General features: G+C 50.4%; 55 protein-coding genes (1 of these 55 running past the window's edge). 22 read left to right on the top strand and 33 right to left on the bottom strand.

Annotated elements, in window-relative coordinates; translation table 11 throughout:
- The 12 genes from P304_RS0100285 to P304_RS0100230 form a co-directional block, all read right to left on the bottom strand.
- Window positions 1-245 carry the 5' portion of a KpsF/GutQ family sugar-phosphate isomerase gene (locus tag P304_RS0100285; RefSeq protein WP_027388914.1) on the bottom strand. Its footprint begins 724 nt before the window's first position, so the window shows 245 of its 969 coding nt (coding positions 1-245); the start codon lies at window positions 243-245; the stop codon falls past the left edge of the window.
- Window positions 246-1,070 carry a 3-deoxy-8-phosphooctulonate synthase gene (gene kdsA, locus P304_RS0100280; RefSeq protein WP_027388913.1) on the bottom strand — a complete coding sequence of 275 codons (825 nt, stop codon included), beginning with the start codon at window positions 1,068-1,070 and terminating at the stop codon, window positions 246-248.
- Window positions 1,067-2,701: a CTP synthase gene (gene pyrG, locus P304_RS0100275; RefSeq protein WP_027388912.1), complete on the bottom strand. Its 1,635-nt coding sequence runs from the start codon at window positions 2,699-2,701 to the stop codon at window positions 1,067-1,069. Before pyrG ends, kdsA begins: the two co-directional genes overlap by 4 nt.
- A gap of 151 nt (window positions 2,702-2,852) precedes the next feature.
- Window positions 2,853-3,095: a HypC/HybG/HupF family hydrogenase formation chaperone gene (locus tag P304_RS0100270; RefSeq protein WP_027388911.1), complete on the bottom strand. Its 243-nt coding sequence runs from the start codon at window positions 3,093-3,095 to the stop codon at window positions 2,853-2,855.
- Between the two features lie 3 nt (window positions 3,096-3,098).
- On the bottom strand, window positions 3,099-3,929 hold the full coding sequence (hypB, locus tag P304_RS0100265) for a hydrogenase nickel incorporation protein HypB (protein WP_027388910.1): 831 nt from the start codon (window positions 3,927-3,929) through the stop codon (window positions 3,099-3,101).
- 54 nt (window positions 3,930-3,983) lie between these two features.
- Window positions 3,984-5,420 carry an adenylosuccinate lyase gene (gene purB / locus P304_RS0100260; protein WP_027388909.1) on the bottom strand — a complete coding sequence of 479 codons (1,437 nt, stop codon included), beginning with the start codon at window positions 5,418-5,420 and terminating at the stop codon, window positions 3,984-3,986.
- Between the two features lie 260 nt (window positions 5,421-5,680).
- Window positions 5,681-7,513: a UbiD family decarboxylase gene (locus tag P304_RS0100255; RefSeq protein WP_027388908.1), complete on the bottom strand. Its 1,833-nt coding sequence runs from the start codon at window positions 7,511-7,513 to the stop codon at window positions 5,681-5,683.
- 21 nt (window positions 7,514-7,534) lie between these two features.
- Complete coding sequence (locus tag P304_RS0100250; protein ID WP_027388907.1) at window positions 7,535-8,815, bottom strand: ATP-binding protein; 1,281 nt, start codon at window positions 8,813-8,815, stop codon at window positions 7,535-7,537.
- Window positions 8,816-9,094: 279 nt separating this feature from the next.
- Window positions 9,095-9,349, bottom strand: a complete 255-nt coding sequence (locus tag P304_RS0100245; protein ID WP_027388906.1) for a hypothetical protein — start codon at window positions 9,347-9,349, stop codon at window positions 9,095-9,097.
- Between the two features lie 81 nt (window positions 9,350-9,430).
- Entirely contained in the window at window positions 9,431-9,697 is a 267-nt protein-coding gene (locus P304_RS0100240; RefSeq protein WP_027388905.1) for a hypothetical protein, read from the bottom strand.
- Between the two features lie 44 nt (window positions 9,698-9,741).
- Window positions 9,742-11,925, bottom strand: coding sequence for an adenosylcobalamin-dependent ribonucleoside-diphosphate reductase (locus P304_RS0100235; protein WP_027388904.1), 2,184 nt, complete (start codon window positions 11,923-11,925; stop codon window positions 9,742-9,744).
- 232 nt (window positions 11,926-12,157) lie between these two features.
- Complete coding sequence (locus P304_RS0100230; protein WP_027388903.1) at window positions 12,158-13,165, bottom strand: 4Fe-4S binding protein; 1,008 nt, start codon at window positions 13,163-13,165, stop codon at window positions 12,158-12,160.
- Window positions 13,166-13,467: 302 nt separating this feature from the next.
- On the opposite strand from P304_RS0100230, the gene P304_RS0100220 reads away from it, so the two are divergent.
- From P304_RS0100220 to P304_RS0100200, 4 genes are all read left to right on the top strand, one after another.
- Entirely contained in the window at window positions 13,468-14,415 is a 948-nt protein-coding gene (locus tag P304_RS0100220; RefSeq protein ID WP_027388902.1) for a phosphate/phosphite/phosphonate ABC transporter substrate-binding protein, read from the top strand.
- Entirely contained in the window at window positions 14,412-16,013 is a 1,602-nt protein-coding gene (locus tag P304_RS0100215) for a sensor histidine kinase (protein ID WP_027388901.1), read from the top strand. The genes P304_RS0100220 and P304_RS0100215 overlap by 4 nt, the downstream gene beginning before the upstream one ends.
- Window positions 15,995-17,371, top strand: a complete 1,377-nt coding sequence (locus P304_RS0100210; protein WP_034763434.1) for a sigma-54-dependent transcriptional regulator — start codon at window positions 15,995-15,997, stop codon at window positions 17,369-17,371. Before P304_RS0100215 ends, P304_RS0100210 begins: the two co-directional genes overlap by 19 nt.
- Before the next feature lie 375 nt (window positions 17,372-17,746).
- Entirely contained in the window at window positions 17,747-19,207 is a 1,461-nt protein-coding gene (locus P304_RS0100200) for a multiheme c-type cytochrome (RefSeq protein WP_027388899.1), read from the top strand.
- Window positions 19,208-19,293: 86 nt separating this feature from the next.
- On the opposite strand, the gene P304_RS15750 is transcribed toward P304_RS0100200, so the two are convergent.
- From P304_RS15750 to P304_RS0100140, 11 genes are all read right to left on the bottom strand, one after another.
- Complete coding sequence (locus P304_RS15750) at window positions 19,294-20,601, bottom strand: sensor domain-containing diguanylate cyclase (RefSeq protein ID WP_051321260.1); 1,308 nt, start codon at window positions 20,599-20,601, stop codon at window positions 19,294-19,296.
- A gap of 3 nt (window positions 20,602-20,604) precedes the next feature.
- A complete protein-coding gene (locus P304_RS0100190; RefSeq protein WP_027388898.1) occupies window positions 20,605-21,126 on the bottom strand; it encodes a V4R domain-containing protein in 522 nt (173 codons plus the stop codon).
- An 85-nt stretch (window positions 21,127-21,211) separates the two neighbouring features.
- Complete coding sequence (locus P304_RS13170; protein ID WP_034763432.1) at window positions 21,212-21,658, bottom strand: hydrogenase maturation protease; 447 nt, start codon at window positions 21,656-21,658, stop codon at window positions 21,212-21,214.
- Window positions 21,659-21,661: 3 nt separating this feature from the next.
- On the bottom strand, window positions 21,662-23,089 hold the full coding sequence (locus tag P304_RS0100180) for a Ni/Fe hydrogenase subunit alpha (protein WP_027388897.1): 1,428 nt from the start codon (window positions 23,087-23,089) through the stop codon (window positions 21,662-21,664).
- A 10-nt stretch (window positions 23,090-23,099) separates the two neighbouring features.
- Window positions 23,100-23,651, bottom strand: coding sequence for an NADH-quinone oxidoreductase subunit B family protein (locus P304_RS0100175; protein WP_027388896.1), 552 nt, complete (start codon window positions 23,649-23,651; stop codon window positions 23,100-23,102).
- Between the two features lie 276 nt (window positions 23,652-23,927).
- Window positions 23,928-24,647, bottom strand: coding sequence for a bidirectional hydrogenase complex protein HoxU (gene hoxU / locus P304_RS0100165; RefSeq protein WP_027388894.1), 720 nt, complete (start codon window positions 24,645-24,647; stop codon window positions 23,928-23,930).
- Entirely contained in the window at window positions 24,638-26,362 is a 1,725-nt protein-coding gene (locus P304_RS0100160) for a NuoF family protein (protein ID WP_027388893.1), read from the bottom strand. Before P304_RS0100160 ends, hoxU begins: the two co-directional genes overlap by 10 nt.
- A complete protein-coding gene (gene hoxE, locus P304_RS0100155; RefSeq protein WP_027388892.1) occupies window positions 26,359-26,889 on the bottom strand; it encodes a bidirectional hydrogenase complex protein HoxE in 531 nt (176 codons plus the stop codon). The genes P304_RS0100160 and hoxE overlap by 4 nt, the downstream gene beginning before the upstream one ends.
- A 275-nt stretch (window positions 26,890-27,164) precedes the next feature.
- Window positions 27,165-27,830, bottom strand: coding sequence for a hypothetical protein (locus tag P304_RS0100150; RefSeq protein WP_027388891.1), 666 nt, complete (start codon window positions 27,828-27,830; stop codon window positions 27,165-27,167).
- An 18-nt stretch (window positions 27,831-27,848) separates the two neighbouring features.
- A complete protein-coding gene (locus tag P304_RS0100145; protein WP_027388890.1) occupies window positions 27,849-28,577 on the bottom strand; it encodes a HupE/UreJ family protein in 729 nt (242 codons plus the stop codon).
- Between the two features lie 77 nt (window positions 28,578-28,654).
- Window positions 28,655-28,948, bottom strand: coding sequence for a hypothetical protein (locus P304_RS0100140; RefSeq protein WP_160164983.1), 294 nt, complete (start codon window positions 28,946-28,948; stop codon window positions 28,655-28,657).
- A gap of 290 nt (window positions 28,949-29,238) precedes the next feature.
- On the opposite strand from P304_RS0100140, the gene P304_RS0100135 reads away from it, so the two are divergent.
- The 7 genes from P304_RS0100135 (at window position 29,239) to P304_RS0100105 (ending at window position 35,611) form a co-directional block, all read left to right on the top strand.
- Entirely contained in the window at window positions 29,239-29,850 is a 612-nt protein-coding gene (locus P304_RS0100135; RefSeq protein WP_084417438.1) for a TVP38/TMEM64 family protein, read from the top strand.
- 2 nt (window positions 29,851-29,852) lie between these two features.
- Window positions 29,853-30,047: a hypothetical protein gene (locus P304_RS16860; RefSeq protein WP_027388887.1), complete on the top strand. Its 195-nt coding sequence runs from the start codon at window positions 29,853-29,855 to the stop codon at window positions 30,045-30,047.
- Entirely contained in the window at window positions 30,040-31,368 is a 1,329-nt protein-coding gene (locus P304_RS16450) for a TIGR04283 family arsenosugar biosynthesis glycosyltransferase (protein WP_152514451.1), read from the top strand. The genes P304_RS16860 and P304_RS16450 overlap by 8 nt, the downstream gene beginning before the upstream one ends.
- A gap of 212 nt (window positions 31,369-31,580) precedes the next feature.
- Window positions 31,581-33,074 carry a SulP family inorganic anion transporter gene (locus P304_RS0100120; protein WP_027388885.1) on the top strand — a complete coding sequence of 498 codons (1,494 nt, stop codon included), beginning with the start codon at window positions 31,581-31,583 and terminating at the stop codon, window positions 33,072-33,074.
- Window positions 33,074-33,934 carry a universal stress protein gene (locus P304_RS0100115; protein ID WP_027388884.1) on the top strand — a complete coding sequence of 287 codons (861 nt, stop codon included), beginning with the start codon at window positions 33,074-33,076 and terminating at the stop codon, window positions 33,932-33,934. Before P304_RS0100120 ends, P304_RS0100115 begins: the two co-directional genes overlap by 1 nt.
- Window positions 33,935-33,952: 18 nt before the next feature.
- The gene (gene hypD / locus P304_RS0100110; protein WP_027388883.1) at window positions 33,953-35,077 is read left to right on the top strand and encodes a hydrogenase formation protein HypD; all 1,125 of its coding nucleotides are present in this window, start codon (window positions 33,953-33,955) and stop codon (window positions 35,075-35,077) included.
- A gap of 93 nt (window positions 35,078-35,170) precedes the next feature.
- The gene (locus P304_RS0100105; protein ID WP_027388882.1) at window positions 35,171-35,611 is read left to right on the top strand and encodes an SH3 domain-containing protein; all 441 of its coding nucleotides are present in this window, start codon (window positions 35,171-35,173) and stop codon (window positions 35,609-35,611) included.
- Window positions 35,612-35,625: 14 nt separating this feature from the next.
- Here P304_RS0100105 and P304_RS0100100 read toward each other — a convergent pair whose 3' ends face one another.
- The 5 genes from P304_RS0100100 to P304_RS16990 all read right to left on the bottom strand — a co-directional run bounded on the left by P304_RS0100100 (window position 35,626) and on the right by P304_RS16990 (window position 41,361).
- Window positions 35,626-36,540 carry a FapA family protein gene (locus P304_RS0100100; protein ID WP_027388881.1) on the bottom strand — a complete coding sequence of 305 codons (915 nt, stop codon included), beginning with the start codon at window positions 36,538-36,540 and terminating at the stop codon, window positions 35,626-35,628.
- Window positions 36,537-37,862, bottom strand: a complete 1,326-nt coding sequence (locus tag P304_RS0100095; protein ID WP_027388880.1) for a FapA family protein — start codon at window positions 37,860-37,862, stop codon at window positions 36,537-36,539. Before P304_RS0100095 ends, P304_RS0100100 begins: the two co-directional genes overlap by 4 nt.
- Complete coding sequence (locus tag P304_RS0100090) at window positions 37,859-39,064, bottom strand: ATP-binding protein (RefSeq protein ID WP_027388879.1); 1,206 nt, start codon at window positions 39,062-39,064, stop codon at window positions 37,859-37,861. The genes P304_RS0100095 and P304_RS0100090 overlap by 4 nt, the downstream gene beginning before the upstream one ends.
- A 145-nt stretch (window positions 39,065-39,209) precedes the next feature.
- A complete protein-coding gene (typA, locus tag P304_RS0100085; protein ID WP_027388878.1) occupies window positions 39,210-41,045 on the bottom strand; it encodes a translational GTPase TypA in 1,836 nt (611 codons plus the stop codon).
- Window positions 41,046-41,190: 145 nt separating this feature from the next.
- A complete protein-coding gene (locus tag P304_RS16990; RefSeq protein ID WP_160164982.1) occupies window positions 41,191-41,361 on the bottom strand; it encodes a hypothetical protein in 171 nt (56 codons plus the stop codon).
- 30 nt (window positions 41,362-41,391) lie between these two features.
- On the opposite strand from P304_RS16990, the gene P304_RS13165 reads away from it, so the two are divergent.
- Both P304_RS13165 and P304_RS0100075 read left to right on the top strand, forming a co-directional pair.
- Window positions 41,392-42,852 (top strand): anthranilate synthase component I family protein, encoded by a 1,461-nt coding sequence (locus tag P304_RS13165; protein ID WP_034763427.1) that lies wholly within the window; start codon window positions 41,392-41,394, stop codon window positions 42,850-42,852.
- Window positions 42,833-43,426: an anthranilate synthase component II gene (locus tag P304_RS0100075; protein WP_027388877.1), complete on the top strand. Its 594-nt coding sequence runs from the start codon at window positions 42,833-42,835 to the stop codon at window positions 43,424-43,426. Before P304_RS13165 ends, P304_RS0100075 begins: the two co-directional genes overlap by 20 nt.
- A 13-nt stretch (window positions 43,427-43,439) precedes the next feature.
- Here P304_RS0100075 and P304_RS0100070 read toward each other — a convergent pair whose 3' ends face one another.
- Complete coding sequence (locus P304_RS0100070) at window positions 43,440-44,120, bottom strand: response regulator transcription factor (RefSeq protein WP_027388876.1); 681 nt, start codon at window positions 44,118-44,120, stop codon at window positions 43,440-43,442.
- 293 nt (window positions 44,121-44,413) lie between these two features.
- Between P304_RS0100070 and P304_RS0100065 the strand changes: the two genes are divergently transcribed.
- The 6 genes from P304_RS0100065 (at window position 44,414) to elbB (ending at window position 48,495) form a co-directional block, all read left to right on the top strand.
- Complete coding sequence (locus P304_RS0100065; RefSeq protein ID WP_027388875.1) at window positions 44,414-45,163, top strand: hypothetical protein; 750 nt, start codon at window positions 44,414-44,416, stop codon at window positions 45,161-45,163.
- On the top strand, window positions 45,156-46,016 hold the full coding sequence (locus P304_RS0100060) for an HDOD domain-containing protein (RefSeq protein ID WP_027388874.1): 861 nt from the start codon (window positions 45,156-45,158) through the stop codon (window positions 46,014-46,016). Before P304_RS0100065 ends, P304_RS0100060 begins: the two co-directional genes overlap by 8 nt.
- Window positions 46,016-46,912: a GAF domain-containing protein gene (locus P304_RS0100055; RefSeq protein WP_027388873.1), complete on the top strand. Its 897-nt coding sequence runs from the start codon at window positions 46,016-46,018 to the stop codon at window positions 46,910-46,912. The genes P304_RS0100060 and P304_RS0100055 overlap by 1 nt, the downstream gene beginning before the upstream one ends.
- Window positions 46,913-46,946: 34 nt before the next feature.
- On the top strand, window positions 46,947-47,249 hold the full coding sequence (locus P304_RS0100050; protein WP_027388872.1) for an ArsR/SmtB family transcription factor: 303 nt from the start codon (window positions 46,947-46,949) through the stop codon (window positions 47,247-47,249).
- 65 nt (window positions 47,250-47,314) lie between these two features.
- Complete coding sequence (locus P304_RS0100045; protein ID WP_027388871.1) at window positions 47,315-47,782, top strand: protein-export chaperone SecB; 468 nt, start codon at window positions 47,315-47,317, stop codon at window positions 47,780-47,782.
- A gap of 53 nt (window positions 47,783-47,835) precedes the next feature.
- On the top strand, window positions 47,836-48,495 hold the full coding sequence (gene elbB, locus P304_RS0100040) for an isoprenoid biosynthesis glyoxalase ElbB (protein ID WP_027388870.1): 660 nt from the start codon (window positions 47,836-47,838) through the stop codon (window positions 48,493-48,495).
- Between the two features lie 47 nt (window positions 48,496-48,542).
- Here elbB and ruvB read toward each other — a convergent pair whose 3' ends face one another.
- Together ruvB and ettA are read right to left on the bottom strand one after the other, a co-directional pair.
- The gene (gene ruvB / locus P304_RS0100035) at window positions 48,543-49,586 is read right to left on the bottom strand and encodes a Holliday junction branch migration DNA helicase RuvB (protein ID WP_027388869.1); all 1,044 of its coding nucleotides are present in this window, start codon (window positions 49,584-49,586) and stop codon (window positions 48,543-48,545) included.
- 121 nt (window positions 49,587-49,707) lie between these two features.
- Entirely contained in the window at window positions 49,708-51,381 is a 1,674-nt protein-coding gene (ettA, locus tag P304_RS0100030; protein WP_027388868.1) for an energy-dependent translational throttle protein EttA, read from the bottom strand.
- Between the two features lie 347 nt (window positions 51,382-51,728).
- Between ettA and P304_RS15745 the strand changes: the two genes are divergently transcribed.
- The 3 genes from P304_RS15745 (at window position 51,729) to fumC (ending at window position 54,312) form a co-directional block, all read left to right on the top strand.
- Window positions 51,729-52,394, top strand: a complete 666-nt coding sequence (locus P304_RS15745) for a helix-turn-helix domain-containing protein (RefSeq protein ID WP_051321259.1) — start codon at window positions 51,729-51,731, stop codon at window positions 52,392-52,394.
- Window positions 52,395-52,493: 99 nt separating this feature from the next.
- Complete coding sequence (locus P304_RS0100020; protein ID WP_027388867.1) at window positions 52,494-52,793, top strand: ComEA family DNA-binding protein; 300 nt, start codon at window positions 52,494-52,496, stop codon at window positions 52,791-52,793.
- 121 nt (window positions 52,794-52,914) lie between these two features.
- Window positions 52,915-54,312, top strand: a complete 1,398-nt coding sequence (fumC, locus tag P304_RS0100015; protein ID WP_027388866.1) for a class II fumarate hydratase — start codon at window positions 52,915-52,917, stop codon at window positions 54,310-54,312.
- Window positions 54,313-54,322: 10 nt separating this feature from the next.
- Here the strand turns inward: fumC and mutS are convergent, their stop codons facing one another.
- Both mutS and P304_RS13155 read right to left on the bottom strand, forming a co-directional pair.
- On the bottom strand, window positions 54,323-56,836 hold the full coding sequence (mutS, locus tag P304_RS0100010; RefSeq protein ID WP_027388865.1) for a DNA mismatch repair protein MutS: 2,514 nt from the start codon (window positions 56,834-56,836) through the stop codon (window positions 54,323-54,325).
- Between the two features lie 146 nt (window positions 56,837-56,982).
- A complete protein-coding gene (locus P304_RS13155; RefSeq protein WP_051321258.1) occupies window positions 56,983-57,411 on the bottom strand; it encodes a thioredoxin family protein in 429 nt (142 codons plus the stop codon).
- Between the last annotated feature and the right edge of the window lie 260 nt (window positions 57,412-57,671).

Genomic DNA, 57,671 nt, shown 5'->3' with positions numbered 1-57,671 from the left:
TCTCCGTGCAGCCCTTCAGAAGGGTGCATGAAAAAAGCGCTGGTGCCGGTGGAGGCCATCGTAGCAGCAATTTTTTTCGCAATAATGCCGCTTTTTCCCATACCGGTAACGACGACTTTGCCGCGCGTCGCTGCCAGAATATCAACGGCGCGCTCAAATGCTGTATCGAGTCCTTGACGGAGGTTCTGCAACTGGGCAATTTCGATATCTATCGTGCGCTGCGCCGATGCAAGTGAGGATGGCATTTACGTCCCCTTGATCGTTGCGTCAAGTGCCAGCAATTGCGGCAACAGTCTATCAAGCTGCTCGATGGAAAGCATATTTGGGCCATCACACAGCGCTTGCGATGGATCAGTGTGTACTTCCATAAACAGCGCTGCCACACCAGCGGCGACGGCGCATCTGGAGAGCAAAGGGACAAATTCCGACTGCCCGCCGCTGCGGTCGCCCATGCCACCGGGGAGCTGCACGGCGTGTGTGGCGTCAAAGACGACCGGGCATCCGGTATTGGCCATGATCGCCAACGAACGGAAATCTACTACAAGGTTGTTATACCCAAAACTGACGCCACGTTCGGTCAGTGTTACGTGCGAATTGCCCGTCGCGGTAATTTTTCCAATGCTGTTCCCCATATCCCAAGGAGCCATAAACTGCCCTTTTTTGATATTGATCGGCTTGCCTGTTTGGCCAGCGGCGACTAAGAGATCGGTCTGACGGCACAAGAAGGCGGGAATTTGCAGCAAATCAACCACTTCTGCGGCGGGTGCTGCTTGATTCGATTCGTGAATATCGGTGACAAGCGGGAAGTTGTACGTCTGCTTGACTTCTTGCAAGACGCGCAATCCCTCTTCCATGCCAATGCCACGGAAGCTGGCGGACGAACTGCGATTGGCTTTATCGTACGAGGACTTGAAAACGACCGGAATGGCATATTTCTCCCGCAATGCCGCGATCTTTTCGGCACAGCGCAGCACGACATCGCGCGATTCAATAGCGCATGGGCCGAGCAAAAACGCCAGCGGCTGTGTATTGCCAAGCGTCACCGATCCAACGTTGACAAGCTGGCTCATGATTCACCTACTTCGCGGAACAACGTGCCGCTCGCCATGCTGGCGCGAATAAAGTCGCGGAATAATGGATGCGCTTTGGTAGGTCGAGATTTGAACTCAGGGTGGAACTGGCATCCCACAAACCACGGATGATTGGCGATTTCGACAATCTCAACCAATGTGCCGCTTGGTGATGTTCCGGCGATCACTAACCCCGCCTGCTCTAATTCTTGCCGGTATTTATTGTTAAACTCCAAACGGTGGCGGTGTCGTTCGCTGATCATTTCTTTCCCGTACGCTTGCATGGAGAACGTATCGGGAGCGACCAGACAATCGTATTTCCCAAGTCGCATAGTGCCGCCAAGGTTTTCAATATTTTTTTGCTCGGCCATAAAGTGAATGACCGGATTGCGTGCTGCGGCATCAAATTCAATCGATGTCGCATCGGCGATACCAAGCACATTGCGGGCATACTCGATAACCGCACACTGCATCCCAAGGCAAATTCCAAAGAAAGGAACTTTCTTTTCACGCGCATAGCGAATAGCTTGGATTTTCCCTTCCACGCCACGGTCGCCAAAACCGCCAGGAACCAAGATGCCATCAACATCGTGCAGCATTTCTGCCGCCCCTTTTTGCATCACTTCTTCGGCATCTACCCATTTTATCTTTACGCGGACGTCGTTTTCGATACCACCATGGACGATACTTTCGGCCAGTGATTTGTACGCTTCCTTGAGCTTGGCATATTTGCCAACAATCGCGATCGACACTTTTTCGCTGGGGTTGACGCAACGATCCACAATCCGTTTCCACTGCGTCAGGTCTATTTCCCGTTTCTCCAGCCCGAGCACGTCAAGGATCGCCTCGTCCGCTTTTTCGGCATAAAACTGGAGTGGTACGCGATAGATCACATCAACATCAATAGCTTCGATCACGTTCTGTGTGGCAACATTGCAGAAAAGAGCGATTTTTTCGCGGATATCGTAGGAAAGTGGACGTTCCGTGCGGCAGAAAAGAACATCCGGCTGAATACCGATTTTGCGCAGTTCCTGGACGCTGTGTTGCGTCGGCTTGGTTTTTACTTCACCGGCGGTACTGATGTACGGCACAAGAGTTAAGTGCATGTAGCAAACGTTGCGCCGTCCAACGTCGTACGCAAATTGCCGAATAGATTCAAGAAAAGGGAGACTTTCGATGTCGCCGACCGTTCCGCCGATTTCGGTAATGATGATATCGGCATCTTCGTTGCCGATATAAATATTACGTTTAATTTCATCGGTGATGTGCGGGATCACTTGAACGGTGCCGCCGAGATAATCGCCGCGCCGCTCTTTTTCGATGACCGAGTGGTAGACTTTCCCCGTCGTAATGTTGGAGTATTTATTGGCGCGCATATCAACAAATCGCTCATAGTGGCCGAGGTCAAGGTCAGTTTCAGCGCCGTCATCGGTGACGAACACTTCGCCGTGTTGATAGGGGCTCATCGTACCTGGGTCGATGTTGATATACGGATCAAATTTCTGAAGCTTTACTCGGTAGCCTCGCGCTTCGAGCAGTGCGCCAATACTGGCGGCGGCGAGCCCTTTGCCGAGCGAGCTCAGGACGCCACCCGTGACAAAGATGTATTTTTTTCCACTAAAGTCAGGCATTCGTTCACCTTTCACAAGTATAGCTCCCAATGGGTTTGCGATTGAACCATGGGAGCCACTGACAAATGTATCAAATAACGGGCGCTCTGCACAGCAAGAATTCGGGATGAGTTGCGCTGCTCTGCAAAGCGCTTCTCTGCCGCGTACTTCGTCAGCGCTCTTCGGCCGCTTCGGCCAAACGAATCATTTCCTGATACGTGGCCAGCGATTGTTCCGCCGCGTCGGTATCGATTTTTCCAATAGCAAACCCCACATGCAGCAGAATATAGTCGCCAACTGCTACCGGTTCGCCCATCAGATCCAGACTGACTTTACGCTGCACGCCCATCGTGTCGACCGTAGCAATATTATGTTCGTCGATTGACTCAACGCGTGACGGAATGGAAAGACACATGCCCTATCCTCGCAACTGTTTTTTGAGAAGGAGATAGTCGCACACTTTTTTCAAGGCCGCGTCGTCCTGTAGGTTCAGGCTCAGATAGTCCGCTTTTGGGTTGAGTTGTCGCAGATCCTCTTTGACCCGCTCTTCGCGGAAAGGGATATACGGCAGCAGATCATTTTTCGTGAGAATCACCAGATCGGCAATACGGAACATGACGGGATACTTCGCTACTTTATCATCCCCTTCGGGGACGCTCAGTAAAACGATATTCAAATGCGCGCCAAGGTCAAACGCTGCTGGACACACAAGGTTGCCAACATTTTCAATAAACACGACCTCCAGCTCGTTAAGCGGTAAATCGTGCAAGGCGCGGTGCACCATGTCGGCATCCAAATGGCACGCCGTGCCCGTGGTAATTTGCACCGCTGGAACCCCTTTGGCTTGCAAGCGCGCTGCGTCGCGATTCGTCTCCAAGTCGCCTTCGATGACACCAAAACGGAAGTTGGCTATCGCTGACAGTTTTTCAAGGAGCGACGTTTTGCCACTCCCTGGACTGCTCATCAGATTGATGGCAAGAATGTTGTGTTCGGCAAAGTGGGCGCGATTGGCCACCGCTTGTTGCACATTTTTTTCCAGTAAACGGCTGACCACTTCGACGGTCTGCCGCTTCTGTAAATGCGGATTGGCAGCAGCCGTGTCATCGTGGTGATGATGGTGTGGATCGTGACCATGATCGTGCGTGTGGTCATGATGATGCTCGTGCGCATGATGAGTGTCACCATGCTGATGCGAGTGAGAATGACGGAAATTCCCGCCGGGAGCGGCACAGCCGCAATCAGTACACATAGGAAAGCTCCTGTTCTTTATTTCCCTCGGTAAGCTTTTGCTACTTGGGCGCAACTAGACCTTTAACTCTACCGCCACCCCAAGCTGATCTTTGTACCGCTCCAGAATGGGGACAATTTCATCCGCAACAAATTCTGCTGTCTGCTCTGGTGCGCGGCCAACATAGAGCGAAGGTTTGAGTGCTGCTTTTAGCTCTTCAAGGTTCAGGTCAAAATCAGGATCGGCTGCCAGACGCTCCAAAAGGTCGTTGTCGCCCCCTTCGTGCTTTACGTTATGCCCTGCCGCAATCGAATGTTGACGGATTTTTTCGTGCAACTCCTGACGGTCGCCCCCTTTTTTCACCGCGGCCATCATAATGTTTTCCGAAGCGATAAACGGCAGTTCGGCCATCAGGTGGCGCTCGATCATTTTGGGGTAGACCACCATGCCGCTGGTGACATTAATCAGGATATCCAGCGCACTGTCCATCGCCAGAAATGCTTCCGGCACGGCAAGGCGCTTGTTGGCCGAGTCGTCAAGCGTCCGCTCAAACCACTGTACCGATTGTGTTTGCAGGGGATTCATGACGTTACTGATGACAAAGCGCGACAGCGCGCAGACCCGTTCGCTGCGCATCGGATTACGCTTGTAGGCCATCGCCGAAGAGCCGATCTGGTGCTTCTCAAATGGCTCTTCTACCTCTTTGAGGTTCGCCAGCAGACGCAGATCGGTTGCCATCTTGTGGGCAGAGCTTGCCAGATTGGCGAGATCGCTCAGAATCATGGCATCTATTTTGCGAGTATAGGTTTGTCCCGTAATGGTCAGGTGACGCTCAAAGCCCATCTGTTTGGTGACAAAAGCGTCGAGCGCCTTGATTTTTTCGTGATCCCCCTCAAAAAGCTCCATAAATGAGGCCTGTGTGCCAGTCGTCCCCTTTACGCCACGGAATGGAATCGTGGTAATGCGATGTTCCAGTTCCGCAAAATCGAGCACAAAATCCTGCATCCACAGCGCCGCGCGTTTACCAACCGTTGTGAGCTGAGCCGGTTGAAAGTGCGTGTAGCCAAGTGTTGGTAAATCTTTATACTTCATGGCAAAGTCGGCCAGATTTTGCAGCAGATTGACCATTTTTTTACGCAGCAGTACCAGCGCTTCTTTCATCTGAATCAGGTCGGTGTTATCGCCCACGTACGCACTGGTAGCGCCGAGGTGGATGATCGGCATCGCTTCGGGAACAAGGTCACCAAAGGTGTGTACGTGCGCCATGACGTCATGACGCAGCTTTTTTTCGTACTCTGCGGCTTTGGTGTAGTCAATGTTGTTGATGTTGGCCTTCATGGCGTCAATCTGCGATTGCGTGATTGGCAAACCAAGTGCGCGCTCCCCTTCGGCCAGCGCTACCCAGAGTTTGCGCCAGGTGGAAAACTTAAAGTCGTTGCTGAAAATGTATGACATTTCCGGCGAAGCATAGCGTTGTGAAAATGGAGAAACGAACGTGTTGGACTGTGACATGGAAACCTCTATTGCGTTAATTTTTAGGGATCGGTATGCGTTTTTGCCTTGCTGGTAACTTGATGCGGCTAGAAGTCGTTGTAGTAACCACCGGTCATCTCGAACGGAGTGAGAGATCTAGATTTCTCGCTTCGCTCGAAATGACACATATTCGATGCTCACGAAAGTCAGATTTCTCCTCGCTGTGCTCGTCGAAATGACAAGAGTCAGTACATGGTTTTTGCTGGCCACTGGCGACATGGCTCTTCATTCAGAGTACTTCAACTGCCAACCAGCCGCAATGCCTTCATCTTCGCCTCTACTTTTTTCACCAAATCGGGGTCTTCTTCTAGCGGTGGTGCGTGGTGCGTTTTAATGCGCGCGTCAATGATAAGTGGTCCAGCGCAGCCCCAATGTTTGCCAGCGGTGGCGGCATCAACGCCGTCGATATCCCACGCAGGATCAGAACGGGTAAAGACCGCCCAGAGGAAGTTATCCAGCGAACGGGCGACAAAGCGGGCATCGTCGACCAGTACAATCAGCGGCACCTCTTGCCACTGCGCGGCGTTAAGCTCACGTGCCAGTTGGCGGAGCTGACGACGGCCACTGCGTTCATTTGTCCATGCTGGTCCTTGTACGGCGACGACTCCCGGCAAGCACAGATGCGGTTCGCTGAAGCCATCGGGGAGGGTAATTTCTGCGGGAACAGCGCGCGCCAAGGTGCGAACCGGCGCTCCGGCTGCGGCGATTACGACTTTAGAGCCTTTATTCAGGCCGCTCCCGCTGTAATCAAGGGTGTCAATCGTCGTACGGGTTTGGAAATGGAGGTCGCGCTTCCAGTCAACGCGGCACAGCATATGTTCCAGAAAGGCACCGATATCGTGGATATCTGGAACATGTTCGTCTTCACGGGCGGCAATCATCAGGTATTTGGCCAGCGACAGTTGCCCCTGGCCGAGAATGGCGTTGGCTTGAGTGAGAATCTCCTGCGGTTCGTGCAGCGGATTGTATGGGGTGTACCGCTCAGAGCCGACGGCAAGCAGCAGTGGATGCACGCCGGCCGCATCTACGGCATGCACGGCACATACGCCCGGAAGCACGGTGGGAATCAGCGCGCCGGTCAGTTCATGGATAAACGCACCGAATGACGTATCTTCTTGCGGTGGACGACCGACAGAGGTAAATGGCCAGATGGCATCGCGCCGATGGTAGACTTTTTCCACTTTCATCACCGGGAAATCGTGCACCAGACTGTAATATCCCAGATGGTCGCCAAACGGCCCTTCCGGTTTGACATCCTGCGGGTAAATCTTTCCGGTAATCACAAAGTCGGCTTCGGCTGGCATAATCAGCGACTCCGAAGCGCCCTTGACCATCTGAATGCGATGGCCGCCCAGCACTCCGGCAAACGCCAGTTCTGGCATCCCTTCGGGCAGTGGCATCACGGCGGCAATGCTCATGGATGGCGCTCCCCCAACAAACACGCTGACAGGTAACGCTTTCCCCCGCGCTGCGGCCTGCTGGTGGTGCACGCCAATGCCGCGGTGGATTTGATAGTGAATGCCGACCTCACGGTTGCGCTCATAGTCGTTGCCATCAAGCTGCACGCGGTACATGCCGAGATTCGACTTTTTCCAGCCGGGCGTGAGTGGACTTTCGGAATAGACTTGCGGCAACGTGACGAACGCACCGCCATCTTTTGGCCAAGAAACCAGCCGTGGTAGGTCGTGAATGTGGCATTGCCCGCCAAGGATTGGCCCGTTTTTGACGTTGCGCGGCAGCAGATGCGTCGCTGCCGGAAGCGTTCTGGCGTACGCCAACGGATTTTTCAGCCACGCCATGGGGTTCAGTTTCAAATCAACGAGCCGCTCGATTGAGGCTAAGGTATCGCGGAAAAGAAAGCGCGTGCGTGGCAGCGTACCAAACAGATTGCCCAGCATGGGGAACCGGCTCCCGGTGACTTTGGTAAAGAAAAGGGCTGGGCCACCAGCCGCGTAGACACGGCGTTGCATCATCCCCATTTCCAAATGCGGGTCAACTTCCACGTCGATGCGGCGCAGATGCCCGTGCCGCTCTAAATCAGCAACACAGTGCTGGAGATTACGATAGCCCATGCGTTTTCCTTTCACTGAAATTCATGTGACACCAGAAAGAAGAAAGTTCTCTATACTCACAAACTCAACTGTTTTATCTTCAATATGCCTAGTTTCGTTACGATCATAAGTCACAATCGTTCCTGACTCCAGCCCGAATTCGCACATAAAGTGGTGAAGCCCCTGCAGTTCTCGGCGCAACGTCGCCTCGTCATCGACGTGATACGCAACTTGATATAAGCTGCCATTGGCATAAAAGTCGCATTCCTTATTTTCCAGCAGATAGACATGCTGATATTCCTGCAGGGCAACATTCACGGCATTTTCCAGCATTGCCCCCAAGTTGCGCTCCGCCGAAACTCCAAGGTTTAAAAAACCATTGTCTGACAGGTAAACTTTACGTGCTGAGTTGATTTGTGCCGTGAGTTTGGTGTGATACCTTGGCACACGTTGCAGCAGGAAATTATCCTCAAGATGGTCGACATATTCTTTGATTGTCTTCGGATCCATCGAAAGCTTATTACCCAATGACGTGTAATTCAGCGTTGTCGCAGTATTTGAAACAATGTACGCAAAAAGATCGCGAAGAGCGCCCCCATGTTTAATGCTCAACCGCGGCACAATATCTTTGAAAATAATATCTTCCGCAATGTTTTTAATCAGTTCACGCTTGATTACCACTTCAGATGCGGTAAAAACAGAGTGATACCCGCCCCAGCGCAGATATTCATCTACAGCTCGCTTTATTGCTATTTTGTTTCTGACCTGTTCGAGTTTCGTGCGATGAGCGACTTGTTTCCACGTCAAATACTCGCGAAAGTTAAATGGCGATAAATACAGCTTCAAAACTCTCCCCGTCAATGCCGTGGCATAGCTTGATTGCAACAGTGACGAGTTTGATCCAGTAATGACGAACTTAATAAAAGAACTTTCATACCTGGACTTTACAAAAATTTCCCAGCCAGCAAACACCTGAATCTCGTCAAGAAAAACGTAAATGCGTTGGCTCAGGTCAGGTTCCGCTATCTTCAGGTAAGCTTCGTAGATCGTATCGAGATAGGCGGGATTTGTCTTGTGCGGTATGAAGAGCGGTTTTTCCAGATTGATGAAAAAAATATTACGTGGCGGAACCGCTGGCAACAACTCACGGATCAGCAGGCGTGCCAATGAGCTTTTGCCGACACGACGCGCCCCGAGGATAGCAAGCACTTCCCGTGGCTCTAGGCATTGCAGAGCTAAATCGAGCTTTTCGCGACGAATATAGCGGTCGTACGCAGCGCTGTTTTCCCAATGTGGATTATCTTCAAGGAGTACAGATTCCATATTTTCACCAATAATCAGGAGTGTATTCCTGATTATGCTCCATATTTCCGGAATAGCAACCACTATTTATCAAAAATCTATTGTGACCCTTCCGTGTTTTCGCCCGTCATGTATCCATAAAAACTCTCCCCCCGATCGGAGTAACTTCTCGCAATCAGGGGGAAAAAGGGTTCATCAGGCTTAAGAGTAACATTGACAAAAAAGCGGGCATGATGCTTTTCTTTGGGATTGTCACCAAACAACACACCCAGTCGGAGGTGATGCTCGGCTCTGAATCGCTTAGTCGGTCGATCCATCGCCGACATACTTCCCGTTTGGGGCAAGAATCGGTTTCCCTCCAACATAGGTGCCATCAGGAGCAAGGTGTGGCTTGCCCCCAACATAGGTTCCATCGGGAGCGAGTCGGGGATTTCCTCCGACGAACTGCCCATTAGGTGCAAGCTGGGGCTTGCCGCCAACGAACTTCCCGTTAGGCGCAAGGTGCGGTTCGCCTCCGACATATGTGCCATCTGGTGCTAGCTGTGCTCTTCCCATATAGTTCTCCTTTCTGCTGTTGAACGTCCAAGCTAAGCGAGCTGCGCGTTAGCGCAGTCCGATTGAGTGCTTTGTTATGCACTACTCAGCCAGCATCTCATCCCACCTATGTTGGCAATAAGAACATTCACCGTTAAAAATAGCTGATTGCATATCTTCATAGTTGATTTCTTCTCCACAAACTGGGCATTCCTTCATAATAAAATCTGATATACCTTGCTCGAGAGCATATTTTTGTGGAGCTGTTAAGTTTTTAAAGCCAATATCAATAGCTTTTTTTGCGATACCTTTAGTTTTTTGGTCATCAATATCGTCAACTATCTGCTTTACATAATCTTCAAAGTTCACAGTTAATATCCTTTTTTAATTTTAGCTTGCCTATTTTCACCATACTACGAACATTTACTGTAGCCGCAACTGCGGCAGGTTTCGCATCCTTCTTCGTACACCAGCTGGCCATTACAGTCGGGGCAAGTGCCGGAAAATCCGTTCTGCGTCCCTGCCATAAACGATTTCAGCAGTTTCCCCATCTGCGAGGGCAAATCAAGCATGTGCCCAGCCGAGCGATCAAGTTGTTTGATGATCTCTTCCATCGGGATATCATAGCGCAACGCCAGCGATACCAAACGGCAGAGCGTCGTCCACATGGTGGATTTGTCTTTCAGGTCGATACGGTTGTCGTACGGGAACTTGGCAAAGACTTCCATCGGCTTTTCGTTATCATCAAAGCAGACGATGATGTAGATGTTGTTCTGGTCTTTATCCTTCAAACGGTACCGTTTGGCGCTCATGACGTCGGGGAGGTTTTGTTTGACGACTTGCCCGCTGACACCAACGGTCGCCGTCTGTGCGCCGCTCTGGGCATCGGAAGCTGATTTCGTGTTCAACACCTGCCCATCGCGCGAGCCATCACGGTAGACGGTAAGCCCTTTGCAGCCAAGCTTATATCCCATAAGGTACGACAGGCGCACTTCATCTTTCGTAGCGGAATTCGGCAGGTTGATGGTTTTACTGATAGAGCTGTCAACCCCATTATTTTGCAGGATCGCCTGCATTTGGATATGGTCGGCAGGGGTGATGTCCTGCGCTGTTTTGAACACTTCCTGCCACTGAGCGGGGATTTCTGGCAATCCGACTACGGTTCCCTTATCGGCCACCCGCGCCATCAGGTCGTCGGAGTAAAAGTTTTCTTCACGGGCGACTTTTTCGAACCACCGGTTCACCATTAAAAGACGGTCGCCGTCCATGACGTGTTTTACCATTACAACAGAGAAATACGGCTCACACCCACTGGCGCAATCGGCAATCATCGAAACGGTTCCGGTCGGCTGAATGGACGTCAGTGCAGCGTTGCGACGTGCCGGATAGTGATTGTGCTCGGGATTGTACGCGGGGAATGCTCCTTTGGTAACGGCCAGCTCGATCGACTTTTCTTCCGCGATTTTGCGGATGAACGCCATCACTTCGGCAGCGCACATCCGGCCTGCTTCTGACCCATAGGGAATGCCGAGTTGAATCAACATGTCGTGCATCCCCATAATCCCAAGGCCGATTTTGCGGGTCTGCATTGTCATCGCTTCAATTTCAGGAATTGGGTAGCGGTTGCAGTCGATCACGTTATCGAGGAAACGCACTGCAATGCGGGTGATCGCTTCAATCCGGCTATAGTCAATCTGGCCGTTTTTCACGAAACGCGCCAAATTAATGGAGCCAAGGTTGCAGCTCTCAAAGGGAAGTAACCATTGTTCGCCGCAGGGGTTGGTCGCTTCAAATTCGCCAAGCTGTGGCGTAGGGTTCGCTTTATTGGCAGCGTCTATGAAGAGTACGCCAGGTTCGCCATTGTGCCATGCCAGATCGACGATGGTGTCGAAAACGTAACGGGCGTTCATAGAACCAACCGCTTTTTTATTCGAGGGGTCAATCAGTTCGTAATCTTTTTCTGCCTGCAAGGCTTCCATAAAGGCATCGGTGATCGCGACGGAGAAGTTGAAATTATTGAATTTCGTTTGATCTTGCTTGGCGGTGATGAAATCCATGATATCTGGATGGTCGACTCGCAATACGCCCATGTTGGCGCCGCGTCGCTTGCCACCTTGTTTAATGGTTTCGGTGGCGGCATCAAACACCGCGGCAAAGCTCAGTGGGCCGCTGGCGACCCCTTGAGTCGAGCGTACCGACGCATTTCTGGCGCGTAAGCGGGAAAATGAATATCCAGTCCCGCCACCGGTTTTATGTACCAGCGCACCGTTGCGGATGGCGGCAAAAATCCCTTCCATTGTATCCTCGATTGGCAATACAAAACACGCGGAGAGTTGGCCGATGTCGGTTCCTGCGTTCATAAGACATGGAGAGTTCGGGAGGAAATCGAGATGGTAGATCATCTGGAAAAACTCATCCTTGAGCGTCTCAAAATCCGGAAGTTCACGATCTGGTTCCGCGATCGCATTGGCGACGCGGCGGGCGAGTTTTTCCCAGTTTTCTACCAGTTCGCCATTCGCATCTTTGATATAGTACCGACGTTTGAGTACCGTCTCAGCCGTTTCTGTGAGTACGACTTTTTGAGTTTTTACCGTCATTTTTCTGTGTCCTCCCAAATCAAATTCCCGTAGTGGGGACTGCGGAAGGTAACACTTTTCGGACGGGGTGACAAGCCAGCCAGAGAGTGATTAAATACCGTGCAAAGCCTGTATTGATAGGGATTGGGAAAACTGATGCAAGCTATGAAGGCTGGTAATTCAACGAGTTAGAAAAGCGAAAATTTTTGAAATTTTTTTCGTGCTCTGCGCGCCTTCTGGGTTCGTTTGGGTTTTACTCCTCTTCGCGTTTCAAGATTGATATTTCAAAAACAGTGGCAGGGGCGTCACCCGCGAGATGACTGCACACGCCAATCGCTTTCTTGGGGCAGAATTCGGCGCACAGTCCACAGCCGGTGCAGAGCGAGCGGTCAAATTTCAGCACCTTCCCTTCTTCCTGAGTATCATGCAGCACCAGCGCACCTGTCGGACAAATAGCACTGCACGCTGGGCAAAGAACACAGGTATTGCTGACGGCAACGAAGGGATAGCCAAACCGTGTAAGCTCTGGGACAGGGAAATCGCGTGTTACATGGTTGAGTAACTGACGACGACTTGGCAATGCCTTCACTCCGTACGAAGTGGACTTTGACTCTTCGGCTGAGACAAGATGAAACACTCGTGCTGCTTCTTCGGTCGCCTTTTCACGGAGAAACCCAAACATAGCGCGACGCCCCATCATTTTTGGTGCAAATTGCAAAGCATGCGTCTCGGTTACGAGCACTACTTTTTTAGCCACTGGCGGATAGATGTGGATCGCTTCGGCGAACCGTTGTTGAAGAGCCGATACCATCGAACCGTTACGACAATTGTGGCAGCGAGTGAGGTTGATCTGAATGACACCGCGTACCAACACACTAAAGGCAATAAAGTGTTCCGCCGAAAAAATTCCAAGGCATGGCACATCGGCATGCCACCGCTTTTCATCGGCAATTGCCGAACACCCCAATACTGGCGTAGGAACATCGTTGAGTTTTTTTACCAGCAGATGGAATGGCGCAAATTTTGATTCAATCGCTCCATTAGGACACGCGCCAACACAGAGCATGCACTGCGTGCAGCGGTCGTAATCAATCGATACTGAGGATTGCAGTGTAACCGCATCTACCGGACAAACATCTTTACAAAGTTGACAGTTATTTTTGAAAAAACGCGAGCGCAAGCACCGAGACGTGTGGCAGCGCAATGTTTCACTTATCCGCGCCACCGTCTGTACAATAACCATTTCTTTAGGGTTAAACACAGGAAAAAGGCTCCTTTATCCAAATGTGCCAGAACGGAGTATCCGGCAGGCACCACGCGAAGCGTTATAAAATGCCAAGAAATTTTCCTAATAAAGCAGGAACGGAAAGGATAATCGCCAGCACCGCTAATGCTCCGACAAGTATACTTTTACGCATAATGCACCTCCCGATACAATTTTTTGTATGATAGCGAAAGTGTTGAGTATTATCAACTGCAGAGAATTCTCGACAACTCTCTAGGATAACGATTATAACGCATGCACGTTCATTAACGCATCGCGCTCAAGCAATGGAAGTGACCATGTCTTTGAAAAAAAGCTTACTGGTACTATTCGCAGTATTCCTTCTCGCAGGCTGCGAACAACAGCCTGCGCTGCCAGAACCACCACCAATTCAGACGCTTTATGCTGGGAAGCCATTCACAATCGGTATTCTGCCAGAACAAAACGTTTTCGAGCAGCGCAAGCGTTATCATCAGCTTGGCGAATACCTGACACAAGCTTTGCGCCGACCGGTAAAAATAAAACTTCTCGACAGTTACAGTCACGTCGGGATTGCCAAAGAGTTGGAAGAAGACATTATTGACGCGGCATTTTTCGGCAGCTACATCTATGCGCTGACCTATCAGCAAGGGCTTATAGAGCCAATAGCGCGCCCAGTAGATACCGAATATGGCGCAGAATACCGTGGTGTGATCTTTACGCGCCCTGAAACAGGTGTGACGAGCGATGTCACCACGTGGGTTGGAAAGCGTATTGCGTTAGTGCATCATGCGAACACTGCTGGCTATCTCTTTCCGCGTTGGTACCTGCATCAGAGCTATAGTGGCGATTACCACGCCTATTTTGAACGGATTCTTTTCCTTGGCAGCCATGACGCGACGGTGCTAGCCGTCCATTCCAAACATGCTGATATCGGTGCCGCCAAAGAGTCAATTGTCAATCGCATGATGCAGCAGAATGCCGATATTGCCGCTTCTCTTACGATCATAGCCTCTGGGGAAATATCGGTGCCAACCAACACCCTCGCCGTTCGCAACGATCTTGACACCGCACTGAAGCAACAAATCGAGACGGCACTTTTGGACATGCACCTCTCAGATGCTGGACAACAAGCCTTAAAAGCACTTGGAGCAGAGCGCTTTATCCGCACCGAAGATCACGAATATGACGCTCTGCGCTATATTATGCGCGAGATGGAACTTTTTAATGAACCGCTCACACGCATTGATTCCATAGCGAAACCATGAGAAAAAAACTTTTTACTGCGCTTGGCATAACCATGATGCTCTTTTTATTTGCTGCATTTATCGTGCTTCGCAGTCTTGATACCCTGTTTGTCAATCAGCAGATTACCAATGAGCAGAACGCTATCATTAGCCGATATACGGAGATGCTGTATCTTCTGCGTAGTGCCCAGGCAGAAATGTACCGCCATCAGGCCGGGTATTCGCACAGTATCAATGATCTTGTGGCCTACGTCGAAGCATTCGAAAAACATCACGAATTTATCGAGAAGCAATACAAAAGCCATTCAGGCGACATTACCTGCATGCAATGTCATGCTGAAGTCAACCAGCGGATCGTCTCCGTGGAGGGGATTTTAGGCGACATGGTACGCACGATTGAGCTGTACAAACAGGATATCAGCACGATCATAACTGCCATTGACGAAGAGCAACGACACCTCCACGAACAGCTTGCCAGCGAACGCTCGCAAACCCTCATAGAGCACTTGCAGACCGCTCATCATGCCGCTGACGCCATGCGCGTGGAGATAAACCGTACCAGCCGCAGCGAAGTAACCCGTTCGCGCATCACGATCTGGAGTGTTGTTGTGGTGACATTTTTCCTTTCTGTTGCCATATTTGTCCTCGTCATTCGCAGCATCAGTCGCCCAATAGAAGCATTCACCCGTGCCACGCAAACTATAAGCCGTGGCGACTTTACCCAGCGGGTTCACGTACAAGCCAGTGATGAAATAGCATTCTTGGCCGAATCGTTTAATCTTATGGCGTCGCGTCTGGAAACCATTCATGCTGAAAAAGATCAACTGCTTGGTTCGTTGCAAGAGCTGAACGAGAGCCTTGAACGACGGATTGAAGACGCCACACGCGCCCTGAAAGAAGCGCAAACGCTTATGGTACGCGCAGAAACACTGGCCGCCGTTGGCACTCTCGCCGCGGGGGTTTCCCATGAAATCAGCACCCCGCTCAACACTATTGGCGGATTTTGTCGCGTTATACTTGATGAAATGACGCCCGATCATCCATTCTATAATGATATGGCTATTATTGAGCAAGAATCCCAGCGATGTCGTCGCATCGTGCAAGGCCTTTTGCAATTTTCACGCACGCCGTCGAATGCGGTTGCTGTTGTGAGCGTCAACGCCCTGCTGCAGGAAACACTGGTGTTGGTAGGGTATCAGACGGCAACGAAACACATTCGCATCCAGACAGAGTATGCAACAGACGTGCCAGAGGTATCGGCCGATGCGATGCAAATCAAACAAGTGTTGCTCAATATCATCTTGAACGCGATTGACGCCATTCATGGCCAAGGCGAATTGGCATTATCAACCAGATGCGAAGATGATACCGTTGTCATTTGTATTGCCGATAATGGGTTGGGCATTGCGCCAGAAGTCCTAGAAAAAGTTTTTCAACCATTTTTTACCACGAAAAAAGAGGGAACTGGATTAGGGCTAGCGATCTCGTACGGTATCATTCGTGAACATGGTGGCGATATTCAGATAGAGAGCGAACATGGCAAAGGCACCACGGTGTGTATCACCCTTCCGTGTTACCCCTCTTGCAGAAAGGAATCAGAATGGCACGTATTTTCGTAATTGATGATGATGCCGCAATGTGCCGTTTGTTGGAGCGGTTACTTGTGCGAGAAAACCATGATGTGCGCACCTGTAGTCGATCGATAGAGGCGTTGGCGATTTTAGAAACCGATATATTTGATGTCGTGCTGTCTGATTTTTACATGCCCGAAGCGACGGGCAGCGATATCTTACAGCAGGTTCGTAGCGTACAACCGCAAGCGGACGTGATTATCATGACGGCATTTGCCACCATTGAACACGCGGTAGATGCTATGCGCAACGGCGCGTACGACTATATTGTTAAGCCATTTGAAAACGATACCGTTATCCATGCCATCCGCCGCGTTATCGAAAAACGGGTATTACGTGCCGAGAATCAGCAACTGCGGCAGGAGTTGATCCGTCGCTATTCCTTTCAAAGCATTGTTGGGCAATCACCGGCCATGCAAGGGCTTTTTGGGCTTATTGAAAAAATCGCCGATAGTCACGCTACTGTTTCTATCCAAGGGGAAAGCGGCACGGGGAAAGAGCTGGTGGCGCGAGCGATCCATTATAGCAGCCATCGGGCGCGGAAGAATTTTGTGGCCGTTAATTGTAGTGCACTCCCTGATACACTGCTGGAAAGCGAACTTTTTGGACATGCCAAAGGTTCATTTACTGGCGCCACTGAGTCGCGCCAAGGGCTCATTCAACATGCGGAAGGGGGAACGCTTTTTCTGGATGAAATTGCCGATACTTCGGCTGCCGTGCAGGCGAAGCTTCTCCGTGTGTTGCAGGAGAAAAAAATCCGCCGCCTTGGAGATACAGCGGAAATAGAGGTCAATGTCCGCGTTATTACCGCTACCAGTAGAGTTCTTTCAACGCTGGTACAGGACAACCTCTTTCGCGAAGATCTTTTCTACCGTATTAATGTTTTCCCCCTCTCAATCCCGCCATTGCGCGAACGTCGTGATGACATTCCGCTGCTTTTGGAGCACTTTCTGCGAGGACGGAAAACCATCGAAAGTCCAGCGTTGGATGCACTGATGGGCTATGACTGGCCGGGCAATATTCGTGAATTAGAAAATCTGGTTGAGCGTCTTTGTGTCTTTGTTGGGTCTCCTCTCATCACCTACGAAACACTGCCGCAAGAGATTACTTGTCGTCCAGCCTCATCATCGTCCAATCATGATTGTGGCGCTTTTCAGGCCACCTCGACCTATCAGGAAGCGAAAGAGTATGCGCTCAACTCGTTCCACTCTCACTACCTCAATGCTCTTTTTCGCGACTCGGGCGGGAATGTCACGCGCGCTGCAGTGCGCGCGGGGCTTGACCGTGCGAATCTGCAACGCCTTGTGCGGCGCTACGATTTCGACACAGCGCGTTTTCGCGAATAGCTGCTTACGGCATGCGTCATCATTGACACATGCCGTAATTTCCTTTGCCATAACAAGATAGTCGTTTGTGCTGTTCAGTGTGGTAGTCGCTCTCTGCGTCATGAATGACGCACATTCTCGTCAGCGATTCGCATAAGTAGTTGTCCCACAAACCATTATAGTGAAAAAAGCTGTTGGCATCCTCCTTGCTCTTCTGGTTCGCTAGGAAGGAGGTAGTATCGGCATGCTGCAGCAAAAAAAGGCTACTGTTCGGGGTCAGTTAATATTTGGCATCACCACTGGAGTCATTATTTGGTATGCACTTGCCATGGGAATTATGGCCTGCTTTCTATCCCCGTCTTGACGGTTTTCAAGAAAAGATTTTTGGAGGAAAAGATGAAAAAAGGATTACTGAGCATTGTACTCGCCTTGTTCTGGCTCACGTCAGTCTCAATGGCAAAAGATTTTATGACGCATCCTACTGAAGGGTTCGTTGGCCCAGACACCTGTAAATTGTGCCACACGGATATTCACAAGCAGTGGTCATCAAGCTGGCACACCAAGAAAACTGAGTGGGGTCCGGCGTACCCTGAGCAGTACCTCAAAGGGCGCGACTACCCATGGGGAAGTGAAAAAATCTATCCGTGGGTGAAACGCGATTGGGATACGTTGGACACGTACATGATTCTTGATCGCAAAGATGCCACCACAAATTATGTTGCTATCGATAAAATTAAGTTTGAAGAAGTAGAATTGGTTGTCGGTTCACAGCGTAAGCAGCGTTACGCGGTTTACTATGATGGCAGCCCGCGCAAAGCGTGGTTAGCAACCACTGAAACTGGTGGTATAAGCTGGAAACTTGACAAGTCAACTGTTGTTGACTATCCCGGCAATAAAGAGCGGGCTGGGTACAAGTTCCTCTTTATTGAAGTGAACCCGACCGATGGGAAGATGAACAAGAATAATTACGGTGAATTCTACTCTTGGCAGGAACGTTGTATTGCCTGCCACAGCACAGGATTTGATGCCGACGCGTGGTACAAAGCAAAAGATGAGTTTGTTGCTGGAAAACGTGACCACTTACGCGATACTTTCGTGTCTTCTATCGAAGTTTCGTGTGAAGCATGTCACGGTGGTGGAGCCGCTCATGCCAAAATGCCTTCCAAGACCAATATTATTAACCCTGCGAAGCTGACCGACCCAACTGAGCGTCAAGTTGTCTGCTCGCGTTGTCACACCCGTACTGCTATGAACACTAAATACGGCAAAGGGTCAAACGACAACCGCGGCTTTATCGTTGGGCAAAGCAAGTATGAAGATGTGATGCAGTACACCCGTCCAAACTGGGGCAAAGGGAACCGTCAGGTTTCTATCGATGGCAAAGGGCGTCGTGACCACCAGCAGGATATGGACATTAAACTTGGCTACACCATCAAAGGAGAAAACAGCGTTCATGCCAAAATGGCCTGCTTCGACTGTCACACCTCACACAATGTTGGTAATAATCCGAAAAGCCCATGGCTCTTTGACAAAACTGCAGTTGAAACTTGCGCCAAGTGCCACGGTGATAAAGCCGAGTCATTGGTAAAAGTTTTAAGTGGTGCTGATGGCTGGCCGAAATATGGCTATGGTAACTGGAATAACGAGGGTGGACGCAGCAAGAATAAGCAGCACATCTTCAATGTGGACAGTGAAGGCCGTTCGTTCGGTCTGACTCCTGAGCAGTACCATTGGGCGCTGAAAAAAGATGGCGATGCGAAGAAAGCGGAAGATTGGCAGTCAATCTGGCCGTGGGAAAAAGAGCAGATGGAAAAAGCTGGACGGAAAGTATTCGTCGGCGCTGATCCACTCAAATAAGACCCTCAGTCCTCCTTGCCTCCGTTCGATACGAATACCTCTCTACTTTTCGTTTGTGCGGGTCGCTTTACGCGACCCGCATTTTTTTATGCGCGCTGTTGGCGTCGTGACAGTTTATCGGCGTACATGAGCGTATCCGCTTCTTTCAATGCGGTAGCAACTTCTTCTGCATTCTGTGCGGTAGCGCATCCAAGTGACATGCTCACAGGGATACGATTTTGCTCTTCACGATTATATTCGACAATTTCCTGTTGTATTCTTTGTAGCGAACGACGTGCCGCGTTCAAATCACTGTGTGGCAGCAGTACAGCAAACTCATCGCCACCCATCCGCGCAACGATATCGTTACCGCGAAATGTCCTGCGAAGTACCTCGGCGGCTCCGCGAATAAGCTGATCGCCCGCATCGTGACCGTAAGTATCATTGACGCGTTTGAGTCCATCAAGATCAGCAGCAATGATTCCCAATGGAAACTCGCCGTCCGTGGTGAATTTCTCTAACGACAGATCAAAATAGGCGCGGTTGTAGAGTCCCGTAAGGGCGTCGTGTGAGCTTTGGTAACGTAATACCTCCTCCGCTTTTTTCCGCTCGGAGATATCCCGTGAAATCCCAACAAATTCTTTGAGAACACCGCCGCTATCGATAATGGCGGAAAGAACCACTTCAACATGGATGATGATGCCGCTCTGGCACCGTTGCTCAATTTCAACGGCATTGGAAATTAACCCTGCGCCAGCAGGATTGTGCAGGCAGCGTTCGGTCATCGCGCTCAACGTTGTGCGCAGTTGCCGAGCCGACTCCTCTGTCATCAGTTCGTCCATTGGCTTATGGAGCGCGTCGTCGGCTTTGACACCGAGCAAATGCGCGATAGATGGGCTGATATACGTAAAAAATGTCATTGATGGGTCAAGTGTCCAGATAACGTCATTGACATTTTCCGCAATCAGACGAAAGCGTTCTTCGCTTTCGCGCAGTGCTTCTGTCAAGGCATGCAGTTTCATGTTTTCTTCTTGTAGCAGACGGTTCATCGCTTCCATCGCGGTACGTGAAAGCGCTAAGCGGTCAACCATGGCATTGAACGCCACAGAAAACTCGCCCATAAAATCAACACGCTGCGTAAAGTCACCCGCGGCAATTTGTTGCGCTTGCCACGTCAAATGGCGCAAACCGGCATGAAGAGCTTTCATACTGCCCGCTACTGACCCTTTGACGCCGCTCAGCGATGCCGAAAGATCACCATTCGCCAAAGCAATAGAAAACTGCTGCAACTGCTCCAGATAGCCAATTAGGGCGCGTAATTCTTCTGCACAAGGTGCAGTCTCAGAGAGAGGCTGACGCGGGATCTTGCCCGAAGCAAGCTCCCGCAGTAACGAGGCAATGTAGTGTTCATCCATGTGTTACGACACTACCTGTGCCGAAAAACGGCAGGTTCTGTCCCCCGTACACCAACAATCAACTTCTTTGACACTGAATTTCTTCCCCGTAAAGCTTTCGAGCAGCGCGGCAATAAACCCTTCATCATATGTGCAGAGTTCGTCGCCGCTTTCTGGAAGTCCGGAGCAATCGAGATCCTCCGAAACCGTCAACGTCAACTTTCCCTGCTCGAGATCGGCTTCTTCGACCCGTAAAATGCCGATACCTAATTCTTTCAGGAGCGACTGCAGCGTTTTGACAAACTCGTTCAAGTCTTCTTGGTACCCTATCAGATTCGTGTAGAACGCTTTGCCAGCTGTGTACCCAGCGTCATAAAAAATTTTGTCTGTTTCATCGGCACCATACCGTTTTTCCAGAACATCACGGAAGCAAAACTGCATCAACCGATACACTTCTAAACGGGTGGAATTGCCTAAATTCGGGCGCCCTTGCTCAATGTCACCCAATAATTCCCACGAAAACTCATACTTCAGATCCGTTGCCATAGAATCACCTCCTCAGAGTATGAAGAGCAGTATAGTGGAATTTTATGCGAAACGTAACCGACATTTTTAATGACAATTATCGTTACTATGGAACGTTTGCAAATTCCAAATATTCTGTCACATTCTGCACTACAGTTGACATTTCCAGCTCGCACGGTGCGCTGAGTCCTTCGCCACAATCAAGGTCGAATGCTGGAATCTCTATAAGCCAAGCGGGCACCGCAACCTGATACAGCACATATGACAAATCAAGTAATAATGATGGCGTCAAGTGATGTCCGGTGCTTGGTGGCAAGGATGCTCGTTCTATCGTGCGGATTCTCCCCTGCATAGTCGCGACCGAAGCATCAACAAAGTAGACTGCTGTGATATCAGGCGATGCAATGTCCAGCGCAAGCTCCGGCATCAACTGGTGACATTCCAGCACGCGCACCATATTTTGCGGGAAGCGTGCCGCAATGCGGCTTACAAACTCCCGCCCGGCACCATCGTCGCGCCGCAACGTATTTCCGTAGCCAATAAATAAAATCACGACTTAGCGCTCGCACCGATCGAGTAACACACCATCTGGACTATACAGCTCGACCAACAGCGGCATTTGACCCGCCGCGTGAGTCGAGCACGACAAGCATGGATCGTAAATGCGGATGCCATGTTCGATGCGGTTCAAAAGCCCTTCCGTGATCGTCGTTCCGTTAAGATAGGCACTGGCAATCTGCTTTACCGTCCGGTTCATTGCCAGATTATTCTGCCCCGTTGCAATAACAAGGTTTACCTTGGTCAAAATGCCGTCATCGGTGACTTCGTAGTGGTGAAACAGTGTGCCGCGCGGTGCTTCGGTGACGCCCACCCCGGTGAGCTGATTGACCCGCGCGCGGCTGCGCACATGGGTATCGCAAATATGTGGGCTGGCCAGCGCCTGTTCGATAGACTCTAGGGCGTGTAAAATTTCGATTAAACGTGCCTGATGATACAGGAACCCCGCCACAACGGGCTGCCCCCATTCGCCCCACTGCCGGAAGCGGCGCAACTCGCGGTCGGCAAGTGGCGTAGACGAGAAATCGGCAATGTTCAGACGCGCGAGCGGCCCCACGCGGTACATCCCCTTCTCCTGAAAGCCCCCTTCACGGTAGAAAGGAAATTTGAGATAGGTCCATTCCGCTTCCCCTTCGCTGATGATATCGCCAAAGCGGGCAGGGTCAATTTTTTCAAGCTGCCGCCCTTGCGCGTCAATCAGGCGCAAATCGCCATCATAATGTTCCAGTGCATTCTCTTTTCCGACAAGGCCAAGGAAAAGGCTGGGGAAATTTCCGTACACGTGTTGCTCTTTCGCATGACGCTCCAGCGCCTCTTCACCGAGGTTGAGTGCTTGGCGGGCAATGGTGAAGGCTTCGGGAAGCATCTGTGCGATCTGCTCGCGCCCCGCAGCACTGAGCGGTTCACGCACACCACCCGGTACCGACCATGTCGGGTGGACACTCCGTTCGCCGAGAATGCGGATCACCTCTTGCCCAAACTTTCGCAGCGTAATGCCATTACGGGCAATCTCTGGATGCGATTGCATCAAACCAAAGATGTTGCGCTTCGCGGGGTCGCTTTCCATACCCAAAATCAAATCGGGACCACTGAGATGAAAGAAGCTCAGGGCATGACTTTGCACTATCTGTGCCCAATTCATCACACGGCGTAGCAGTGCCGCGGCTGGTGGAATCTGGACGCCAAAGATAGCATCGCCCGCTTTTGACGAAGCCAGCGCGTGACTGACCGGACAAATTCCGCAAATGCGGGCGGTTATTCCTGGCATTTCGCGGAAACTGCGCCCAATACAAAATTTTTCAAAGCCGCGAAATTCGGTAACGTGGAAGCGAGCGTCGCTTACTGTACCGGCATCATCCAGCAAAATAGTTATTTTGGCATGACCTTCAATGCGAGTTACTGGCTCAATCGTAATTTTCTGACTCATACCGCCCCCCTTACCCGAATGTCCGTTGTGATGGTGTGAGCTCGACGGGATTCCCCTGAAGAAGCGCACTGACAGCACTCCATATCCGTTCGGGATCAGGCGGACAGCCGGGCAAAAAAACATCGACATCGGTAATATGATGAATCGGCAGCACCTTAGGCAGCAGTGCCGGAAGCTCTTTGACCGCTTCGGCGCCATGGGGCGCTTTGCCGGGGCCGGCGTGATAGACGGCGTTGAGCAGTTCCGTGACAGGGAAAAAATTCCGCAGGCTTGTGACGTTGCCTGTAATCGCACAGTCGCCGAAGCTCACCAACGTTTTTGTCCGTTCGCGCACTTGCTTGAGTAATTCCAGATTTTCAACATTGGTAATCGCCCCTTCCGCCAGCGTAATATCGACATCGTGCGGGAACTCCTTGGTATCCGCGAGTGGGCTGTAGACGACATCAACCTGCTCGGCAAGGTCTATCAGTTTTTCATGGATATCGAGAAAACTCATGTGGCAGCCGGAACATCCGCCAAACCAAATGGTTGCCAGTCGGAGTTTTGGTGAATTGGTACTCATCGCATCACCCGCGCGACGCGATAGTTCGCATTAAGAAAAATACGTTTTATTCTTCTTTCTTTTGACACCAAAAGAAAGAAGCAAAGTAAAGTGCCCTCGCGCTTTTGCTCTCCCTTTGGCTTACTCGCCTGCCTCGGAGATCCGGCATAATGCCCATCCATGGACATACTGCCGGACTTTGGCACCTCCTGTGGCCGCCCCGTGCGGGGTCTTGCCGAGCAGGCTTCGCGCCAATGGGGCAAAAGCTTACCGAGGGAAAAACATAGAAAAGTATTCTTATTCATCTCGTCCTCCACTATGAGCACGATTCGCCAGAATCCGCTTCAGAAACGATTTTTCTTTGACCATTTCCGCCACCGTCGCTCCACGTCGGAAAAGCGCCCCCGTTGGGCAAAGCTGGACACACTTGCCGCAATCGGTACACGAGGTACTTTTGCCCCACGGACGATCAAGATCGGCAATCAGGCGGCTAGTAAAGCCACGTCCGCCGATATCCCACGTGCAGGCTCCTTCTACCGAGCGGCAGACGCGCACACAACGGGTGCAGAGGATGCAGCGGTTTTGATCCAGACCATAGCGGTCGTGCGTGGTATCCATCGCGAGTTTCGGGAAAAGATAATCAAAGCGGACGTGATCAATCCCCAATTGCGCCGCCACACTCTGGAGTTCGCAGTTGCCACTCGAAACACATACGGCACAGGTGTGATTGCGCTCTGCCAAGAGCAGTTCGACGATCATGCGCCGATAGGTATGCAACTTCTCGCTGTCCGTCGTCACCACCATTCCCTCCTGCACATACGTGGTGCAGGCCGGTTGCGGGCGAGGATTCGTGCTGAGTTCGATAACGCACAGGCGACATCCGCCCCACGCCTCGATCCCATCCAGTTGACACAAGGTCGGCAATACAATGGCATGCTCGCGGATCACCGCCAGCAGGGTTTGTCCAGCACGGGCGCTACAGAGTTCGCCGTTGATGGTCAGCGTAATTACGGACATGAGAGCGCCTCCCCATCGAGTCTGCCAGCCGCGATACGGCGCAGTAATTCATCTGCCATATCCAGACGCGGCACTTCGCTGATGCGACAAACGCCCGCCAGACAATGACGATCACGGATATGTGCCAGGTATTCATCTCGGAAGTAATGGAGTGTACTTAACACCGGATTGGGCGCGCTCATTCCCAGACCGCAGAGCGAGGTATCGCGCACCATGACGCACAGCTCTTCGAGCTGAAGCAGCTCTTTTTCGGTGGCGCTGCCATTCGAAATCAAATTCAGCAGACGGTAGAGTTGTGCCGTTCCGGCTCGGCATGGGGTGCATTTGCCGCAACTTTCATCAAGGCAAAACTCCATAAAGAATTTTGCCACATCGACCATGCACGTTTTATCGCCCATGACAATGAGGCCGCCGGAACCCATAATCGAACCAAGTGCTTGGAGACTTTCATAATCCACTGGTGTATCAAGATGCTCTTGCGGGATGCAGCCACCGCTGGGGCCGCCGGTTTGTGCGGCCTTGAACTGCTGATTATTGGACACACCGCCGCCGATATCGTACACGATTTCGCGGAGCGAAATTCCCATTGGCACTTCGATAAGGCCATTGTTTTCGACTTCGCCGCACAGGGCAAAAATCTTGGTGCCGCGCGACTTCGGTGTACCAATGGCCGCGTAGGCCTCAGCACCATCGCGAATAATCGGGGCGATATTGCCAAAGGTTTCGACGTTATTCAGGAGCGTTGGCAAGCCCCACAATCCTTTTTGCGCCGGATACGGTGGGCGTGGCATAGGTTGGCCACGTAATCCCATGATCGATGCCATGAGCGCCGTTTCTTCGCCGCACACAAAGGCGCCGGCGCCGATACGGACATCGACACGAAAGCTAAAACTTCCGTCCAGTACGCGGCCACCAAGCAGACCGGCACGTTCGGCATCCTTGATAGCTTTTTGCAGCCGCTTGGCGGCAATCGGATATTCGCCGCGCACGTAGACATAGCCCTGTTCGGCACCAACGGCATATCCGGCCAGCGCCATCCCTTCCAGGATACGATGCGGGTCAGATTCCATCAGCGTGCGATCCATGTAGGCGCCGGGGTCGCCCTCGTCACCATTCGCAACGATAAACTTTTTATTGCCCGGAGCTTTGCGGACGAGTTGCCATTTGAGGCCGGTCGAATAGCCTCCGCCACCACGCCCGCGCAGGCCGCTTTTCACAATTTCTTCACACACTTCGTCTGGCGTCATTTCGGCAATCGCTTTGGCAAGTGCGCTATAAGCACCGGCAGCGATAGCTTGTTCGATATTTTCTGGATCAATCTTGCCGCTATTTTCGAGCACAATCCGTTTCTGTTTTTGAAAAAAGGGGAGATCGGCGGGGACTTGCTGTGCTGTTGGTAGCTGAGTCTGACTGAGTGCATCGACAATCTGGGTCACAAATTCTGGCGTTACTTTTTCGTACAGCACATCGGCACGCCCACGCTGTTTCACCGTCACGAGCGGCCCACGGCTGCACGGGCCGACACATCCCGTGGCGGTTACGGCGACGGTTGCGGGAAGTCCCGCTGTTTGCAAGGCGGCGTCCAGCGCCTCTTTGATGGCAGCGGCACCAGAAGCTAAACACGGGGTGCTAAAACAGACGAGAATATGCCAGTCAAGCGCGGCCAGTTGTTCCTGAACCGTTTCGGCGAGTTGCTGTAAGTCGGCGCGATTCATGTGTGCACCTCGTTTACCGCTGATGAGTTCGCTTCACTGAGCCGTGCGTCTATCCGCTCCAGTACATGCGCGGCGCTTTCGCGGCCAATGACGGCATCGTCAAGCGTAAGCATCGGTGCCATACTGCAATTGCCCAGACAGCGCGCTGTACCGAGGCTCAGCTTGCCATCCGCCGACGTTTGCCCCGGCGCGACCTGGTACTGCTCCTCAATGGCGCTCACGATTTCACCCGCCCCTTTGACGTAACACGCCGTGCCCGTACAAACGATGCAACTGCGCTCCCCTTTGGGTTTGAGAGAAAAAAAATGGTAAAACGTTGCCACGCCAAGGACGTGGCTTTCGGGGAGCTTGAGCTGCTCGGCAACGTACGCCAGCAACGCTTCAGACAGGAATCCGTACGCCTCCTGCGCGGTATGGAGTACTTCGATCAGAGCATCAGGCTGGTGAGAGAATTTTTTGATAGTGCGCTCGACGATTTTCAGGCGCGGATCATCCGAAGCTAAAGCCGATGGTTCAGGAGTCGCCATAAGACACCTCGTGACGCAAATACATCATGGTTCGCTGGTTGATAAGATGAGAAAGAAATCACGAGAATGTTTACTGATTTTTTGCAGGACGGGCAAGGGAAATCGGGAACCCTACAAAGAATTGACAATTACGGAGAGTGAGCGATTTCTTCGAAGAACCCCCTGAGTCTTGATGTGCCCCTCTGGGTTTATCTCTCATCCATACTTCCTGAAAATATTCTGTGGCGAGCGCAGACCCGCTCTGCTTACAGCCCGCCACAGAGGATGAGAGTAGTTTAGATGACGCGTTTAATTGTTTCGTATTCTCCACGTGTTTTCAACGTGATGGTTACGACACCTTGCGACCGATTACGCCAAAACCATCCATGGGTACCGTCAAAAGCCGCGTGCAGTTCGCCTGACTGGCGGACTTCGTTTCGCCCTTTGCCATAGCCATGATAGAAATCTTTCGCGGCGCCAAAAGGTTCCCCGTGAGCATCGTAGTTTACGGGATTGCCGTCGGTGAACCACTCATACGCCACCTTCACATCTTTGCGGATGGTGAGCTTAATCTCAGCGCCTTGACCGGGTTTCAGTGTAATGGTCTTCACGTGCTCTTGTTGAACAGGTGTGGTTTCTACGGCGACTGATACGTGCTCTGCAGGTGTGGGCGGTTCCGCTTCTCCTAATTGCACTTGAACTTGAATTGGCTGTTCATTGGAGATTGCGACCGGTGCGACAATCAACTCTTGTGCCGCTTCTTCGGCGAGAGACGTCTTGATTTCGCCCATTTGGACGAGGCCAAGTGTGTGGCCAATCCCTGTTGGGTCAATACCATACTCTGCCGGCAGTACAGCGGTAATGAGGATGATTCCGGCAATCAAAGCGGCAACCGCTGTAGATGTCAATAGCTTTCCAGTGGAGGGAAGCTCTGCTTTTGTGGGAACTTTCGCGTTATACATATTCAATACTCCATAATTTTAGGATACAAAAAAACCAGTGAGTTGGTAGCCAATCAAAAGAAAACCCGCACACATCAGCGCCACGTTGGCAGTGTAGGCGTGCTTGAGGAAAGCATCGGCTCTGCGCCAAAATCCCATGACGATGAGAATGGTGCCAAGCGCCAGCAACTGGCCAATTTCGACCCCGACGTTAAATGCCAGCAGATTGGGCAAAAGGCCATCGCTGGCCAGCTCATATTCTTGAATCTTCGTCGCAAGGCCAAAGCCATGAAAGAGACCGAATACCAGAGTGGCAATTTTCGTATTCGGCTGAAAGCCGAACCAGCGTTGGTACGCTCCCAAATTATCGAGGGCTTTATACACGACGGAAAATCCGATAATAGCGTCGATAATGTACGCATTGACATTGGCCGCCGCATAGACCCCGTACAGCATGGTAACAGAATGACCAAACGCAAAAAGGCTGACATAGAGCGCAATATCTTTCGAGCGATACAGGAAAAATATGACACCAGCCAAAAAGAGTAGGTGATCGTAGCCTGTCACCATGTGTTTGGCGCCAAGGTACACGAAGGGGAGCAAGTGAACACCACTGATCTCTTGGATGTAGCCCTTGTCTCCTTCGGCTACACCATGCGCATACGCGGTAACCGTAAAAAAAATCGCAAGCAAAAGGCAAAACAACACGCGTGGCTCGACGAGGCGCGGCACGCGCGAACCGAGCTTTGTGTAACGGTGAAACGACATTCCTGCTGACCTCACAGTGTTAGAAAATGAAAAACAGATCGGTCACTCATGCTCCAACGAGAGAGCTTCAAGCAACCTCACGTGAATGTTTCGACAGGGAGAAGTCGTCGTGTTTTCGGGGGATCAAACAGTTCATGCACAACATCAGGAGCGACAATACCGACGACAGGAAAAACACCTTCCACAGAAAACATCTCCATAAAGTCCGTCTCTAAAAACTCGGCTCTGAAGTCATGACTGTGATAGGCGTGATCATCGCTACCACACTCCGAGTTGGTATGAAACGAGTGACTATGCCCATGATGGAAACCGACGGTGTCGGTGCTTTGTGACTCGCAGAGAGAGTCAACACTCCAGATTTGTTGCGACAAATTGAGGTGGTTGCCAAAAAAAATTCCGTTGGGAGAAAAAATTATGACGATGAACGCTATGCTGCTTATGATGAATCTATTGCAGAGCTGTCTTGGCATGCACCTGCACTCCTAATGAATTTTGTTAACTGCGCCATATGTGATCAAGCGGGAACGTAACAAACTTTCCTCATGAAAATCAACGGGAAAAGTTCACCACCTCATCATGCCAAAACATCTGCGCCGCAATCACAAGCTGTAATCCTATTGAGCAAACCCATGCACCTGCGCTAGACTGCCATACAGAGTAGATGTTAACTAATGGAAAGGCACAATTTCCCAACATGCACGAATATCTTGATACGTTTGTCATTTTTCTCCGTTCCTGGGGGTACTGGGCTATCGCCATCAGCATCGCCTGCAATGTTGCTATTGCCGTTAGCGCTGTCATACCGACGTTTGTGATTACAGCAGCCAATCTTTTGGTTTTTGGATTCTGGCCTGGGGTACTCATTTCGTTTGCGGGCGAGGCGATTGGCGCTGGTGTTGCCTTTTGGGTGTATCGCGCAGGGTTTCGCCGTCGCGCCCGAACGACACTCCGCCGTTATCCACGCGCGCTAAAGCTAGTGAAAGCAACCGGCTCGCAAGCCTTCTCGATCATACTGCTGCTGCGCGTTCTCCCGTTTATCCCCTCATTTATTGCTACGTTGGGAGCTGCTGTTGGTAAAGTTTCCTTTCTTCTGTTTTTTCTTGCCAGCTCTCTTGGGAAGGCTCCGGCACTCCTGATTGAAGCGTATTCCATTTACGAAATTGGTCGCTTTGAATGGCAGGGCAAGGTACTCTTAACGCTCATCGCCGCGACAGTCATGTGGGATATGTGGCGCCGCAAGCGCATCGCCAATAGAGCACAACCAAGGGGGTAAGTATGGGTTCCTGTCTAAAAGGGAAATCAAAGACCGATCCGCATCCGGGGGCATTTCTCTGTAAGAAGTGTAAAGCGGTTGCGGAAAAGAAAAAACAACTCTGTGACCCCAAGAAAATCAAAGAGAAAAAAGAAAAAGGCTCAGGCAAAGCGTCGAAAGAAAAAGGGTGCGACGGGAAATGTGACGAGTGTGAGTAGACAGCTCATTCTTTTCACTCGCTACCCGCAGGCGGGCACAACCAAAACCCGCCTGATTCCGACGCTGGGTGCCGCAAAAGCGGCGCTCCTGCAACGCCGCATGACCGAGCACGCCATCACGACAGCGCGGCAGTTGCGCCAAACCACGGCTCACGGTATTCGCCTGCACGTCAGTTATTCCGGTGGCCATCCGCGTGACTTTCGCGCTTGGTTGGGAAGCGATATCGACTTCACTTCGCAGCCACTGGGCGACCTTGGTGCGCGGCTGCACCACTCCTTTGGCGAGTCGTTCGCTCATGGTAGTGCGGCTACTCTTGTCCTTGGTTCCGACATTCCCGCCATCACCCCACAGTTGCTGGCAGAGGCTTTTGACCAGCTCGAAAAGCCAGAGACAGACGTGGTTATTGGCCCAACGGTTGATGGTGGATACTACTTGATAGGGTTGAAAAAACCGTGTGCGGCGCTGTTTCAGGCGATAGACTGGGGCACTGATGTTGTGCGCCAGCAAACGGTGCAGATCTGCCAGCAGCATGGATTGCAGGTTGCCGAATTGCCCATGCTCAGCGATGTCGATACCGCCGAAGACCTTATGGTGCTCCGCGACGACGAACGATTTGCCGAAATTTTTGCTCACGCGCCAAAAATTTCCATCGTCATTCCAACGTTTAACGAGGCAGCAATCATCGAAAAAACCCTTGCTTCCATCCCGCACGATCAGCGGTGCGAGGTCATTGTCGTCGATGGGGGCAGTGCGGATGATACCATCGCGCTGGCTGCACGTCACGGCGCGCGCGTGCTCATTTGTCATGGTGGCCGCGCTGCTCAGCTCAACCGCGGCGCGGAAGAAGCATCTGGGCATATTTTGCTTTTCCTCCATGCCGATACGCGTTTGCCGGAGCAGTTTGGCGAGCAGATCCGCGCGGTGCTGCAAGATCCAGCGACGGTAGCGGGAGCCTTCCACTTTCAAACCGATGGCGGTGGGTGGCAGATGCGCCTTGTCGCATGGATGACCAACCTCCGCGCCAAGTGGCTTCAGTTACCATACGGCGATCAGGCAATTTTTTTAGAAAAGCGGATTTTTGCGGAAATAGGCGGGTTCCCGCCACTGCCAATTATGGAAGATTATGCCTTCATGCGTCGCCTGCGGCAGTGCGGCCGCATTATGCTTGCACCAAGCGCGGTTATTACCTCGGCTCGGCGCTGGCAGCAGCTCGGTGTGTGCCGTACTACTATCATTAATCAATGTATGCTTTTGGGGTATCATAGCGGGGTGTCTATCGACCTGTTGCGCCGCCTGTATCTCCGCGCAAAAAAACGGTAATAGCAGACTTCCATGCTATTGATGTGCCCGTAACGAAGCGTTGTTTACCGTGAGTCATGCGGATTTTCCCAGTGCACGGTCATGTCATTTTTTTCCGTGCACTCCATATTGATTTCTGTTAGCGTCCCCCGTTTTCTGAATGACGCTTGGCGTGTTGTCAGTAGGCTTTCGTACTGTTTTGCATACTATTTACCATGGAACGAGGAATTGTTTTGGTACTGTTATCGACAAAAAAAGAGTGGTTTGGCAATGTGCGCGGCGATTTGATTGCCGGTGTGGTGGTCGCGTTGGCACTCATCCCAGAGGCGATTGCGTTTTCGATTATTGCTGGGGTTGACCCGAAGGTCGGCTTGTACGCTTCGTTTTGTATTGCCGTGGTCATGGCCTTTGTGGGGGGCAGAACGGGGATGATTAGTGCTGCTACTGGAGCCATGGCGTTACTGATGGTCACGCTGGTCAAAGAACATGGGCTGGAATATCTGCTGGCCGCCACCTTACTAACTGGCGTGATCCAAATCGTGCTTGGCTACCTCAAGATCGCTCACTTAATGAGCTTTGTCGCCCGTGCCGTTGTCATTGGTTTTGTCAATGCGCTGGCGATCCTGATTTTTCTGGCACAGATTCCCGAACTTACCAATGTTACCTGGCACGTCTACGCCATGACAGCCGCTGGGTTGGCGATAATTTACCTTTTCCCACTGATTCCTAAAATTGGCAAAATGTTGCCATCGCCGCTGATTACCATTCTGTCGCTCACCGCGATTGCCGTGCTTTTCCATATCGACGTGCGCACCGTTGGCGATATGGGACAGCTGCCGGACACGCTACCGATTTTTTTATGGCCGGATGTGCCGCTGACGCTGGAAACGCTGCAAATCATTTTCCCGTATGCTGCCGCGCTGGCCATCGTTGGTTTGTTAGAATCGCTGATGACCGCTACGATTGTCGATGATCTAACCAATGAAAAGAGCGATAAACACCGTGAATGCAAGGGGCAGGGGATTGCGAATATCGCGTCCGGTTTGCTGGGCGGCATGGCTGGTTGCGCGATGATTGGGCAATCGATTATCAATGTAAAATCTGGCGGACGGGGGCGGCTTTCGACCCTTTCGGCTGGCGTTTACCTGCTGATCATGGTTGTTTTTCTGAGCGAGTATATCTCTTTGATCCCAATGGCCGCACTGGTTGCGGTTATGATCATGGTTTCCATTGGAACCTTTGACTGGGGTTATGTGCGGCGGATGCGCACCTATCCACTTTCGACAAACATTGTCGTGGTCGCAACGGTTGTGGTGGTGGTCGGAACACATAACCTGGCCTACGGTGTTTTAACTGGCGTATTGCTCGCTTCGCTCTTTTTTGCCAACCGTATCAGCCACTTCCTGTATTGTGAACGTCAACTTGACGAAGCGACCAATGTGCGCACCTACCGCGTGATCGGCCAAGTGTTTTTTAACTCAGCAGATCGCTTTATTGAGTTCTTTGACTTTAAAGAGGTCATTGAAAAAGTGGTTATCGATCTCAGTCGCGCCCATTTTTGGGATATTTCCGCGGTGGCTGCATTAGATAAAGTCGTGGTAAAGTTGCGCCGCGAAGGGGCGGAAGTTGAGTTCATTGGGCAAAATACTGCAACGCAAACAATTATTGACCGCTTCGGTCTGCACGATAAACCCGAAGAGCTGCAACGTGTCCTGGGAGGTCACTAATGAATGACGAAAACCGGATGATAGTTGGCTGCATTGATGGTTCGCCCCTGAGCGATACCGTTGCCGATTACAGCGCGTGGATTGCCGCCCGCATTCAGCGCCCACTGACTTTTCTGAACACTGTCGAGCATCGCCATAAAGAAGCCACGACTGATGCCTCCGGCAGTATTGGTTTTGGCGCACGTGATGAGCTGCTGGAAAACCTGAGTAACGAAGATCACAACACCAGCAAGCAACGGATTGCCAAAGGCAAAGCCGCATTGCAGCGCGCCCAAGGGCGCGCCGCCGCTCTTGGTGCTACAGCCAGTACCCTTCAGCGCCACGGCCATCTGTATGAAAACCTGACAGATCTAGCGGATCAGATGCGCGTGCTCGTAATCGGTCTGCGCGGTGAAGATAGTGAGCGCGCTGAAGTACGCGTTGGCACGCAAGTCGAAGAGATCATCCGTTCGCTCTTTCTGCCAACGCTGCTGGTGATGGGGGAATTCGCCCCGCCAAAACGGATTATGCTGGCGTATGATGGTTCCAAATGCAGTGAAAAAGCGTTGCAAAAAGTATCGCACAGCCCTTTGTTCAAAACCGTCCCTTGCCATGTTGTCACGGTCACCAGCGATCCACAACAGGGGCGCAAGCTCCTTGTTCACGCGGAAAAACTGTTAACAGAAAATGGTATCGAAGTGACCACGGCACTACTGGAAGGCGATGCTTTGCACACCCTGCTGGAATACGAGAAAACTCACAATATCGACATGATGGTGATGGGTGCCTTCAGTAAGGGGCGGCTACGCAGTACGCTGTTTGGCAGCTTTACCGCTCTCATGATCGAACAAAGTAATAAACCTTTATTGCTGCTGAGGTAAATATTTCGGAGTAACACCATGACCCTTGACATTACCGCTCTCACCGCTACGCTTCGCGATGGCGTCGTCATCACCCGTCTGGCTCAAGCAATTCGCGAAGAAGCCCAGTGCTTACCGCATCCCCTGCATATTATGGAAATCTGCGGTGGGCATACCCATTCGATCATGAAGTATGGTCTGGATCAGCTCATGCCGCCGGCCATCAACTTTGTCCACGGCCCCGGTTGTCCCGTCTGCATTATGCCCAAAGAGCGAGTTGATCACGCGTGCATTCTTGGGGCGCGCCCCGATGTTATTTTGGTGACGCTGGGCGATATGCTGCGCGTCCCCGGTTCCACCCAAAGCTTGCAGCACGTACGGGCGGCAGGTGGCGATATCCGTTTCGTCTATTCCCCACTCGATATTCTGGACATTGCGCGGAAGCATCCGGACAAAACGGTTGTCTACTTTGCCATTGGTTTTGAAACCACTACGCCGATGAGTGCCGCCCTGCTCGAACAGGCGGAAGCACAACACATCAACAATCTTTTCTTTCACATCAACCATGTGACGGTTCCGGAACCGATCCACGCCCTGATGCAGGATGGAACGTCGCGCGTGAATGCTTTTCTGGCTCCGGGGCATGCGACGGCTATCAGCGGTATGGCTGCGTATGGGGAAATCGCAATGGCGTATCGCACACCGGTTGCGGTCAGCGGATTTGAACCAGCCGATATTCTGGAGGCGGTACGCGCCGTTATTGCCCAAGCAAGTGCTGGCCAGGCAACGGTGCACAATGTCTATCAGCGGAGCCTGACGTGGGAAGGAAATACCCATGCGCGCGCGATGATTGATCGCTGTATGGAGCCACGGGAGTCGTTTCGCTGGAAGGGAATCGGCGATATTCCACGGAGTGCGCTCAAACTGCGCGCGGAGTTTTCGCACCGCGATGCCGAGGTGATTTTTCACGATATCCTGCCGGATACCCCGATTGATGACCATAAAATATGCTGTTGTGGGGCTATTTTACGTGGACTTGCAAAACCAACGGACTGCCCGGCATTTGGTGTTGGCTGTACGCCAAACAGTCCGTTGGGAAGCTGTATGGTGAGTTCAGAAGGGGCGTGTTCTGCCTATTTTCGGTATCGTGGTGCGACACTGTAAGATGGAAATCAGCCTGCGATGAGCCTAAAAAGGTTGTTTCAACCGCCCAAATAGGGTACAAGTCCCCCAATCAAAATTTGAAGGAGAAAAGATATGCCAAAGCTTCTTATGGCGATTTTCGCCGCACTTCTCTTCCTCTCCCCAGTTTTGGGATCGTACCTCAGCGTGACAGGCGATCGGGTCAATCTGCGATCTCAGGCATCAACGCAGAGCAGCGTTTTATGGACGCTCGGCAAGTATTATCCGCTGAAAATCGTCCGCCAGCAGGGACAGTGGTATCAGGTCGAGGATTTTGAAAAAGATCGCGGCTGGATTCACAACAGTGTTGTCAGTGCGTCGGTGCCGAGTGTGATTGTGATTCGTGACAACATCAATGTCCGGCAATCGAATAGTACCAGTTCGCCAGTGCTGTTCAAAACAACGCGCGGTGTGGCTTACAAGGTGCTTACAAAGCGTGGCGAATGGGTTCAGGTTGAACATGCCGAGGGGCATCGTGGATGGATTCATCGTTCGCTGGTATGGGGAAACCTATAACGAACGGCTGCCGCCTACTCTGCGGCGGTTTTTTCTGAGCTAGGAACCGTATATGCCTGTTGTTTTTCTTTGAGTTGGTTTCGTGAGCAAACGATTTTTCCATCGCGCAAAGTCAGCGACAGGCTTGGATATTTATTTTCGGTTGTAAAAAATGTTTCGTTTATGCGCAAGCACACTTCCGGGAAGACACTCTCCAGAACGGTAATCGTATTCGTGGCAATAGGGAAGGCGGTATTGGCCTGATCTATTAGCCGCTGACGCAGTTGTTGTAAATGAGAATAGACGGTAATGAGTTTCTTGACCTGCTTTACTTCATCGGCAGTCAGTTTATCCCCTTGCCGTGTCCGTTGCGAGTAGCTGGCGAGGACGGGTGAGATGGCAGTAATTTTTTCGTTGATAGTTTGAAGCTCCTGATGTCCTTGGTGTTGGCGCAATTGGGCAAAGCTTTGTTGGATATCTATCGTTCCAAGGAGTGTGGGGATGCCGTAACGATTCCCTGCAGAGCCGACTTCCAAGCTGACGCCTGCAACCGCCGTTGCCCCCGTAACGCTCCCTTGAACAATCATTTTTCCGGTACATAAAATGTGGGCAAAAGGGAGGATGTCTTCGCGAATCGTCAGGTCACCAGCGCACCAGAGGCGAGCCCCTTCTTCGACAAAGGTTTCTACGATAACATCACCTGTCAGCTCAACGATGCCGTGTGCTTTTTCCAGAATTGGTATGCGGTGTGCTCCATCGCGGAAGCGTATCGCTGGCGGAGGGCCATTCTCTTCAACTACAATCCGCCCCTGAAAACCGGAGCCGTGCAAGAGTTCAATGACGCTATCGGTGATTGGCATGGTGCGCGAAATGAGTATGCTTTTCCCAAGCATAATATCCCGCGCGAGTTTCATGCCGGGACGTAAGCCGTCAACGCTGATCAGCTTCATATATTCCCTCCGATAATGCGTCGCGTTTCGGGGTTAAATTGCAAGTCGATATTGGCATAGTCAGAAACCATTTTACGCTGGTGACCGTACATCGTTACCACTGTCCCTTTGCCAAGAAACTTGGCTTTGACCTTGCCGTTGTTTTGTTGCGTGATAGAACTCACGCGTTGCACCATCGCATGCAATTCGGAATTTATCGTCTCTATGGCTGCCGTTTGTTCCGCATTGGGTTTTATGCCTGCTTCACGTTCAAGGACGACGCGCTGAAAGAATTGATACGACATTTCGGCATAAAAGGCATTGAGTGTGCGGTGCAGATAGATATGTGGCAGGATAATCAGCGTGGTCGGATTTTGCTCGGTACGGTGAACGCTTTCCACCTGAATCAGGTTTGAAGCCTGTAATAGTGAGGCTTTAACGTTATCGGCAACAATTGACGAGGCGTAGATGCGGCATTGATATACCGTATCTACCGCCACAAGGTTTCCCGCCGTGACATACGTGTATTCCAGCACTTTTGATGAAAAATTATTAGCTGCGCGTACAATGCCGTGACAGACGCCTCCAACGGAAATATCGCGCCCCGTAATACGGGCGTTACGCTCAACATTGCCCTGAATAACGACGTCGCCATCAGTTTCAATTTCAAATCCGTCGCGAATATCGCCCTGAATCGTGACATCTCCCGTGCTGCGAATGTTCCCCGTGGTAATGTCGATATGGCTTGGAACGACGAGTGACCGTTCGATGGACAGGACGCCACCTTCAAACTTTAGCCACCCTTTTTTTAACGCGGTATACTGAAACGATTCATCCTGCGCGGAGAGTTGAATCTGGTCTGCAGCAAACTTCACGACATGGCGCAATTCACCGGGAATAGCGGGAATAGGCTGGTCGCGTAAGGTTTTTCCATCGACCCCTTCGGTCGGTTTGCGAAGATCGGCAAGTAGTGTCCCTTTCGTAACCACTTGCACATAGTTGCGCTCTTTGTAATCCACTTTGTCGCTTTCAGTATTTGCCTTGCCTACCGCTGGGTTCATGGCAACATAAAAAGTAAGTTGCGAGTCTTCGCCGTTTTGCGGAGGAATGCCTGCGGCAACCAGATCACGGTAGGGTGCTGTAATGCGATGACTGACCAGGATATCCTGAATATTCTGGAGGACATCAACCCAGATAAATCGCTCTTTAATCCCATTGTCGATCAGGATATTTCTTGCTTCTTCGACAAAGGATTCTGGGTTTAATGAGTGATAGATCGCTGGCGTTACTTCTAGGAAGGCTTGCAGCTCATCATCACTGATGGTGAGTTGAATGTAACTCATTCGGTTACCGCGCTATCGCCCGTATTCGGCAGGAGAATAGTGAAGGTTGAGCCTTGGGAGTCTGTGGTGACAGTGAGCCAGCCCCCGAACTCACGTTCGATCATTAAACGTGCGGTGTACAACCCCATCCCCAGAGCATTGCGTGCTTGATGTGTTGTCACGGAAGGGTCAAACAGCGTGTCGCGCACGGCTCGATCAATTCCGCCGGCATTGTCTGTAATAGCGATGGCTTTATAGTCATCCTGAAAGCCGATTGAAATGGAAAGTATGGGTTTTTTCACATGTTCGGCACGCTCTTGGAACACTTCGGCGGCATTATTGATGAGGAACAACACGGCGCAGCCGAGCGCAAAACGTGAGCCGGAATGAACGAGTGTATGATCGCCGGTGATCTGTAACTGTATTGGTGGGTTCTGGAAAGGGATGCAGGAAACCTGCACGGCTCCTTGAACCGCAATCACTAAATAGAAGGACTCATCGCGCAGACGCGACAGAGAAAAGAAATATTGGAACGTCTCGATGGTGTGCGATATTCCCTGGAGCATGAGCAGACTTTTCGGGAGCATCTGGTCGGAACGGTATTCGGGATCGTCACCCTCTATCTCTTCGCACGTGGAAGGCGTTTGGGCGACTTGCATATGATCAAGTAGAAGCTCTAACGTGCGCAGTGGTGTTTCCAAGTGGTTGTTCAGATTGCGCAAGAGCGATTCCCATACGAGCTGATGTACCTGCGTTGAAACCAGTCGGCTGTGAATCAAATGCTTCTGACGCGATACGGCGACTTCTTGTTGCAAGCGTTCTAACAGGCTTTGTTGTGCTTCTTGTTCACGACATGCGGCTTCGCGATCATGGATAATCGAAAATAATACCCGTTGATTGCGGCAGATAACGGGAGCCGAGTGTACTTCTACGCGACGAATTTCTCCGCTGGCAAGGCGATGCTTAAACAGAAAGACATTTTCCTGTTTTATTCTCATGCGGTTCATCGCCTGCTGTATTTCCTGCGGTGTTGCCGTGTTGATGTCAGAAATATGGAATTGTAAAAGTTGCTCGCGGCTATAGCCATAAAACTGACAGGCGGCGGAGTTGGCGTCAATGATCTTACCATACTGCGCTGGGTCAATGAGTAACATGATAACGGTGTGATCCAGACAAAGGGAGTCAAATATGGCGTTGGCATCGAACTCGAATGGTGATGTCACGGCAAACTCCTTGTCGGTAGTATAATGAGTGGTTATAGGGTAAAACCCTGTTTTAAGGCAAGTGCGATCATGCGCATGACGCGCCGGAAAAACAAAACCCCTCAATCGCATGGGATGTTTGAGGGGTTTTGCGGTGTTGTGATGGTTAGGCGTCAGCGCGTTTCATTCGGCTGTGCATTGATTGCCGCTCTTGTGCGGAAAGAATCGTTTTGCGAAGTCGAATGCTCTTCGGCGTGACTTCAATCATTTCATCGTCACGGATGAACTCAATAGCCCGTTCCAGGGTCATCGGTTGGATTGGCGTGAGTGTGAGTGCATCATCTTTACTCGACGAACGGACGTTGGTGAGTTTCTTTTCTTTACAACAGTTCACGTTCAAGTCGCTGTCGCGGTTGTGCTCACCGATAATCATCCCTTCGTACACTTTGGTGCTTGGGTAGGTAAAGAGTATGCCGCGTGGCTCAAGGTTGAAGAGCGCGTATGAGTTGGTAACGCCGTTGCGATCGCTGACGAGTGATCCCGTCAGGCGCGTTGGGAATTCGCCGCGGTGCGGCTCGTATCCGTGCAGAAGTGAGTTCATAATGCCCGTACCACGTGTGTCCGTCATAAACTCGCTGCGGTAGCCAATCAAGCCGCGTGAAGGGATATGGTATTGGATTCTGATTCGCCCAGAACCATTGTTCACCATATTTACCATACGCCCTTTGCGCATCGAAAGCTTTTCGGTAACAATCCCCATAAAGGCTTCGTCGCAATCGACGTAGAGATCTTCAATCGGCTCTAGCACCTTCCCGCTCTCATCCTTTTTCATAATGACTTCAGGGCGACCAACCGAAAGTTCGTACCCTTCACGGCGCATGGTTTCGATCAGGATTGCCATTTGTAATTCCCCGCGCCCCTTGACGATAAATGCGTCGCCCACTTCGGTTTCTTCGATTTGGATGGCTACCGATTGTAAGGTTTCACGCATCAGGCGCTCACGAATCTTGGTGGACTGAACGAATTTCCCTTCTTGGCCGGCAAACGGCGAGCTGTTAGGCGCAAAGCGCATAGCAACGGTTGGTTCGTCAACCGTAATTCGCTTCAGCGTACGGGGATTTTCACGAGTACAAATGGTATCGCCAATATGTACATCTTCGATCCCGGCAAGGATGAGGATGTCGCCGGGCGCGACTTCTTCGACATCAACCATCCCAACCCCTTCGTACACTTGCAGTTTCGTTGCGCGCAACGCGATATGTTTGCCGTCTTCGCCAATACAGATGAGGCTTTCGTTTTTACGAATAGTGCCGTGGGCGATTCGACCAATAGCAAGGCGGCCTACATATTCGGAATAGTCGAGATCGGCAACCAGCATTTGGAAAGGCTCTTCTGTTTTGTGACGCGGGCCGGGAATTTTTTCGATGACAGTATCTAGCAGTGGTTCGAGCGTTTCGCTGGCGTCATCTGGTTGATGGCGAGCAATACCGTCGCGCGCAATCGCATAGAGCACTGGAAAGTCAATTTGTTCATCTGTTGCTTCGAGATCAATGAACAGGTCGTAGATTTCGTTTAAGACTTCGGCAATACGCGAATCAGGGCGATCTATTTTGTTGATAACAACAATAACCGAAAGTTTCGCTTGGAGTGCTTTGCGCAGTACAAAGCGCGTTTGTGGCAATGGCCCTTCAGACGAATCCACCAGCAAGATAGCGCCATCCACCATCATAAGTGCCCGCTCAACTTCGCCACCAAAGTCAGCGTGACCCGGTGTGTCGAGAATATTGATCTTGGTTCCCTTCCAGTTGACCGAACAGTTCTTTGCCGCGATGGTAATGCCGCGCTCTTTTTCAATGTCCATATTATCCATAATCCGCTCATCAACTTCTTGATTCGCGCGGAAAAGGCCGCTTTGGCGGAACATCTGGTCAACAAGGGTAGTTTTGCCGTGGTCAACGTGGGCAATAATGGCGATATTGCGAATAGTGTCGTTGCGTTGCATGGGAATCCTTTATACGTGAAAATGAAAAACGGGGGAATATGACATGGAAGTGTGTGTGATTTCAATGACTTTTCTTGCCGGGACGTTGTGATGAATGCAACGATGTACGGTTTTACTCTTGACAGAAGCAAGCTTGGCGTATTATTTACACTCGATAATTTTCAGGAGAAAACACCGATGAAATATCGTGTTGCAGTAACTCTATTCTCTTGTTCATGGCGTTGGTGGCGATAAACGCTGTCGCCATTTTTGTGCGTGGCAGCATGTTGGCTGCCACGATCGTTAACCGAACTACCGGTCGTGGAATGTATTCCACGGCCTTTTTTATTTTCTGGGGAGTTTCTGTATGCAAATAACGACTCGATCAGCTTTTGTAGAGTACGCCAAAACCCATAACCGTTATCTTGTTCAGGGCGTGTGGGATTGCGATCTGTTTACCCCGGTTTTGCTTGCCAAAATTTTAGAAAGCCCGTTTTTGTTTGAATCCGTTGAAAAGCGCGGCAAGTGGAGCCGCTACACATTTATGGGAATAGAAGCGAACAGTGAGATTCAGGTTCGTCAAGGGACGTTGTATGTTGATGGTGTGGCGCGAACGCAAAAGCCCCTCGATTATCTCGATTCGATTTTTCAAAATCGCGGATATGGGAAAGATCCACAACTCCCCGATTTTTCTGGTGGCTATGTGGGGCACATTAGCTACGATGCCGCCCGTTTTTTCGAAAAACTTCCGCGGCATCGCGATGACCAATTAGGCTTACCTGAGATTCACCTGTTCGAATTTCACAAGCTGCTGGTAATCGATAATTGGGATGGTATGCTCCGCTTCCTTTTTACACTTCAAGACGAATCGGAATATGATGCGGCATTTGCGCAGCTTACCGCAATTGGGCATAAGCTGCGTACGGCGCGTGTTGAATACTGTGTTCCACGTCGCACACCACTGCGTATCGAACAGCAGTTTCCTCGCGATCAATACGAGGCGAGTGTTGAAGCGATACAAAAAGAGATTTTTGCCGGAGAAATTATTCAGGCGGTGCTTTCGCAACGGATTATTGCGCATGGTGATGTCGATCCGTTTACGCTGTACCGAGCACTTCGTCGTATTAATCCGTCGCCGTACACGTTCTACCTCGACTTTGGCTCATACCGTTTAGTTGGCGCTTCGCCAGAAATGCACCTGAAAGTCAAAGATGATACGGCGTATCTTCGTCCCATTGCGGGAACGCGACGCATTGCGCCCACACCAGAGCAAAATCAACTGCTGGAAAAGGATTTGAAAGGTGACCCAAAGGAAATTTCCGAACATGTCATGCTGGTTGATCTGGCACGCAATGATCTTGGGCGTTTTTGTCAAACCGGCAGTGTAAAAGTGACAGAACTCATGATCGTTGAGCACTATTCACATGTCATGCATATGGTTTCCAATGTTGTTGGCACGGTTGACGCGAAGCAGGGAAAAGGGCTGCTTTCGATGTTGGGCGATACTTTCCCCGCAGGTACGGTCTCCGGTGCGCCCAAAATCCGTGCGATGGAAATTATTGCTGAACATGAATCGATCGCCCGTAATGTGTACAGTGGCGTGGTGGGATATTTTGACTATAACGGTAATATGGACACCGCCATCGCAATCCGTACGATGATTCATACTGACGATCAGCGTGTGATTGTGCAAGCGGGGGCGGGTATTGTTGCTGAAAGTGAACCTGATAAGGAATATGAGGAGTGTCACAATAAGGCGGCAGCCTTATTAAAAGCGATTGAAGCCGCTGTGGAGATGGAGGATATTCATGTTACTTATGATCGATAATTACGATTCGTTTACGTACAACATTGTGCAGATTCTGGCGAACTATGACGAGATTACTGTGTGGCGGCCTGATGAAATCAGCTACGACGATGTTCTCCGTCTGCATCCGGATAAAGTGATTATCTCGCCAGGCCCTTCAAGCCCCGATCCTGATGGCATAAGCGCCCGCATTATCCGTGAGTATGATGCGCCAATTTTGGGCGTTTGTTTGGGGCATCAAACGATAGTCGCTGCGCTAGGTGGTACGGTCGCTCCAACTGGCACGGTGTTTCACGGAAAAAGTAGTGCGATTACCCACGATGGCAGTACAATTTATCGCACCGTGCCGCAAGGGATTCGTGTTGGGCGTTACCATTCGCTCGTTGGCATTCCACCGCTTCCCGCTGAACTGAAAGTCACGTCAACAACCGCCGATGGAACGATTATGGGAATTGAACATTGCGCCAAACCTCTCTATGGCATGCAGTTTCATCCGGAGAGTATTTTGACTCAATTTGGAGAAAGAATGCTTTGTAACTTCCTGGATGTCGAACCACGGGCAGGCAGTGATCACTATATCGACTGCGCTGTTTGAAGGAGTGACTAGGTTAGCGGATCAGATATCCCATTTCTTTGAAGCTGATGATGGTTTGCTTGCCGATTTTCTTGCGTAATCGAAGCACAAGATTACGCAGGGCTGGCAAGCTCATATTGTCGTCAAAGACCACTTCTTCTATCGTGTCGATGCTTACCAGCTTGCCGCGACTCTGGAGGAGTAAGTCGAGAAACACTTTTTCGTTGCGTGTCAGCGAAATGTGCCCTTCGGGAGTGTCAAGTGTGGCTCCTTGGGGAAAGTAGAGCACGGTATCGGTCAGCCGAAGGCCGGTATGAGCGTTATTGCTGATGCGCGTAGCGCAAAGCTCTAGTGTTGAACGGAGCGTGGTTAATTCGACGGGCTTTATCAGGAAATCAATGAGATTTAACTTGACCGACTTCAGTAGATCCTCGCGTTCGCAAAAACTTGAAAGTATGATGATGGGTGTGTCTGAACTGTGTTCGCGAATTTCTTGTGCGACGCTGAGGCCGTCTTTCTTGGGCATACGAATATCAAGCATAACGACGTCAGGTTTTCTTTTTTGGTATTTTTCAAGCGTTTCCTGTCCGTTTGTGGCGGTTATCACGCTGCGGAAGTGTCCAGTGAGCACGGACGAAAGTGCTTCTAAAAGAACGGTGTCATCGTCAGCATAGAGGACATCAAGGGATTTAAGAATTTTGAGCGAAGCGGACATTACCCCCTCCAGTATCTTCTTTCGGTGAATTCTCTGTTCATTTGAGCGCTGTAATGAACAAGTAATGATTCACATCTCTAAGACTGAGATTATCATGTGTGGATATCAGTAAAGTCTTGTGCGGCGCGAAAAGAGGAAAAATTCTAACAACGTATTCGTAATATTCTTTGAGACGGTTTCGGTAGTTCATGGAGATAGTGTCAATGTGTTGCAATAATCCTGCGCGTGATTCTAAAAAAATATAGGATATTTTCAATAATATTGGTATTATCGCGTAGCATGGAGTTGAACTTATGAAGCGAATCATTGTTATGATACTGCTTGGGGTAGTCCTTATTTATGGAACGTGGCATTACTTTGCGACCAGCACCTCGTATGTGTTGGCTCGCGAAGGGATGCTGGAGTACGATCAGGGGAATTATGCGCGTGCGCATGAATTGCTTGATCAAGCAGTACAGGCGGATAATTATAACCGCAATGCTATTGTCATGCGACGTAATGCCTATTTTGCACTGACAACAGAACGCGCGAGTGATTCAGTAGAAGAGGTTTTACGGCGCGTCGACACCGTGATCGATCAAGGCGAAATCAATCAAGCGATAGAGTTGGCGCAGATTTCGTTAAAGGTTCTCCAAGAGGTTTCAAAAAAAGGGCTTGGTAATCTCGAACGAGTAGAGCATTTGGCGCTCCTTGCGAACCAAAAAATTGAACTGGCAAAAAAGCGAGCACCCGATGTGTACCGCCAAGAAGCTCGCCGCTATTACCATCGTGATGACTGGCGCATGGCCTTTTCCGTGTTAGGGAAGATCGAAGAGCCTGATGAAACAACCCGTTTGCTTCGCTCTGAGTTGGCCTATAAAATTGCTTCGGCTGATTTGGAGCATGTCTTGGAGCAAGCGACCGTGACCGATATTGAACCGCATCAAATACGGAGTCTTGTTGACTGGTTTGATCAGGTCATTCCTGCTTCACCATATTACCGCGAAGCACAAGAGTTAAAACACAAACTTCTCAATGTCCTTCAGGGAGCTGCCCATGAGTAGATTATCAGAGATTATTCAGGTTACCGATTCCTTCCCCAGTCCGTCAGGGGTAATTGCCGAAATTATTGAAGTGTTGGGCGACCCGAAAGCCAATTTCCAGAAAATTGCAAATTCTATTTCTACTGATCCCAACCTAAGCGGCAAAGTGGTTGGCATGGCCAATAGTGCTTTTTATGCTCGCGGTTCCGAATGTACGACGGTTCAAAATGCGATTATGCGCATTGGTATGGACTCGCTGAGTGGGCTTGTACTGGGTACCTTTGCCGGACAGGTAATTAGTAACGACCCAGAACTCGAAACACGGCTGAAAAGTTTTTGGGAGCATTCATTGTGTGTCGCGGTGTTAGGGAAATCGATTGGCGCTAGGCTGGCGATACCTTTTGCTGACCTTGGTTATGTCGCCGGCATTCTGCACGATATTGGCAAGATGGGGATGTTTTTGGTTGATCGTGAAAAGTACTCGCAGATGCTTGCCGAATCGAAGGGAAGCGAAGAGGAGTTATGCCGGCTTGAGCTGGCTGAATTCGGTGTCGACCACGCTGAGGCCGGTTCGTATATTGCCACGAAGTGGAAACTTCCCGCTGGGATTCAGGCCGCCATTACTTATCATCATACGGTAAGTCAGATTCCAAAAGAATTCAGTCGATATGCCAGCCTGATTGCGGTAACGGCACTGTCAAATGACATTGCACACCAAATCGCCTCCAGCCTCTATCAGACGACAATTGTTTGGTCGCCAGATCCCGTTGCGCTAGACCTCCTCGGTATCGACGAGCCTTTTTCTGCTGGTCTCATTGAAGCACACCGCAATTTGGCAGAAAAGGTAACTTCACTTGTATCGGAGCTTATATAATGGAAAATAGCGAACTTATCCATCTGATCCGCCAAGTCTTAGACAACAAAGTTTCCAAAAGCGAATTGGCGTTAATTGCCGACAAAGAGACCCGCCTGTTGGTGCAAAAAATTTATTTCATGGGGATGGAAAAGCGGATTGCGTACAGCTCGCTCAATGACCTGCGGATCAATTATGATAAAATGGTCAATGCTCTGTCGTGCTCTATTCGTTTATTGCAACTCTACGATCACCCTATGCCTCTGGCTGACGCCTGCCAATGCGCTCTTCAGGTTATTGGTCGTGAAATGGATTTCCAAAATGGATCGATATTTCTGCCCGACCAAGGTCGCTTGCGCTTAGTCGCCACGTATCGACGTGAAGATCGTGTTGCCAAAGCGGTTGAAGGGTCTGGCGATGAAGTTCCGACGTTTGCTTTCGGCGAAGGGGTGACTGGTTGGGTAGCGCAATATCGCGAAATTGCCTTTGTAACCGATGTAGAAAAAGATAAGCGCTTTGCGCCTCGGCGCGACGCACGCGTGATGGTCGGTTCATTGGTTTCGGTTCCTCTTATTTCCGGCGATGAACTTTTGGGTGCAATGAATTTTTCTCATCCCAATACAAGCTATTTTTCAGAAGGGGATATGCGAATTTTCCATGTTCTTGGAGAATTTGTTTCCTACTTCCTTGATCACACATATTACATCAATCAACTGATTGAAAGTCACCCGGCAAACCTCGTTCCGAACGGCATGGCCGATGCGGTTGAGCAACGGGTGAATTCACTCATCCCTCGAGTGCAGCGCGCTTCTGCCCATATCAATGCGGGGATTGATCCAGAGTTGGGTGATGATATTCAATCACTGCTCGAAGAAATTGTCGAACTGCGCCAGATGCTGAAACGCGATAAGGGGTAATGCTCGTTAATAGAGGATATTGAAGGGGAAAGTAATGAACGATAAAGCAGTTCGGACGATGGCTCAGATGTACAAGGCGCTCGGTGATCCCACACGATTGCAAATTATTGCCAAATTGTCGCAACAACGGGAACGGTGTGTCAGCGATTTGGTGCGGGAATTTACTCTCAGTCAACCTACGATTAGCACGCACCTGAAAGTATTGCGTGAAGAAGGGTATTTGATTGAGCGTCGCGACGGAAAAAACACGTTTTATTCGCTGAATGTTTTTTCACCAAATCCAGAGATTCGTACTATCATCGGGCTTGTCAGTGCGCAGTTATTGACGCGCGAGTAGTCAAAATACGCATATTCACAGTTTTATGACATTCTACTTGCATACTACACAAAGGAGTCTATCGCATGAGTTCACTCGGAGGCATTCATCTTCTCGGAACATTACTGGAAGGGGTTAACTACCGCACACGTCCACGTTATCAGCTCAAAGATGTTACCGGACAGCAAGAAATGCAGATGAATTTTAACACCTCGCATCTCAAACTCGACGACGAAAATCGTTACAAGGTGAGCCTTGTGACCTCACTGGTTTTTACTGAAGAAAAAACGGCACCTTTTGTCCTTGAAGTGGTGATTTCTGGAATTTTTGCACTACAGGGAGAATATGATGCCGATGATATGGCGGTAGTCCTCAATGTGAACTGCCCTTCTCTACTACTTCCTTATAGCCGTGAAATGGTGTCAAACCTTACGCTTCGTAGTGAATATGGCGTAATTACTCTACCGAGTGTCAACTTTATGCAGCTCTATCAGGCACGCAAAAAAGCGGAAGCCGCCAAAGAAAATGCTGAGTCCGTCTCACCCGCGCAGTAGTTGCGGTGGCAGTGTGTAATTCGCTAACCAACAAGAAAACAGGAGGTATACTCATGGCTAACAAGAAAATTTGTGTCGTCCTTGCCGGTTGCGGCGTCTATGATGGTGCCGAAATTCAAGAAGCCGTTCTCACACTCCTTGCCCTTGAGCGCGGTGGAGCAAGCGTCACATGCGCTGCCCCAAACATCAACCAGATGCATGTCATCAATCACCTGACTGGGGAAGTCACGAGCGAAACGCGCAATGTGTTAGTTGAATCAGCGCGTATTGCACGTGGCGCGGTTCAGGAGCTTTCCACTATCGATGCCAGTCAGTTTGATGGGATTATTTTTCCCGGTGGATTTGGGGTGGCAAAAAATCTTTGCACTTTCGCCGTCGATGGAGCGTTGTGCAGCGTCAACCCCGACATTGAGCGGGTGCTACGCGACTTTGCGGCAGCGGGAAAGGTTATCGGCGGGCTCTGTATCGCTCCCGCTTTGCTGGCTAAAGTGCTTGGTTCATCTGGCGTTACCGTTACTATTGGCACAGATGAAGGCACGGCTGCCGAGATTGAAAAAACTGGTGCCAAACACCAAGCCCTTCCCGTGGACGGCGTCAGCATTGACACCGCCCATAAAGTCGTCACCACACCTGCGTACATGCTTGGCCAATCGGTTGGCGAAGTGGCTGTTGGAGTTGAAAAAATGGTTGCCGAGTTTTTGCGATTGGCGTAGCAATGGGTGTCCCCTTTGCGGGTTTTTGTCAGAGAGATATCACACCCTTATTTTTCGTCAAACAGCGTCGGATCTGCCGGCGCTGTTGGCGTTTTATCGCAGGGAATTCCCAGATGGCGATACGCCGCTAACGTCGCCACGCGACCACGCGGTGTGCGCTGCAACAGTCCTTGCTGAATCAGATACGGCTCGCAGACATCTTCAATTGTCCCTTTCTCTTCTGCGGCATAGGCCGCTAGCGTCTCTAGTCCGACTGGGCCACCGTCAAATTTTTCAATAAGCGCGAGCAGAAGCTTACGGTCGAGATAATCAAGCCCAGCGTTATCGACTTCTAGTTTTGCCAGTGCATACCGGGCAATTTCTTCGGTAATAACGCCTTGGCCAACAATTTGTGCAAAATCGCGCACACGTCGCAGTAACCGATTTGCAATGCGCGGTGTGCCGCGCGAACGGCGTGCGAGCTCTTTTGCTCCAGCATCGTCAACCGGAATCGCCAACAGCCGAGCTGAGCGGATAATAATCGCAAACAACTCTTCGGCTGAATAAAATTCCAAGCGACTATGCACGCCAAAACGATCACGAAAAGGCGCGCTCAGTAAACCTGCGCGTGTGGTAGCGCCAATAAGTGTAAAGCGGGGCAGGTCAATTTTAATACTGCGCGCTGCCGGCCCCTGACCAATCACGATATCGAGCTGAAAATCCTCCATCGCAGGATAGAGCACCTCTTCAATGGCTGTGCTCATACGGTGAATTTCGTCGATAAAGAGCACGTCGCCGGCTTGTAGGTTGGTTAAAATCGCTGCCAGATCGGCTGATTTTTCAATCACCGGCCCCGACGTAGAACGGATGTTAACCCCCATTTCCTGCGCAATAATGTTAGCAATCGTGGTTTTTCCCAGTCCTGGAGGGCCGGAAAAAAGGATATGGTCAAGTGACTCATCGCGCCCTTTGGCAGCATTGATGAACACTTCCATGTTTTCTTTCACCCGCGCTTGACCAATGTATTCATGTAATCGCGTTGGCCGCAGCGAATACTCCTGCGGGTCATCGCTGAGCGTTTGTGGGGTGATAAGGCGTTCTTCGTGCGACACTCAGTGCTCCTTTGAAATGGATAGTTATGGAATATCGCAACTGCTTCAAAGTGCAACAGGGGGCGAGTGTCTCGCCCCATTGATAAGCCTTGCAAGATGATACTGTGTTGAGTGAATTTTTCTACCGCGTCAATTGCCGATATTTGATTCGTTTCGGTACGGCTGCTTCGCCGCCTAGGCGTTTTTTGCGATCGGCTTCGTATTCGGAATAGTTTCCTTCAAACCATACTGCGCGGCTATCGCCTTCAAAGGCAAGGATATGCGTTGCCAGACGGTCAAGGAACCAGCGGTCGTGGCTGATGACTACAGCACAACCGGCAAAGTTTTCCAGCGCTTCTTCGAGCGCACGCATGGTGTTGACGTCAAGGTCGTTCGTCGGTTCATCGAGCAGAATGACGTTCGCCCCTTCTTTTAACATTTTTGCCAAGTGTACGCGGTTGCGTTCTCCACCGGATATTTCCGAAACTTTCTTTTGTTGATCACTGCCCGAAAAGTTAAAACGGGCGACGTAGGCGCGTGAATTGACGAGTTGTGAGCCGAGTTTGAGCTGATCCTGCCCATCGGTGATCTCTTCCCAGATGCTTTTTTTCGGGTCAAGCTCACGACTCTGGTCAACGTAGGCCAGCTTTACGGTTTCGCCAATGCGAATCGTGCCACTGTCGGGTTTTTCGGCGCCGGTAATCATGCGGAACAGGGTCGATTTCCCCGCCCCGTTCGGGCCGATAATCCCGACAATACCCCCCGGCGGTAGTTGAAACGAAAGCCCTTCGACCAGCAAACGGTCGCCGTATGCTTTGGAGAGGTTATCAGCATCAATAACCACATCGCCAAGGCGTGGTCCTGGTGGGATATAGAGTTCCAGATCTTTGGCGCGCTTTTCGCCCTCTTCGCCGAGCAGTTTTTCATACGCACTGATACGCGCCTGACTTTTGGCGTGACGCCCTTTGGCGCTCATGCGAATCCATTCCAGTTCGCGCTCAAGAGTTTTTTGACGGTTGGATTCTGATTTTTCTTCACGGCGCAGACGTTCCTGTTTCTGATCAAGCCACGAAGAATAGTTCCCTTTCCACGGAATTCCTTCGCCACGATCTAGCTCCAGAATCCATCCGGCTACGTTATCGAGGAAATACCGGTCGTGGGTTACTGCGATGATGGTGCCGGGATAGCTTTGCAGGTGGTGCTCCAGCCACGCGACTGATTCGGCGTCAAGGTGGTTCGTCGGTTCGTCGAGCAGGAGGATATCCGGTTTTTGCAGCAGCAAACGGCAGAGTGCCACTCGGCGACGTTCGCCACCAGAGAGCACGCTGACGGAAGCATCGCCCGGCGGGCAGCGTAGCGCATCCATTGCCATTTCAAGGCGCGAATCAAGATCCCACGCTTCGAGGGCGTCGAGTTTATCCTGTACTTTAGCTTGACGATCGCAAAGCTTTTCCATATCAGCATCGGGATCGGCAAACGCCGCGTTAATTTCTTCAAATTCGCGCAGCAGATCGACGGTTTCCTGCACCCCTTCTTCAACGACTTCGCGTACGGTTTTTGTGCAGTCAACCAGCGGTTCCTGCTCCAGATACCCGACGCTATAACCCGGCGAAAGAACTGCTTCGCCGTTAAAATCTTTGTCAACTCCAGCCATAATCCGCAACAGCGACGATTTCCCGGAACCATTCAGCCCGAGTACACCGATTTTGGCACCGTAGAAATACGACAGGGAGATGTTTTTGATCACTTGTTTGTTGTTGTACGCTTTGCTGACGCGCATCATTGAATAGATGATTTTATTCGGTTCATGACTCATGCTGTATACTCCTGCCAGAAATGCTTTGCCGCACGAAGCGCCAAGAGGCAGAAGTATATCCACGCTCTATCCGGATAGCAAGTAGCACGCGATATGTTGAAGTAATATCTTTTGATTTTCATGGTGAACTTCGATTCTAGTAAAAGCTGTACATTAAGTGTTTTGCTGGGTTTATTGTGACGATAGATCCCTATTTGTCCTTATATTGTGCAACTGATAGTGTTAATTGCTATGTTTATTTTGTGCAATTGTGTTGCATATGTGGTGTTTTTGCGGTAAAAGTATTTTCGCTAGTGGCAAGTATTATTGCAATGTGAGCATTGAAGTTATTGTCTACAGGAGGTTTTATGAACATTTCAGAAATTATTGGCCGCAAAATCCGGATCATCCGTAAAAGTAAACGTCTTTCATCTGAAAAGTTGGGTTTGGCTGTTGGGATCGAAGGATCGTACATTCGTCAAATTGAGACTGGAAAGCGGAAGCTTAATATCCTTATTCTTGAAAGATTAGCGGATGCGTTGAATGTCAACTTGGCGGCATTATTTGATCCGCAATTGCCAATTGAAAAAAAGGAATTGCCAGTTGAAGAGCGACTTGATCTTGCAATCGTGCCGGTTTTTGAAGGCTTTTCTCCACAACCTGAAGCATATACTTCACCGAATGCCGCGATTGATTTCTTCCCAGTACCGCAATTGATGACGCAAGGGATTGAAAAACCAGCTGAGTCGTGCTTTTGGGTTCGTATCAACAGTGAAGATTTCCAGCCACTTTTACGCCGTGGCGACTTAGTATTATTGAATCGTCGTGTGAACTTTCCGCTGCTTGATGGCGTTCCCGCATTGACCTACCATAATGGTGCACCATTTTTAGGACGGGTGACAAATGCTGGTGGGCTTTCTCTGCTTATTTCAACGAACCTTGATGGCAAATCGGTATCGCTGCCAGTAACGAGTGAAGAGGGTGAAGGTTGCTACTGTTTTGAAGTTGTATGGAAAGCGAATAAATTTATTTAATTACCGCCTCTATTATATTTTTTAATGTAACGAAATTTTCCATTTCACTTTTTATGAAGCACGTGATACTGTTTTTTCATGTCTTCATGGAGGGTGTTTATGAAATTTTTGTTTGTGATTTTCATGCTTTTGACTTTGTTTACAGTCGCAATGGCAAAAGTGAATGTTAACACGGCTACGGTACAGGATTTGATGACGGTAAAGGGGATTGGTCAGAAAACAGCTGAAGCAATCGTGGAGTATCGTGCAGCAAACGGTCCATTTGCCAGTATTGATGACTTGGTAAGTGTGAAAGGCATCGGGCCGGCCAGTCTTAAGCGGTTTTCTGATGCTTTAGAAGTGTCTCCCACCGCTCCAAGTGAGCCGCTTGCCCCTGTGGCGCCGACGGTGTCGCAGTAGGCTTCTTGGTCGCTTGTATGTGACGCTCCCTTTTGGTTCGAAAGAACATGACTGTTTACTCGCCGATCATGCAAGTGGTCGGCTTTTTTATTGCTTACCTCAAGCTTGAAAGGAGTTGGCAATGGCTACGAGAGTTGAAAAGGATACGATGGGGGAAATTGCAGTTCCAGAGAATGCCTACTGGGGTGCGCAAACACAGCGCAGTATGCAAAATTTTGCAGTAGGCAAAGAGCGTATGCCTCAGGAAGTAATTCGCGCATTTGTGCTGCTCAAGAAAAGCGTTGCGCTTGTTAATCATGAGCTTAAAAAGTTAGAGAGCGAAAAGTGTCGTGCTATTGTAGCTGCATGTCAGGCGCTGCTTGATGGTCAGCACGATGATCAGTTTCCACTGGTTGTCTGGCAAACTGGTAGCGGCACCCAGAGTAATATGAATGTCAATGAGGTGATTGCCAATCTAGCGACGGAACTACTGGGTGGTAACTTCCGTACGCAGAAGCTTATTCATCCGAACGACCATGTAAATATGTCGCAAAGCTCAAACGATACCTTTCCAACGGCAATGCACATTGCGGCTGTTTTAGAAGTAGAGCAGCGCCTACTCCCAGCATTGGATCATTTGCGAGTAATATTTCAGCAGAAGTCAGATGCGTTTGATTCAATTGTGAAGATCGGGCGTACACATTTGCAGGACGCGACGCCGATCACGCTTGGACAGGAAATGAGCGGGTATGTTTCCATGTTGGAGCATAGCCGTGAGCATATTATTGATGCTTTGCGCTATTTGCGTGAGCTCGCTATTGGTGGCACCGCTGTTGGAACAGGGTTAAATGCACATCCTCGTCTTGGCGAACTTGTATCACAAAAGCTCACTGAACTGACAGGGGTGCAATTTATTTCGGCACCGAATAAATTCCATTCGTTGACGTCTCACGATGCTTTAACGTTTGCGAGTGGCGCTAACAAAGGGTTAGCGGCAAATCTTATGAAAATAGCCAATGATGTTCGTTGGTTGGCTAGTGGGCCGCGTTGTGGACTTGGGGAAATTACCATTCCAGAAAACGAACCAGGAAGTTCCATTATGCCTGGCAAGGTCAATCCAACACAGTCAGAGATGGTCACGATGGTGGCATGCCAAGTATTCGCCAATGATACGGCGATTGCTTTCGGTGCGTCGCAGGGAAATTTTGAGCTGAATGTTTTTAAGCCCCTCATTATATATAACTTTCTGCAAAGCGTCCGATTGTTGTCGGATGCGATGGTCTCTTTTGCCGATCATTGTGTGGTCGGGTTGGAGCCAGATCGGGATCGTATTGAGCATCATTTACACAACTCATTAATGTTAGTAACCGCACTCAATCCGCATATCGGGTACGATAAGGCCGCTTTAATCGCAAAAACAGCTCACAAGGAGCAGTTAACGCTTAAAGAGGCTGCGTTACAGTTGGGGTTGCTTACGTCCGACGAGTTTGATGCCTATGTTATTCCAGGGAAAATGGTACGTCCCGAAGCTGATTCGTAAAGGTCGAGTTTTACTCGCCCCGAACTTCGCGTTGAAGCTCGTACAGTAGCTGGAGAGCTTCGCGCGGGGTGAGGGCGTCGATATCAAGGTTTTCAATCCGATCAATAACGGGATCAAACAGTGCCGGCCCAAACAAAAGTGGTGGTTTCGTTGGTATGTGGCTAATAGCCGGTTTCCCATCAATATTATATTCTCTTGCTTCAAGATTCTTTAATATTGCTTGGGCACGTTCGACAACAGTATCTGGAAGCGCAGCAAGTCGAGCAACTTCAATGCCATACGATTTTGGCGCTGCACCAGGGGCGACTTTACGCAGGAAAACTAATCGACCTTCTTTTTCTGAAATTAAAATGTGAGCATTGAAGACGCCGGGAATTTCACGAGCCAGATCAGTGAGTTCGTGAAAATGGGTTGCAAACATGGTACGCGCGGCAATGGTGCCATTGCGGCTCAAATATTCGGCAACGCTCCAAGCAATAGAGATACCATCAAAGGTGCTGGTTCCGCGCCCCACCTCATCGATAATAATCAGGCTGCGTGGAGTTGAATGGCGCAGAATGGTAGAAGTCTCGCTCATTTCAACCATGAAGGTCGATTTCCCTTCTGCCAGATTATCGCTTGCGCCAACACGGGTAAAGATTCGATCGCACAGGCCGATGGTGGCGCTGCGTGCGCTTACGAATGATCCCATTTGCGCCATGATGGCCGCGAGGGCAGATTGACGCATGTAGGTAGACTTCCCTGCCATGTTTGGGCCGGTAAGGATCATCAGTTGTTGGTCGTCACGGTTCAGCGTGACATCGTTGGCTATAAAAGGTTCATGACTCAATGTTTCGATGACAGGATGGCGCAATCCAGTAATGCTTAATATGGGATCAGTCGACATGATGGGACGACAGTAGCGGTGCTGTGCGGCCAATTCAGCAAAGTTGGTAAGAACGTCAATGGTGGCAACGCTCTGGGCAGCTTGCAAAATTTGATCGCTCCATTGAGTGACCTGCTCGCAAATGGCAAGATACAACTCTTCTTCGTATGGGGCGAGTCGATCTTCGGCGGCAAGGATCTCCTCTTCTAGTTCTTTAATTGATTGTGTGATATAGCGTTCAGCATTCACTAGGGTTTGTTTGCGAATGTATTCCGCGGGAACGCGATCGCGCTGCGAATTAGGAATTTCGATGTAATAGCCGAATACTCGGTTGTAACGAATTTTCAAGCTGCTAATGCCGGTGCGTTCCTTTTCGCCAGCTTCCATGCGTAAGATAGTGTCTCGTGAATTTTCGCGTATATTGCGAAGTTCGTCGAGCCGCTGGTCATAGCCTGATCGGATGACATTTCCTTGTCGTAAGACAGAAGCGGGTTCGTCAAGGATCCCTCTATGAAGCAACTCGTGCAATGCCGTGAAATCAATAATGGAAGCAAAAGTTTCGTCAAGCAAAGCCGTGAGGTCGCTGTTGCTGCCAAGTTCCCGGATTTCAGAGAGTACGACGAGGGATTGGCGCAATGCGACTAGATCGCGCGGGCGATGTTGTTGCAGAGTCATTCGATTGATAAGCCGTTCAAGGTCATGTATTTGACGAAGTGCAGTGCGGATCGCGCTGGTCAGTGGGTAGTTTGTAAGAAAGTATTCAACACTATCATGGCGTGCTTCAATGCGATGTATGCTGCAGAGTGGTGCGCGTAGCCAATCGCGAATCATCCGCCCTCCCATCGCAGTGCGGGTGCGGTCGAGCACGGAAAGAAGCGAATGTTCGCGTCCGCCATTGCTGTTCTGGAAAAGCTCAAGATTGCGTGCGGTGGATGTATCGATGATCATGGTGGTGTCAGCATTGGCGCGCGTGATGGTATGAGGAAGAATCGTACGAAGTTGTGTTGCGCTCAGGTAGCTTGCGGCGGCGCTCAGGGCGCGCCGTTCTGAAGGTAAGAGGTCAGTCTCTGGGATTTGTGCCATGACGGCATGGCTGATGGTTGTCAGTGGGGCGAAGGCGGTTAGGGATTCGTCGGGCGTAATGTATTCTGCTATTTGATAGACGCCAAGGTCAGCTTGAAATGTTGCTGCTGTCGTAGTGAGTAGGCGTACATCGGCAGTTGAAAGATCCCAAAGAAGTGCCGTCAGTGCGTTGCCATTTGTTGTCAGTGCAGCAAGGAAGTTGTTTTCAGATGGGTCAAGTGCATCGCTATTTAATATGGTTGCGGGAGTAACTATGCGTGTTACGCCGCGCATTACAATACCTTTAGCTTGCTTGGGGTCTTCGAGTTGATCGCATATGGCAACCTTATGACCAGCTTTTACTAAACGGTAGAGGTAGTTGTCGAGAGCATGGTGTGGCACGCCTGCCATGGGTAGTTTATCTTCACCTTTATCGCGCGAAGTGACCGCAATGCCAAGTACTTCGGAAGCAACAATGGCGTCGTCTCCAAATAGTTCGTAAAAATCACCCATCCTAAAGAGGAGAAGTGTGTCAGGGTGATCTTGCTTGATGCCGAGGTATTGGCGCATCATCGGGGTTAAGGGTTTGGCCGTCATTGTGCGGTCTCCAAAGAGGAAATATTGTGATGTCACATGAACGGTGCATCATAAGCATTGAAATGTATTCGTCAATAAGAGTGGTGATTTTTCGCAAAAATATGGNGGTTGTGGATGTTTCAGATAGAAAGGGAAAATAGAGGTGCTTAGTTTGCTGCGGTAATTGGTGAGTGCTGCTTGATAAAGCTTTCGACATAGTCAATGAAGATATTAGAGTCAATAAAACCCATTTGTCTGCCAGCTTCACTGCCATCCGGGGCAACAAATACATACGTTGGTATCGCACGTACCTTGTAGTCCGCAGAAAGTTCACGATCGACACTTGTGTCAACCATAACAACTTGAAGCTTGTCATTATACTCAGTAATAATACGATATATTGTCGGTTTCATTTGGACGCAAGATGGGCATCCATCCGCACCGAAATCAAGGAGTACAGGTTTTCCTGAAGCAAGAGCCGCATTTACCTGACCCGCAGCGCTTGGGCCGGAAGGGGTATCTTTGCTGCCTAAGCATCCAGTTAGTTGTAGAGACAGCAGGGTGATAAAGCAGAAGATAAGGAAAGTGCGAAACATAACAGTAAGGCCTCCTAAGCAGGTGGTAATTGGTCAGCACAAAAGTGATGGCCGATTCATAGTATGTACCCGATTGAGTGGTATGGCTAGAGGGAAAATGAGAGTGCAATAAGAATGCTGAATGGAAGGGCGTTGGCTGAATTGTTGTATTTTTCAAGTGTTATACTTTTTTCTCAGAAAGACGTAAAAATCTATTGACGTATTTGGAGTGGATATGTATATTCCCTCCTCGTTGCGCGGGACGGCGATTGAGTCGGGGC

Source organism: Chrysiogenes arsenatis DSM 11915, from assembly GCF_000469585.1.
Classification (GTDB): Bacteria; Chrysiogenota; Chrysiogenetes; order Chrysiogenales; family Chrysiogenaceae; genus Chrysiogenes; species Chrysiogenes arsenatis.
Note: the sequence above shows the minus strand (reverse complement) of the source record. Positions and strands in the feature narration are given on the sequence as shown.

Excerpts from the sequence above, each read along its gene's own strand:
- kdsA (WP_027388913.1), bottom strand. The coding sequence starts at position 1,070 with ATGAGCCAGCTTGTCAACGTTGGATCGGTGACGCTTGGCAATACACAG.
- pyrG (WP_027388912.1), bottom strand. The coding sequence starts at position 2,701 with ATGCCTGACTTTAGTGGAAAAAAATACATCTTTGTCACGGGTGGCGTC.
- P304_RS0100270 (WP_027388911.1), bottom strand. The coding sequence starts at position 3,095 with ATGTGTCTTTCCATTCCGTCACGCGTTGAGTCAATCGACGAACATAAT.
- hypB (WP_027388910.1), bottom strand. The coding sequence starts at position 3,929 with ATGTGTACTGATTGCGGCTGTGCCGCTCCCGGCGGGAATTTCCGTCAT.
- purB (WP_027388909.1), bottom strand. The coding sequence starts at position 5,420 with ATGTCACAGTCCAACACGTTCGTTTCTCCATTTTCACAACGCTATGCT.
- P304_RS0100255 (WP_027388908.1), bottom strand. The coding sequence starts at position 7,513 with ATGGGCTATCGTAATCTCCAGCACTGTGTTGCTGATTTAGAGCGGCAC.
- P304_RS0100250 (WP_027388907.1), bottom strand. The coding sequence starts at position 8,815 with ATGGAATCTGTACTCCTTGAAGATAATCCACATTGGGAAAACAGCGCT.
- P304_RS0100245 (WP_027388906.1), bottom strand. The coding sequence starts at position 9,349 with ATGGGAAGAGCACAGCTAGCACCAGATGGCACATATGTCGGAGGCGAA.
- P304_RS0100235 (WP_027388904.1), bottom strand. The coding sequence starts at position 11,925 with ATGACGGTAAAAACTCAAAAAGTCGTACTCACAGAAACGGCTGAGACG.
- P304_RS0100220 (WP_027388902.1), top strand. The coding sequence starts at position 13,468 with ATGTCTTTGAAAAAAAGCTTACTGGTACTATTCGCAGTATTCCTTCTC.
- P304_RS0100215 (WP_027388901.1), top strand. The coding sequence starts at position 14,412 with ATGAGAAAAAAACTTTTTACTGCGCTTGGCATAACCATGATGCTCTTT.
- P304_RS0100210 (WP_034763434.1), top strand. The coding sequence starts at position 15,995 with ATGGCACGTATTTTCGTAATTGATGATGATGCCGCAATGTGCCGTTTG.
- P304_RS0100200 (WP_027388899.1), top strand. The coding sequence starts at position 17,747 with ATGAAAAAAGGATTACTGAGCATTGTACTCGCCTTGTTCTGGCTCACG.
- P304_RS15750 (WP_051321260.1), bottom strand. The coding sequence starts at position 20,601 with ATGGATGAACACTACATTGCCTCGTTACTGCGGGAGCTTGCTTCGGGC.
- P304_RS0100190 (WP_027388898.1), bottom strand. The coding sequence starts at position 21,126 with ATGGCAACGGATCTGAAGTATGAGTTTTCGTGGGAATTATTGGGTGAC.
- P304_RS0100180 (WP_027388897.1), bottom strand. The coding sequence starts at position 23,089 with ATGAGTCAGAAAATTACGATTGAGCCAGTAACTCGCATTGAAGGTCAT.
- P304_RS0100175 (WP_027388896.1), bottom strand. The coding sequence starts at position 23,651 with ATGAGTACCAATTCACCAAAACTCCGACTGGCAACCATTTGGTTTGGC.
- hoxU (WP_027388894.1), bottom strand. The coding sequence starts at position 24,647 with ATGTCCGTAATTACGCTGACCATCAACGGCGAACTCTGTAGCGCCCGT.
- P304_RS0100160 (WP_027388893.1), bottom strand. The coding sequence starts at position 26,362 with ATGAATCGCGCCGACTTACAGCAACTCGCCGAAACGGTTCAGGAACAA.
- hoxE (WP_027388892.1), bottom strand. The coding sequence starts at position 26,889 with ATGGCGACTCCTGAACCATCGGCTTTAGCTTCGGATGATCCGCGCCTG.
- P304_RS0100150 (WP_027388891.1), bottom strand. The coding sequence starts at position 27,830 with ATGTATAACGCGAAAGTTCCCACAAAAGCAGAGCTTCCCTCCACTGGA.
- P304_RS0100145 (WP_027388890.1), bottom strand. The coding sequence starts at position 28,577 with ATGTCGTTTCACCGTTACACAAAGCTCGGTTCGCGCGTGCCGCGCCTC.
- P304_RS0100135 (WP_084417438.1), top strand. The coding sequence starts at position 29,239 with ATGTTAACTAATGGAAAGGCACAATTTCCCAACATGCACGAATATCTT.
- P304_RS16860 (WP_027388887.1), top strand. The coding sequence starts at position 29,853 with ATGGGTTCCTGTCTAAAAGGGAAATCAAAGACCGATCCGCATCCGGGG.
- P304_RS0100115 (WP_027388884.1), top strand. The coding sequence starts at position 33,074 with ATGAATGACGAAAACCGGATGATAGTTGGCTGCATTGATGGTTCGCCC.
- hypD (WP_027388883.1), top strand. The coding sequence starts at position 33,953 with ATGACCCTTGACATTACCGCTCTCACCGCTACGCTTCGCGATGGCGTC.
- P304_RS0100105 (WP_027388882.1), top strand. The coding sequence starts at position 35,171 with ATGCCAAAGCTTCTTATGGCGATTTTCGCCGCACTTCTCTTCCTCTCC.
- P304_RS0100100 (WP_027388881.1), bottom strand. The coding sequence starts at position 36,540 with ATGAAGCTGATCAGCGTTGACGGCTTACGTCCCGGCATGAAACTCGCG.
- P304_RS0100095 (WP_027388880.1), bottom strand. The coding sequence starts at position 37,862 with ATGAGTTACATTCAACTCACCATCAGTGATGATGAGCTGCAAGCCTTC.
- typA (WP_027388878.1), bottom strand. The coding sequence starts at position 41,045 with ATGCAACGCAACGACACTATTCGCAATATCGCCATTATTGCCCACGTT.
- P304_RS13165 (WP_034763427.1), top strand. The coding sequence starts at position 41,392 with ATGCAAATAACGACTCGATCAGCTTTTGTAGAGTACGCCAAAACCCAT.
- P304_RS0100075 (WP_027388877.1), top strand. The coding sequence starts at position 42,833 with ATGTTACTTATGATCGATAATTACGATTCGTTTACGTACAACATTGTG.
- P304_RS0100070 (WP_027388876.1), bottom strand. The coding sequence starts at position 44,120 with ATGTCCGCTTCGCTCAAAATTCTTAAATCCCTTGATGTCCTCTATGCT.
- P304_RS0100065 (WP_027388875.1), top strand. The coding sequence starts at position 44,414 with ATGAAGCGAATCATTGTTATGATACTGCTTGGGGTAGTCCTTATTTAT.
- P304_RS0100060 (WP_027388874.1), top strand. The coding sequence starts at position 45,156 with ATGAGTAGATTATCAGAGATTATTCAGGTTACCGATTCCTTCCCCAGT.
- P304_RS0100055 (WP_027388873.1), top strand. The coding sequence starts at position 46,016 with ATGGAAAATAGCGAACTTATCCATCTGATCCGCCAAGTCTTAGACAAC.
- P304_RS0100050 (WP_027388872.1), top strand. The coding sequence starts at position 46,947 with ATGAACGATAAAGCAGTTCGGACGATGGCTCAGATGTACAAGGCGCTC.
- P304_RS0100045 (WP_027388871.1), top strand. The coding sequence starts at position 47,315 with ATGAGTTCACTCGGAGGCATTCATCTTCTCGGAACATTACTGGAAGGG.
- elbB (WP_027388870.1), top strand. The coding sequence starts at position 47,836 with ATGGCTAACAAGAAAATTTGTGTCGTCCTTGCCGGTTGCGGCGTCTAT.
- ettA (WP_027388868.1), bottom strand. The coding sequence starts at position 51,381 with ATGAGTCATGAACCGAATAAAATCATCTATTCAATGATGCGCGTCAGC.
- P304_RS15745 (WP_051321259.1), top strand. The coding sequence starts at position 51,729 with ATGAACATTTCAGAAATTATTGGCCGCAAAATCCGGATCATCCGTAAA.
- P304_RS0100020 (WP_027388867.1), top strand. The coding sequence starts at position 52,494 with ATGAAATTTTTGTTTGTGATTTTCATGCTTTTGACTTTGTTTACAGTC.
- fumC (WP_027388866.1), top strand. The coding sequence starts at position 52,915 with ATGGCTACGAGAGTTGAAAAGGATACGATGGGGGAAATTGCAGTTCCA.
- mutS (WP_027388865.1), bottom strand. The coding sequence starts at position 56,836 with ATGACGGCCAAACCCTTAACCCCGATGATGCGCCAATACCTCGGCATC.
- P304_RS13155 (WP_051321258.1), bottom strand. The coding sequence starts at position 57,411 with ATGTTTCGCACTTTCCTTATCTTCTGCTTTATCACCCTGCTGTCTCTA.